Annotated in this window: 50 protein-coding genes (2 of these 50 only partly in view); 33 read left to right on the top strand and 17 right to left on the bottom strand. The window is 66.3% G+C overall.

Annotated features, from left to right (window positions below; genetic code table 11):
- Window positions 1-966 carry the 3' portion of a branched-chain amino acid transporter BcaP gene (gene bcaP, locus OVY01_RS06725; RefSeq protein WP_267846596.1) on the top strand. It extends 429 nt beyond the left edge of the window, so only the last 966 of its 1,395 coding nucleotides appear in the window; its start codon lies off the left edge, out of view; it ends in the stop codon at window positions 964-966.
- Window positions 967-1,071: 105 nt separating this feature from the next.
- Here the strand turns inward: bcaP and OVY01_RS06720 are convergent, their stop codons facing one another.
- Entirely contained in the window at window positions 1,072-2,376 is a 1,305-nt protein-coding gene (locus tag OVY01_RS06720) for an ATP-binding protein (RefSeq protein WP_267846594.1), read from the bottom strand.
- On the bottom strand, window positions 2,373-3,140 hold the full coding sequence (locus OVY01_RS06715; RefSeq protein WP_267846592.1) for a response regulator: 768 nt from the start codon (window positions 3,138-3,140) through the stop codon (window positions 2,373-2,375). The genes OVY01_RS06720 and OVY01_RS06715 overlap by 4 nt, the downstream gene beginning before the upstream one ends.
- A 222-nt stretch (window positions 3,141-3,362) precedes the next feature.
- Here OVY01_RS06715 and OVY01_RS06710 point away from each other — a divergent pair, with 222 nt between their 5' ends.
- Genes OVY01_RS06710 through OVY01_RS06700 form a run of 3 tightly spaced genes read left to right on the top strand, consistent with a single transcriptional unit; the run spans window position 3,363 to window position 9,274 of the window.
- Window positions 3,363-4,577 (top strand): efflux RND transporter periplasmic adaptor subunit, encoded by a 1,215-nt coding sequence (locus OVY01_RS06710; protein ID WP_267846591.1) that lies wholly within the window; start codon window positions 3,363-3,365, stop codon window positions 4,575-4,577.
- Between the two features lie 6 nt (window positions 4,578-4,583).
- Entirely contained in the window at window positions 4,584-7,811 is a 3,228-nt protein-coding gene (locus OVY01_RS06705) for an efflux RND transporter permease subunit (protein WP_267846590.1), read from the top strand.
- 2 nt (window positions 7,812-7,813) lie between these two features.
- A complete protein-coding gene (locus OVY01_RS06700; RefSeq protein WP_267846589.1) occupies window positions 7,814-9,274 on the top strand; it encodes an efflux transporter outer membrane subunit in 1,461 nt (486 codons plus the stop codon).
- A 112-nt stretch (window positions 9,275-9,386) separates the two neighbouring features.
- Here the strand turns inward: OVY01_RS06700 and metK are convergent, their stop codons facing one another.
- Entirely contained in the window at window positions 9,387-10,574 is a 1,188-nt protein-coding gene (gene metK, locus OVY01_RS06695) for a methionine adenosyltransferase (RefSeq protein ID WP_267846587.1), read from the bottom strand.
- A 277-nt stretch (window positions 10,575-10,851) separates the two neighbouring features.
- Between metK and OVY01_RS06690 the strand changes: the two genes are divergently transcribed.
- The gene (locus OVY01_RS06690; RefSeq protein WP_267846586.1) at window positions 10,852-11,736 is read left to right on the top strand and encodes a lipid A biosynthesis lauroyl acyltransferase; all 885 of its coding nucleotides are present in this window, start codon (window positions 10,852-10,854) and stop codon (window positions 11,734-11,736) included.
- Between the two features lie 40 nt (window positions 11,737-11,776).
- Here OVY01_RS06690 and OVY01_RS06685 read toward each other — a convergent pair whose 3' ends face one another.
- Window positions 11,777-12,244: a DUF1289 domain-containing protein gene (locus tag OVY01_RS06685; protein ID WP_267846584.1), complete on the bottom strand. Its 468-nt coding sequence runs from the start codon at window positions 12,242-12,244 to the stop codon at window positions 11,777-11,779.
- A 79-nt stretch (window positions 12,245-12,323) separates the two neighbouring features.
- On the opposite strand from OVY01_RS06685, the gene dapF reads away from it, so the two are divergent.
- The 7 genes from dapF (at window position 12,324) to hslU (ending at window position 19,101) form a co-directional block, all read left to right on the top strand.
- Entirely contained in the window at window positions 12,324-13,178 is an 855-nt protein-coding gene (dapF, locus tag OVY01_RS06680; protein ID WP_267846583.1) for a diaminopimelate epimerase, read from the top strand.
- 34 nt (window positions 13,179-13,212) lie between these two features.
- A complete protein-coding gene (locus OVY01_RS06675) occupies window positions 13,213-13,890 on the top strand; it encodes a DUF484 family protein (protein WP_267846582.1) in 678 nt (225 codons plus the stop codon).
- A 14-nt stretch (window positions 13,891-13,904) separates the two neighbouring features.
- The gene (locus OVY01_RS06670; RefSeq protein WP_432422226.1) at window positions 13,905-14,867 is read left to right on the top strand and encodes a tyrosine recombinase XerC; all 963 of its coding nucleotides are present in this window, start codon (window positions 13,905-13,907) and stop codon (window positions 14,865-14,867) included.
- A 182-nt stretch (window positions 14,868-15,049) separates the two neighbouring features.
- Complete coding sequence (locus OVY01_RS06665; protein ID WP_267846581.1) at window positions 15,050-16,159, top strand: CobW family GTP-binding protein; 1,110 nt, start codon at window positions 15,050-15,052, stop codon at window positions 16,157-16,159.
- Between the two features lie 161 nt (window positions 16,160-16,320).
- On the top strand, window positions 16,321-16,740 hold the full coding sequence (gene dksA / locus OVY01_RS06660; RefSeq protein WP_267847692.1) for an RNA polymerase-binding protein DksA: 420 nt from the start codon (window positions 16,321-16,323) through the stop codon (window positions 16,738-16,740).
- Window positions 16,741-17,224: 484 nt separating this feature from the next.
- Window positions 17,225-17,767, top strand: coding sequence for an ATP-dependent protease subunit HslV (hslV, locus tag OVY01_RS06655; protein ID WP_267846580.1), 543 nt, complete (start codon window positions 17,225-17,227; stop codon window positions 17,765-17,767).
- A gap of 11 nt (window positions 17,768-17,778) precedes the next feature.
- Complete coding sequence (gene hslU, locus OVY01_RS06650) at window positions 17,779-19,101, top strand: ATP-dependent protease ATPase subunit HslU (protein WP_267846578.1); 1,323 nt, start codon at window positions 17,779-17,781, stop codon at window positions 19,099-19,101.
- 94 nt (window positions 19,102-19,195) lie between these two features.
- Here the strand turns inward: hslU and OVY01_RS06645 are convergent, their stop codons facing one another.
- Complete coding sequence (locus OVY01_RS06645) at window positions 19,196-19,738, bottom strand: response regulator transcription factor (RefSeq protein ID WP_267846577.1); 543 nt, start codon at window positions 19,736-19,738, stop codon at window positions 19,196-19,198.
- Window positions 19,731-21,104: a sensor histidine kinase gene (locus OVY01_RS06640; protein ID WP_267846576.1), complete on the bottom strand. Its 1,374-nt coding sequence runs from the start codon at window positions 21,102-21,104 to the stop codon at window positions 19,731-19,733. Before OVY01_RS06640 ends, OVY01_RS06645 begins: the two co-directional genes overlap by 8 nt.
- A gap of 210 nt (window positions 21,105-21,314) precedes the next feature.
- Between OVY01_RS06640 and argB the strand changes: the two genes are divergently transcribed.
- Both argB and OVY01_RS06630 read left to right on the top strand, forming a co-directional pair.
- Window positions 21,315-22,214 (top strand): acetylglutamate kinase, encoded by a 900-nt coding sequence (argB, locus tag OVY01_RS06635; protein ID WP_267847691.1) that lies wholly within the window; start codon window positions 21,315-21,317, stop codon window positions 22,212-22,214.
- A gap of 80 nt (window positions 22,215-22,294) precedes the next feature.
- Window positions 22,295-23,128, top strand: a complete 834-nt coding sequence (locus OVY01_RS06630; RefSeq protein ID WP_432422225.1) for a pyrimidine 5'-nucleotidase — start codon at window positions 22,295-22,297, stop codon at window positions 23,126-23,128.
- Here the strand turns inward: OVY01_RS06630 and OVY01_RS06625 are convergent.
- Window positions 23,103-24,365: an alpha/beta hydrolase gene (locus tag OVY01_RS06625; RefSeq protein WP_267846575.1), complete on the bottom strand. Its 1,263-nt coding sequence runs from the start codon at window positions 24,363-24,365 to the stop codon at window positions 23,103-23,105. The genes OVY01_RS06630 and OVY01_RS06625 overlap by 26 nt on opposite strands.
- Before the next feature lie 426 nt (window positions 24,366-24,791).
- On the opposite strand from OVY01_RS06625, the gene OVY01_RS06620 reads away from it, so the two are divergent.
- The 6 genes from OVY01_RS06620 to OVY01_RS06595 all read left to right on the top strand — a co-directional run bounded on the left by OVY01_RS06620 (window position 24,792) and on the right by OVY01_RS06595 (window position 32,391).
- On the top strand, window positions 24,792-26,282 hold the full coding sequence (locus OVY01_RS06620) for an ATPase domain-containing protein (protein ID WP_267846574.1): 1,491 nt from the start codon (window positions 24,792-24,794) through the stop codon (window positions 26,280-26,282).
- Window positions 26,266-27,933 carry an ATP-binding protein gene (locus OVY01_RS06615; RefSeq protein ID WP_267846573.1) on the top strand — a complete coding sequence of 556 codons (1,668 nt, stop codon included), beginning with the start codon at window positions 26,266-26,268 and terminating at the stop codon, window positions 27,931-27,933. Before OVY01_RS06620 ends, OVY01_RS06615 begins: the two co-directional genes overlap by 17 nt.
- Window positions 27,934-28,145: 212 nt before the next feature.
- On the top strand, window positions 28,146-29,291 hold the full coding sequence (metX, locus tag OVY01_RS06610) for a homoserine O-succinyltransferase MetX (protein WP_267846572.1): 1,146 nt from the start codon (window positions 28,146-28,148) through the stop codon (window positions 29,289-29,291).
- Window positions 29,288-29,938, top strand: coding sequence for a methionine biosynthesis protein MetW (metW, locus tag OVY01_RS06605; RefSeq protein ID WP_267846570.1), 651 nt, complete (start codon window positions 29,288-29,290; stop codon window positions 29,936-29,938). Before metX ends, metW begins: the two co-directional genes overlap by 4 nt.
- Before the next feature lie 117 nt (window positions 29,939-30,055).
- Window positions 30,056-31,417 carry an AmpG family muropeptide MFS transporter gene (locus tag OVY01_RS06600; RefSeq protein ID WP_267846569.1) on the top strand — a complete coding sequence of 454 codons (1,362 nt, stop codon included), beginning with the start codon at window positions 30,056-30,058 and terminating at the stop codon, window positions 31,415-31,417.
- A complete protein-coding gene (locus OVY01_RS06595) occupies window positions 31,414-32,391 on the top strand; it encodes a M48 family metallopeptidase (RefSeq protein WP_267846568.1) in 978 nt (325 codons plus the stop codon). The genes OVY01_RS06600 and OVY01_RS06595 overlap by 4 nt, the downstream gene beginning before the upstream one ends.
- 99 nt (window positions 32,392-32,490) lie before the next feature.
- Here OVY01_RS06595 and OVY01_RS06590 read toward each other — a convergent pair whose 3' ends face one another.
- The 4 genes from OVY01_RS06590 to gatC form a co-directional block, all read right to left on the bottom strand.
- Complete coding sequence (locus tag OVY01_RS06590; RefSeq protein ID WP_267846567.1) at window positions 32,491-33,267, bottom strand: exodeoxyribonuclease III; 777 nt, start codon at window positions 33,265-33,267, stop codon at window positions 32,491-32,493.
- Window positions 33,268-33,529: 262 nt separating this feature from the next.
- Window positions 33,530-35,023: an Asp-tRNA(Asn)/Glu-tRNA(Gln) amidotransferase subunit GatB gene (gatB, locus tag OVY01_RS06585; RefSeq protein ID WP_267846566.1), complete on the bottom strand. Its 1,494-nt coding sequence runs from the start codon at window positions 35,021-35,023 to the stop codon at window positions 33,530-33,532.
- 2 nt (window positions 35,024-35,025) lie between these two features.
- Complete coding sequence (gatA, locus tag OVY01_RS06580; protein WP_267846565.1) at window positions 35,026-36,627, bottom strand: Asp-tRNA(Asn)/Glu-tRNA(Gln) amidotransferase subunit GatA; 1,602 nt, start codon at window positions 36,625-36,627, stop codon at window positions 35,026-35,028.
- 74 nt (window positions 36,628-36,701) lie between these two features.
- Window positions 36,702-37,001 (bottom strand): Asp-tRNA(Asn)/Glu-tRNA(Gln) amidotransferase subunit GatC, encoded by a 300-nt coding sequence (gene gatC, locus OVY01_RS06575; RefSeq protein WP_267846563.1) that lies wholly within the window; start codon window positions 36,999-37,001, stop codon window positions 36,702-36,704.
- A 457-nt stretch (window positions 37,002-37,458) separates the two neighbouring features.
- Between gatC and OVY01_RS06570 the strand changes: the two genes are divergently transcribed.
- The 5 genes from OVY01_RS06570 (at window position 37,459) to rodA (ending at window position 43,829) form a co-directional block, all read left to right on the top strand.
- Window positions 37,459-38,502, top strand: a complete 1,044-nt coding sequence (locus OVY01_RS06570; RefSeq protein ID WP_024903450.1) for a rod shape-determining protein — start codon at window positions 37,459-37,461, stop codon at window positions 38,500-38,502.
- Window positions 38,503-38,581: 79 nt separating this feature from the next.
- Window positions 38,582-39,817 carry a rod shape-determining protein MreC gene (gene mreC / locus OVY01_RS06565; protein WP_267846562.1) on the top strand — a complete coding sequence of 412 codons (1,236 nt, stop codon included), beginning with the start codon at window positions 38,582-38,584 and terminating at the stop codon, window positions 39,815-39,817.
- Between the two features lie 10 nt (window positions 39,818-39,827).
- Complete coding sequence (gene mreD / locus OVY01_RS06560; RefSeq protein ID WP_267846561.1) at window positions 39,828-40,340, top strand: rod shape-determining protein MreD; 513 nt, start codon at window positions 39,828-39,830, stop codon at window positions 40,338-40,340.
- Window positions 40,341-40,355: 15 nt separating this feature from the next.
- Complete coding sequence (gene mrdA / locus OVY01_RS06555) at window positions 40,356-42,626, top strand: penicillin-binding protein 2 (RefSeq protein WP_267846559.1); 2,271 nt, start codon at window positions 40,356-40,358, stop codon at window positions 42,624-42,626.
- Window positions 42,627-42,680: 54 nt separating this feature from the next.
- Complete coding sequence (rodA, locus tag OVY01_RS06550; protein ID WP_267846558.1) at window positions 42,681-43,829, top strand: rod shape-determining protein RodA; 1,149 nt, start codon at window positions 42,681-42,683, stop codon at window positions 43,827-43,829.
- A gap of 1 nt (window position 43,830) precedes the next feature.
- On the opposite strand, the gene OVY01_RS06545 is transcribed toward rodA, so the two are convergent.
- From OVY01_RS06545 to queC, 5 genes are all read right to left on the bottom strand, one after another.
- Window positions 43,831-44,535 (bottom strand): DUF3005 domain-containing protein, encoded by a 705-nt coding sequence (locus OVY01_RS06545; protein ID WP_267846557.1) that lies wholly within the window; start codon window positions 44,533-44,535, stop codon window positions 43,831-43,833.
- Window positions 44,536-44,632: 97 nt separating this feature from the next.
- Entirely contained in the window at window positions 44,633-44,830 is a 198-nt protein-coding gene (locus OVY01_RS06540; protein ID WP_267846556.1) for a hypothetical protein, read from the bottom strand.
- 69 nt (window positions 44,831-44,899) lie between these two features.
- Entirely contained in the window at window positions 44,900-45,349 is a 450-nt protein-coding gene (locus OVY01_RS06535) for a 6-pyruvoyl trahydropterin synthase family protein (RefSeq protein WP_267846555.1), read from the bottom strand.
- Between the two features lie 34 nt (window positions 45,350-45,383).
- Complete coding sequence (queE, locus tag OVY01_RS06530; RefSeq protein ID WP_267846553.1) at window positions 45,384-46,016, bottom strand: 7-carboxy-7-deazaguanine synthase; 633 nt, start codon at window positions 46,014-46,016, stop codon at window positions 45,384-45,386.
- Window positions 46,013-46,807, bottom strand: a complete 795-nt coding sequence (queC, locus tag OVY01_RS06525; RefSeq protein ID WP_267847689.1) for a 7-cyano-7-deazaguanine synthase QueC — start codon at window positions 46,805-46,807, stop codon at window positions 46,013-46,015. Before queC ends, queE begins: the two co-directional genes overlap by 4 nt.
- 288 nt (window positions 46,808-47,095) lie before the next feature.
- Between queC and surE the strand changes: the two genes are divergently transcribed.
- Window positions 47,096-47,881, top strand: a complete 786-nt coding sequence (gene surE / locus OVY01_RS06520) for a 5'/3'-nucleotidase SurE (RefSeq protein WP_267846551.1) — start codon at window positions 47,096-47,098, stop codon at window positions 47,879-47,881.
- Between the two features lie 149 nt (window positions 47,882-48,030).
- Window positions 48,031-49,266, top strand: coding sequence for an acetylornithine deacetylase (gene argE, locus OVY01_RS06515; protein WP_267846550.1), 1,236 nt, complete (start codon window positions 48,031-48,033; stop codon window positions 49,264-49,266).
- A 22-nt stretch (window positions 49,267-49,288) separates the two neighbouring features.
- On the opposite strand, the gene OVY01_RS06510 is transcribed toward argE, so the two are convergent.
- Window positions 49,289-50,641 carry a capsular biosynthesis protein gene (locus OVY01_RS06510; protein WP_267846549.1) on the bottom strand — a complete coding sequence of 451 codons (1,353 nt, stop codon included), beginning with the start codon at window positions 50,639-50,641 and terminating at the stop codon, window positions 49,289-49,291.
- A gap of 300 nt (window positions 50,642-50,941) precedes the next feature.
- Between OVY01_RS06510 and OVY01_RS06505 the strand changes: the two genes are divergently transcribed.
- The 6 genes from OVY01_RS06505 to OVY01_RS06480 all read left to right on the top strand — a co-directional run.
- A complete protein-coding gene (locus tag OVY01_RS06505) occupies window positions 50,942-51,736 on the top strand; it encodes an ABC transporter permease (RefSeq protein WP_267846547.1) in 795 nt (264 codons plus the stop codon).
- A complete protein-coding gene (locus OVY01_RS06500; RefSeq protein ID WP_267846546.1) occupies window positions 51,733-52,395 on the top strand; it encodes an ABC transporter ATP-binding protein in 663 nt (220 codons plus the stop codon). Before OVY01_RS06505 ends, OVY01_RS06500 begins: the two co-directional genes overlap by 4 nt.
- Before the next feature lie 146 nt (window positions 52,396-52,541).
- Window positions 52,542-53,639: a KpsE/RkpR family capsule polysaccharide export protein gene (locus OVY01_RS06495; RefSeq protein WP_267846544.1), complete on the top strand. Its 1,098-nt coding sequence runs from the start codon at window positions 52,542-52,544 to the stop codon at window positions 53,637-53,639.
- Between the two features lie 4 nt (window positions 53,640-53,643).
- On the top strand, window positions 53,644-55,386 hold the full coding sequence (locus OVY01_RS06490) for a polysaccharide biosynthesis/export family protein (RefSeq protein ID WP_267846542.1): 1,743 nt from the start codon (window positions 53,644-53,646) through the stop codon (window positions 55,384-55,386).
- The gene (locus OVY01_RS06485) at window positions 55,383-56,441 is read left to right on the top strand and encodes a hypothetical protein (RefSeq protein ID WP_267846541.1); all 1,059 of its coding nucleotides are present in this window, start codon (window positions 55,383-55,385) and stop codon (window positions 56,439-56,441) included. The genes OVY01_RS06490 and OVY01_RS06485 overlap by 4 nt, the downstream gene beginning before the upstream one ends.
- Window positions 56,442-56,617: 176 nt before the next feature.
- A protein-coding gene (locus tag OVY01_RS06480) for a CDP-glycerol glycerophosphotransferase family protein (protein ID WP_267846540.1) crosses the window boundary here: on the top strand, window positions 56,618-57,671 show its 5' end (the start). 3,077 nt of this gene lie beyond the right edge of the window; only the first 1,054 of its 4,131 coding nucleotides appear in the window; its start codon is at window positions 56,618-56,620; the stop codon falls past the right edge of the window.

Here is a 57,671-nt window from a genome sequence, read left to right as displayed (position 1 = left end):
ACCGCGGCCCCCGGCGCGCTGCCCGGCGTGACGACATGGTTCAACCTGCCGGCGTTCGTGGTCGTCCTGCTGGTCGCCACGCTGCTGGCCGTGGGTGTGCGCCAGACCGCCCGCATCAACAACATCATGGTGACGATCAAGATCAGCGTCGTGCTGCTGGTGCTGGCCGTCGGCATCTTCCACGTGAAACCGGCCAACTGGCACCCGTACATGCCGATGGGCTGGCACGGGGTGTTCCAGGCGGCGGCGATCATGTTCTTCGCCTACATCGGCTTCGACGCGGTGAGCTCGGCGGCCGAGGAGGTGAAAAACCCGAAGCGCGACCTGCCGATCGGCATCATCGCCTCGCTGCTGGTCTGCACGCTGCTCTACATCGGCGTCACCGCCGTGCTGACCGGCATCACGCCGTGGCACCAGTTCGCCGGCATCGCGCATCCGGTCTCGCTGTCGTTCCAGCAGATCGGCGCGACCTGGATCGCCGGCTTCATCGATCTGGGGGCGGTGCTGGGCATGCTGACCGTGCTGCTGGTGATGGGCTATGGGCAAACCCGCCTGCTGTTCGCGATGTCGCGCGACGGGCTGCTGCCGCCGGCATTATCGCGCGTGCACCCGCGTTTTCGCACGCCGTTCAACGCGACCTGGATCATGGGCGGCGTGTTCGGTTTGATCGGCGCGCTGGTGCCGCTGGACGTGCTCGCCGAACTGGTCAACTTCGGCACGCTCACCGCATTCGCGATGGTCTCGCTGTCGGTCATCATCATGCGACGCACGCATCCCGACCTGCCGCGCGGTTTCCGCTGCCCCGGCGCGCCGGTCGTGCCGGGACTGGCGATCGCGGCCTGCCTGTTCCTGCTGTCGCAGCTGCAGACGGTGACCTGGCTCGCGTTCGCGGTCTGGGTCGCGATCGGACTGGTGGTGTACTTCGCGTATTCGCGCCGTCATTCGCATTTGGCGAAGGGGTCCTGAGGCACGGGCGATCAGGCCGGCGGCAAGCGTCACGCCGCCGCGTCGGATCCAGGCCGCATACCGGAGCCGCATACCGGAGCCGCGAAGCGGCGCACCGGGGCGCGTTCACTTGCGCGGAAAACCCACCGTGGCAAGCAGCCCTCCCTCCCGCGGACGAGTCAGCGTGATGACGCCGCCATGCCGGCGCGCCAGACGCTGAACGATGGCCAGTCCCAAACCGCTGTGCGCACCGCCACGCGCCTCGTCCAGGCGGACGAAAGGACGAACCGCCCGGCTCAATTCGTGGTCGGGAATTCCCGCGCCGTGATCTCTGACCGCCAGAACGTATCGTCCCGCATCGGCTGCGGTGGAGATGACGATGGGCGTGGCGCCATAGGCAAAGGCGTTGCCGACGAGATTGTCGAGCAGGCGCTCCAGATCCAGGATCGGCAGGCAGAAGTGATCGCCCGCGTCGAGCGCGACTTGAATCGCGGGCTCGCTCGATGCGCCCACCGTCCATTCGTCCAGCGTCGCGCTGCTGCCGTAACGGGTGCGGCAATACGCGTCGACCGGCGTCCAGTGCTCGTCCGGCGGCGCTTCGCCGTCGGGGACGCGCGCGAAAGTCAGGAACTGATCGATGACGCGCGACATGGAGCCGATATCGGCGACCAATTGTTCCCGGCTTTCCGCTTGTTCGATCATCGACGCGCACACCAGCGCGCGCGTCAACGGCGCGCGCAGATCATGCGCCATGCCGGCCAGCATTTCGGCGCGATCGCGATCGGCGTCGTGAATGGCCTGCGTCATGGCGTTGAAGTTGCGCGTCAGTTCCTTCACCTCGTGCGCGCCGACGACGCGCAGCGCCTGGGGCGGCGAGCCGGCGCGAAACCGGCTTGCGGCGCGCGACAGGCGCGACATGGGCTTCTGAATCAACCATGCCCCCAGCAAGGACAGGACGATCACGCAGCAGAACATCAAACCCGCGGCCGCCAGCAGGCGGTTCTTGCTGACGGGATTGATGTCGATGACCGCCCAGTGCGAGGATTCGCCGTAGCGCACCCACGTCCATGATCCCAATCGGTCCAGTGTCACATGGCTGTGCGCCGGCAAACGCGACAGCATCGTCGACTCGAAGGCCCCGTGGGTTGCCGCGCAGTTCATCGGGCACGCCGCGGGCGGGCGATCGCTCGTCAGCGTTCTGATCCCCAGGGCAGCGCCGAACTGGCGGCGCAAACCGTCGGTTCCAAACCGCGGATTGAACAGGGCGTCGACGAGACCGCTGATATGCACGCCGGCGTTGACTTCGTTGCTCTTGCCGACGATCTCCACCCACGCCAGCTGGGTTCCGCCCAGCAGCGCGACGGACACCATCACGTACTGCACGAACAAGGTATTGCCGCGACGCAGCAAACGCAGGGGACGCCACGTCATCGCGGGGGCCGGATTTCCGGACTCGTCACGGTTCTGACATCGACGTCCGATTGCCGTTCGGGCGGCACGAAGAGATAGCCGAAACCGCGCAGGGTCCGGATGACCGTCGGCTGGGCGGGGTCGGCTTCGATGATGCCGCGCAAGCGCCAGATCGGCATGTCCAATGCGCGTTCGCCCGAGCCGGCAGGCGCCGCCGTCCACAGTTCCAGCAACTGCCGCCGCGACAGTTTTTCCAGCGGATGCGTGAGCAATACATACAGCAACTCGAATTCGCCGTGGCCGAGCCGCACATCCTCGCCATCTTTTGTTACGCGGCGTTGAAACGGATCCACCTCGAATCTTCCGAAAGACAGCGCCGGTGCCGCCGCGCGCCGGTCGGGAACGTACTGGTGACGCCGCCACACGGCCTGCACGCGCGCGAGCAGCTCCTGGGGCAGGAACGGCTTGCCCACGTAATCGTCGGCGCCCATCTCCAGTCCGAGCAGACGATCGCTGTGCTCGTCTCGCGCGGTCAGCATGATGACCGGCGTCGGGTCGCCCGCGCCGCGCAGCCGGCCCAATGCGGCAAAGCCGTCGACGAGCGGCATCATCACGTCCAGAACGATGACCGAGGGCCGTTCGCGCGCGACGGCCGCGACCAGATCCGAGGCGTTCGTCAGCGCAATGACGCCGATCTCGCGCGAGGTGAAGAACGTCGTCAACATGCGTTGCAGCACAGGGTCGTCGTCAACCAGCATGACGGTGATGGGCGATGTATTCGACATTCTTTTTTCCGTTTCCTGAAAACATAGTAGCGCAAATCCTTGCCGCGTCAACGCACGATCCGAAGGCTGCCGGACCGCACGAATCCGCGGGTAATCATGCGTTACAAGGTCTAGAGCCATCGTGAGAAAGGCGACGCTACGCTGCCTCCTTATTTTTGCCGTATCGATGCCGGCGCTGTCGTTGCCGGCTCCGCGCGCTCTTGCAAGGACAGCACGAACATCATGCGACACGCTCCGAAACCGCCGTCTACCGGCTGCCTTTTCCTCGTTTGCTGTGCAGGACTCCTGCTGGGAGCATGCGGCAAGAAACACGATGCGCACGCCACGACCGCCAGCGCGCCCCAGGTCGCGGTGATGACGTTGCAGTCCCGGCGCATCGACGTGACGGACGATCTATCCGGCCGGCTTTCCGCGACGGAAGTCGCGCAGGTCATGCCGCAGGTCGGCGGCATCGTGCTCAAGCGGCTGTTCGTCGAAGGCGCGACCGTGAAGGCCGGACAACCGCTGTACCAACTCGATCCGGCTTCGTACCAGGCGGCTTACGATACGGCCCGCGGTACCTTGCTTTCCGCCATCGCCACGTCGAAGGCCGCGGACATTACGGCAAAACGCTATCAGGACCTTTTCACAATCAAGGGCGTGAGTCAGCAGGATGTGGACAACTACGTGGCCGCCGCGGAAGAGGACAAGGCGAACGTCGTGTCCGATCGCGGTTCGCTGGAAACGGCAGCCGTCAATTTGCGGCGCACCCGGATTCTCGCGCCGATCAGCGGACAGATCGGCGAGTCGAGCGTGACGGCGGGCGCGCTCGTGACGGCCGACCAGACCACCGCCCTGGCGACCATCCAGGCCCTGGACAACCTTTATCTGGATGTGACGCGTTCCAGCACGGAGGCGTTGCGGCTGACGAAGGCCATCGCATCCGGGCGCGTGACGCCGGGAACGTCGGTGGTGACGGTGCAGACGGAGGATGGCGCCACCTATGCGCATCCCGCGCGCCTGCTCTTCTCGGACGTGACGGTGAATCCGACGACCGGATCGATCACGTTGCGCGCGCTGGTGCCGAATCCGCGGCATGAACTGCTGCCCGGCATGTACGTGCAGGCGCGGCTGGACGAAGGGTCGCGGGACGTGATTCTGGTTCCGCAGACGCTCGTGACGCGGGGTTCGGGCGGCACGTCGACGATGTTCGTCGTGGACGCGAACGATACGGTGCAAAGCCGTGCGGTGACCACGAACGATGCCTATGGCAGCGACTGGATCGTGAGCAGCGGCCTGCGTGCCGGCGATCGCATCGTGGCCGATTCGACGCAAACGATCGCGGCGGGAACGAAGGTGACGCCCGTGGAACAGGCCGCCGCGCAAAGCGCCGCCGCGGCACCGGCATCGACACCGACCGCGGCCTCTGCGCCGGCGGCCTCGGCGCAATCGGAGTAACCGTCCATGCTTTCCCGTTTCTTCATTCAGCGGCCCATTCTCGCGTGGGTCATCGCATTGGTCATCATGTTGATCGGCGGACTGTCGATCCGGACCTTGCCCGTCGAGCAGTATCCGAGCGTGGCGCCGCCTTCGGTCCGTATCTCCGCCACCTACCCCGGCGCATCCGCCGATACGCTCGCCACCACCGTGACGCAGGTGATCGAACAGGACATGGTCGGCATCGACAACCTGATGTACATGTCGTCGACCAGCAGTTCGGCAGGCTCGGCGACCATCACGCTGACCTTCCGTTCGGGCACGAACGCGGACGTCGCGGCGATGCAGGTCGAGAACAAGGTGCAGGAAGCCAATGCGTCCCTGCCCACCGCCGTTCAGGACCAGGGCATCCAGATCACCAAGACCTCGGCCAGCATTCTCATGGTCCTCTCTCTGACGTCCGACGACGGACGCATGAACGCGATCGACCTCGGCAACCTGATCGCGACCCGCGTCGAAGATCCGATCACGCAGATCTCGGGCGTGGGCCAGGTGGTCCTGTTCGACGCGCAACATGCGATGCGCATCTGGCTCGACCCGGTCAGGCTGCACAGTTACGGCTTGATGACGTCCGACGTGACCACCGCCATCAGCTATCAGAACGCGCAACTGTCGGTCGGCCAGATCGGCGGCGCGCCGTCCCTGAGCCGGCAGACCTTGAACGCGACCATCGCGACGCGCGGGTTCCTGAAAACCGCCGACGATTTCGGCAATATCCTGTTGCGGGTCAACCAGGACGGCTCGCGCGTGTATCTGAAGGACGTCGCGCGCGTCGAGGTGGGAGGCGACTCCTACGACACGACGTCCCGGCTGAACGGTAAACCCGCCGCGTCCATGGCCATCCAGCTGGCGACCGGGGCGAACTCCCTGAGCGTCGGCAAGGCGGTTCGCGCGAAAATGGCGACCCTGCAGAAATCCATGCCGGCGGGCGTGACGATCCGCATCGCCCACGATACGACGCCCTTCGTTTCGGCCTCCATTCTGGAAGTGGTCAAGACCCTGGTCGAGGCGATCGTTCTGGTGTTCCTCGTCATGTATCTCTTCCTCGGCAGCCTGCGCGCGACGCTCATTCCCACGATCGTCGTGCCGGTCTCCCTGCTCGGCACGTTCGGCATGATGTCGGCCGTGGGCTTCTCGATCAACGTGCTGTCCCTGTTCGCCCTGGTGCTGGCGATCGGACTCCTGGTGGACGATGCGATCGTCGTGGTCGAGAACGTGGAAAGACTGCTCAACGAGGAGAAGCTCGATCCCGTCGCCGCCACCACAAAGGCGATGGGCGAGATCGGCGGGGCCCTGGTGGGAGTGACGGCGGTGTTGATCGCGGTGTTCATTCCCATGGCCTTCATGTCCGGGTCGACCGGCGCGATCTATCGCCAGTTCTCGTTGACCATCGTCTCGGCGATGGTGCTCTCGGTGTTGCTGGCGCTGACGTTGACGCCGGCGCTGTGCGCGACCCTGTTGAAGCCCGCGCGGGCACGGCACGCGCGGCGGGGCTTCTTCGGCTGGTTCGACAGAACCTTCAGGAAAGCCAACGACGGCTATGGAAAGTCGGTGTCCCGTCTCGTACGCCGGCCCGTGCGATGGATGGTGGTGTATGGCGCGATTTGCGCCGTCGCCGGGTTCCTCTACTGGAATTTACCGTCGTCGTTTCTGCCGTCCGAGGACCAGGGCAGCCTGATGACCCTCATCAACCTTCCGGCCGGCAATTCCAGTCTGGCGACCGCCGCGGTCGAGAAACAGGTGGAATCGTATTTTCTCCATGTTCCGGAGGTCAGCGGGCTGGTCATGCTGGACGGCTTCAGTTTCGGCGGCGAAGGGCAGAACATGGCGATGGCGATGGTGGAACTGAAGGATTGGAGCAAACGCACCGGCAAGGGACAGAGCGCCGCGGACATCCTGGCGGCGGCGAACAGGCATTTCGCCGCCATCAAGACCGCCCAGGTGGTGGTGATGAACCCATCGGCGGTCCAGGGCCTGGGCAATTACGGCGGCGTCGACTTCGAATTGAAGGACGAGGCCGGCCTGGGGCACGACGCGCTCGTCGCGGCACGGCAAAGGCTGATCGCGCTGGCGGCGGCCGATCCGAAAATCAGCGGCATGCGGCAAACCGGCATGGCCGACCAGCCGGAGTACATGGTCGACATCGACTATACGAAGGCCGCGGCGATGGGCGTGAGCGCGGAGAACATCGACAACACGCTGGAAACCGCCTTCGGATCGACCTATGTGAATAATTATGTCGATACGGGGCGCGTGCAGAAGGTGTACGTGCAGTCCCTGGCAAAATACCGGATGATGCCTGCCGACATCGGTAAGTGGTACATATTGTCGAGCACCACCTCCTCCAGCAGCACCAGCACCAGCAGTTCGTCGACCTCGACGAGCACCGCAAGCACCACGAGCAGCTACGATGGCGAAATGGTGCCGTTCTCCGCTTTTGCGACGGGCCACTGGACATCCGCCCCGCCACAGGTCGAACGTTACAACCGCGATCTGTCGTTCGAGATGACGGCGCAATCGCCGTCGGGCGTGAGCAGCGGCGATACGATGGACGCGGTCGCCGCGCTGGTGGCGAAATTGCCGCAGGGCTTCGGCATCGAGTGGACGGGCGAGTCATACCAGGAACAGATCGCGGGATCGCAGGCGACCTACCTTTACGTCATTTCGTTGATCGTCGTGTTCCTGTGCCTTGCCGGCCTGTATGAGAGCTGGTCGGTACCGTTCGCGGTGATCCTGGTGGTGCCCCTGGGCATCGTCGGCGCGTTGGCCGCGGCGCATCTGCGCGGCTTCACCGACGACATCTACTTCAAGGTGGGCTTGTTGACCACCGTCGGTCTCGCCACGAAAAACGCCATTCTGATCGTGGAATATGCGAAATCCCTGCACGAAAAGGGATCGAGCGCGCTCGACGCGGCGATCGCGGCGGCACACCTGCGTCTGCGGCCGATCATCATGACCTCGCTGGCTTTCGGATTCGGCGTGTTGCCGATGGCCATCGCGACGGGCGCCGGGGGCGCCAGCCGCCAAAGCCTGGGAACGGGCGTGTTGGGCGGGGTGATCGCCGCCACGCTGCTGGCCATCTTCTTCGTTCCCGTTTTCTTCGTATTGATCCGGAAAATTCGCCCCGACATCACGCAGCGCGGCGCCGTGGCGCCCGCGCATCCGGCAGACACGACCAGAGACGACGGACGATGAACATGACCCATTCCTGGCGCGGGATCGCGGCCGCATGCGCGCTGTCCACGATTGCCGCCTGCACGCTGGATCCCGCCTACACCCGCCCGGCGGCCCCGATGCCGGACGCTTATCCGCACCACGCGGTGTCCGGCGCCACCGGCAAACCCGCGGCGTCCGCGATGCGCGACGACGCGCCCGTGCAGGACGCCGTTCTGTCGGACTGGCAGGCGTTCGTGCTGGACCCGTATGTCCGGCAACTGGTCGCGCTCACCCTGCGCAACAATCGCGATTTACGCCAGGCGGTACTGCAAGTCGCGGAATACGAGGCCCAATACCGTATCGCCCGGTCCGCGCTCGCGCCCACGGTCGCCGCCACCGGCACGTCCACCGCAGCGCACGACTATGGCGCCACCTCGCGCAGCGCTTCGGTCCAGTTGGGGTTCAGTGCGTGGGAAGTCGATTTTTTCGGGCGGCTGCGCAGCCTGAAACGGCAGGCGCTCGAGACCTATCTGTCCACCGACGCGGCGCGGCGCAGCACCCAGCTGAGTCTGGTATCCACCACCATCGCGGACTATCTCACGCTGCTGTCGGACCAGTCCCTGCTCGATCTGACGCAAAAGACGGTCGCCTCGTACCAAAACACCTATGACACGACCCTGCGCACGCAACAGCTCGGTGTCGGATCGATGGAGGACGTGCAGGAGGCGCGCACCTCCCTGACGAGCGCGATGGCGACGCTGGCCTCCTATCAACGCGCGGTGGAGCAGGACACGAACAACCTGATCGCGGCCATCGGCTGCCCGCTGCCGGAAGGGTTTCCGGAAAACCGGACCCTGCCCGACACGCCGCTGTTCGCCGATATCCCCGCCGGGCTGCCGTCGACCCTGCTCACGCGACGCCCGGACATCATGGAGGCGGAACATACGCTCAAGGCCGCCAACGCCTATGTCGGGTCGGCGCGCGCGGCCTTCTTTCCCACGATCACGCTGACGGCGACCGCGGGAACGGAAAGCGGAAAACTGTCGAGCCTGTTCAAGGCGGGAACGGGCGCCTGGGCCTTCGAGCCGGCGATCTCCGTGCCGATCTTCAACTATGGCGATCTGCGTGCCTCGCTCGACGTGGCGAAAATCGAGAAAAACATCGACATCGCCGCCTATGAGGAAGCGATTCAGACGGCGTTCAAGGAAGTGGCGAACGGTTTGTCGGGGCGTGCGACCTACCGGTCGCAGGTCAGCGCCGATGCGCAGTACGTGGATGCCGCGCAACAGTACTACGCCATCGCCAATGGCCGCTACCTCGGCGGTCTGGACAGCTTTCTGACTTTGCTGACGGCGCAGCGCACACTGTTCACCGCGCAGACGCAGCAGATCGCCGATCGCCTGAGCGAGATGTCGAACCTGGTCACGTTGTACACCGCGCTGGGCGGCGGATGGTCCGCCGCGGCGGTACGGGAAGGCAGCCCCGTGCAGGCGTCCCGCTAGCCGGTCCCGCGGGCGCGTCGGGGCGCCCGCGGGACCGGAGCGCCGGACGTTTCGGTTGGAAACGTCCGGTCGGGAAGCGCCCGTCGGGGGCGCCGGTCGGGAAATGCCGGGGTCAGGCGACCTTCGGCAAATGGGCAATGCCCGCAGCTTCCGCCAGTGCGGCGGCCTTGTCGCGCGCTTCCCAGGTGAATTCCGGTTCTTCACGGCCAAAGTGCCCGTAGGCGGCGGTTTTTTCGTAGATCGGCCGCAGCAGGTCGAGCATCTGCACGATGCCCTTCGGCCGCAGGTCGAAATGCTCGCGCACCAGACCCGTGATGACCGAGTCGGACACGCGGCCCGTGCCGAACGTATTCACCATCACCGAGGTCGGCTCGGCCACGCCGATCGCATAGGAAACCTGGATCAGCGCACGCGACGCGAGGCCTGCGGCCACGATGTTCTTCGCGACGTAACGCCCGGCGTAGGCGGCCGAGCGGTCGACCTTGGACGGGTCCTTGCCCGAGAACGCGCCGCCGCCGTGGGGCGCCGCGCCGCCGTAGGTGTCGACGATGATCTTGCGGCCCGTCAGGCCGCAATCGCCCTGCGGACCGCCGATCACGAAACGGCCGGTCGGGTTCACCAGGAACTTGATGTCGCCCTTGATCAATTCCTTCGGGATCACCGGCTTGATGAGTTCCTCGATCACCGCCTCGCGCAGCGATTCGAGCGAGATATCCGGCGAATGCTGCGTCGACAGCACGACGGTGTCGATCGAATCCGGCTTGCCGTCGACGTAGCGCACGGTGACCTGCGATTTCGCGTCCGGACGCAGCCAGGGCAGACGGCCGTCGCGGCGCAGGTCGGCCTGACGTTCGACGAGGCGGTGCGACAGATAGATCGGCAGCGGCATCAACTCGGGCGTTTCGTCGCAGGCATAGCCGAACATCAGCCCCTGGTCGCCCGCGCCCTGATCGAGATTGTTGTCGTGCGCGCGGTCGACGCCCTGCGCGATGTCCGGCGACTGCTTGTCGTACGCGACCAGCACCGCGCAACCCCGGTAGTCGATACCGAAATCGGTATTGTCATAGCCGATGCGCTTGATGGTGTCGCGCGCGACCTGGATGTAGTCGACGTTCGCGGTCGTGGTGATTTCGCCGGCCAGTACGACCAGGCCCGTGTTGCACAGGGTTTCGGCGGCGACGCGGGAGTATTTGTCCTGGGCGAGGATGGCGTCCAGGATGGCGTCCGAGATCTGGTCGGCGACCTTGTCGGGATGCCCCTCGGAAACAGATTCAGATGTAAACAGGTAATTGTTCGACACTTCGAAGCTCCTTCGGCCACTACTGAGGTTACGAGATGAACAAAACAGAGCACGTCACGTAGCCGACCCCAGCGCTTTCCGGCACTTCGAAGCGGCGACGCTTTAGCGGTTTTTTCCACCCGGCGGCACGCCGCCCGGCATTCGCCCCGCAAGTTGTCCGTTAACTCGGCGAAGCGCTTATTATAGCGACTTGATTTTTTCCTGCTTGCCACGGCTGGAAGGGTGTTGCCTTTGCGGCATCGCTTCGCAAGCGTGGCGGACCATTTTTTGGCGGAACATGTTCAAACGACTCGGGATCGCGCTGGCGATCGGATTCCTGCGCCTGCTCGCCGTGCTGCCCTATGGGCTGGTTGCGCGCTTCGGCGCGGCGCTGGGCGCGCTGCTGTACCGGATTCCGAGCCGGCGGCGCACGATCGTCCATACGAATCTGCGGCTGTGTTTTCCCGAATGGCCGGCGGCAGAACGCGAACGCGTCGCGGCGCTGCACTTCCAGCACGCGATCCGCAGCTATGTCGAGCGCAGCGTGCAGTGGTTCGGCTCGGCGAAGAAGCTGGAACGGCTGATCGAGGTCGACAGCGAGATCGACCTGAAAGACCCCGACATGCCGCCGACGATCCTGCTCGGCTTCCATTTCGTGGGCATCGAGGCCGGATCGATCTTCATCAATCACTGCATTGGTCGGGCCTGCGGTGCCTTGTATCAACCGCTGTCGAACCCGAAGATCAATCAGATCGCCATCGAGGCGCGCGGCCGTTTCAACGCCGAGATGGTCTCGCGCGCGGACAGCGCGCGGGTGGTGCTGAGGATGCTGCGCGAGCGCAAGCCGGTGATGCTCGGCTCCGACATGGATTACGGGATGCGCAACTCGGCGTTCGTACCGTTCTTCGGCGTGAACGCCTGCACGTTGACGACGGTCTCGCGCCTGGCGAAGGCGGGCCCCGCGCAGGTCATTCCCTTCATCGGCGAGGTGCTGCCGAACTACCGCGGCTACCGGCTGAAGGTGTTCAAGCCATGGGAAGGCTACCCGACCGACGACGAAGTGGCCGACGCGCGGCGGATGAATGCGTTTCTGGAGGAGCAGGTGCGCAAGATGCCGGAACAGTACTACTGGGTGCACAAGCGCTTCAAGACGCGGCCGGAGGGCGAGGCGGGGTTTTATTGAGCGTGATGCGCGGCCGGCGGGCCGCGTGGCACGCTCCGGGTCAGTCGGATTTGCCGGACTTCCTGGACTTCCTGGACTTTCCGTCCGGGTCGTCCTTTCGGTCCTGAAGATCCTTGGCCGCCTTCCTGGCCTTCTTGGCCTTTTTTGCCGCCTTCCTGGCCTTCTTGGCCGCCTTCCTGGCCTTTTTGGCTTTCCTGGCCGCCTTCCGCTCCAGCTCCGCCTGCGCGTCCGGCCTGTTCTCCCGCTTCACGTCCTGCTTCACGTCCTGCTTCACGTCCTGCTTCACGTCCTGCTTCACATCCCGCTTTACATCCTGCTTACCGGGAGCGCCGTTCAGCGCCGCCAGTTCGCCCTCGCGCTGCGGGCGCAACGCGAGGATGTCGCCCTGCTCGGCTTCCGCCAGGCGCTTCCAGTCGCGCTTCTCCACGCGCGTGCGGAAACAGGCCTTGCACAGGCCGGTGATGGGTTCGAACTTGCAGACGCCGATGCAGGGGGATTTTAGGCTCATCATGCGATAATACGGGATCGACGGCGGCCTTGCCTGCGCCCGCCCTGTCTCCTGCCACCGTCTCTCCCGTCCTGAAAAAATGCACTTCACCAAAATGCAGGGCGCCGGCAACGACTTCGTCGTGCTTGACGCCACCCGTACGCCCATCACGCCGAGCGCCGAGCAGATCCGCCGCCTTGCCGACCGGCATTTCGGCATCGGCGCGGACCAGGTATTGCTGGTCGAGCCCGCGGACGACGCGAGCGCCGACTTCCGCTACCGGATCTTCAATCAGGACGGCGGCGAGGTCGAGCATTGCGGCAACGGCGCGCGCTGCTTCGCGCGCTACGTGGTGGACCAGGGACTGACGCAGAAACGGCAGATCCGCGTGCAGGTGCAGAAAGGCCTCATCACGCTGACCCTGCAGGACAACGGCGAGGTCACGGTCGACATGGGCGCGCCGGAACTGCGCCCCGCCGAAATACCGTTCGATGGGACCGGCCTGGACGGCGTGACGCGCGGCGCCGACCTGCTCTGGCCGCTCGCCGTCAATGGCCGTACCGTGCTCATGTCGGTCGTGTCGATGGGCAATCCCCATGCGGTGCAGGTGGTCGACGACGTCGCCGCCTTCCCGGTCGCCACCGACGGTCCCGTGATCGAATCGCATCCGCGCTTTCCCGCGCGCGTGAACGCCGGATTCATGGAAGTGGTCGACCGGCACACGATCCGCCTGCGCGTCCACGAACGCGGCGCGGGCGAAACGCTGGCCTGCGGTACGGGCGCCTGCGCGGCCGCCGTGGCCGGCATCCGGCGCGGATTGCTGGATTCGCCGGTGGCGGTGCATACGCATGGCGGCGTACTGACGATCGGCTGGGAGGGGTTGCAGGATGCCGCCGCGCCCGTGACCATGACCGGACCCGCGACCACCGTCTTTCGCGGTGAAATCACGCTGTAGCACGCGCACTCCCCTGCTTCCTGAAACGTATCCCATGAACGAAAGCGACGTCGCCGATTTCCTGCTCGCCCACCCGGCTTTCTTCGAGCGCCACGCGGAGGTGCTCGGTCACATCCGGCTCGGCAATCCGCACGGCGGCCGGGCGGTGTCGCTGCCCGAGCGGCAGATCGCGATGTTTCGCGAAAAGAACGGTCAGCTCGAAAGACGCATGGGCGAGCTGGTGCGCTACGGCCACGAGAACGACAGCCATGCGGTGAAATTCGACCGCTGGTCGGCCCGCCTGCTCGCCACCCGGCACGGCGCGGATTTGCCCGACGCGATATGCGACGGCCTGCGCGAGATTTTCGACGTGCCGCAGGCGGCGGTGCGGCTCTGGGGCGTCGACGACACCTACGCCGCCCACCCGGCCGCGCGCTTCGCCGGACACGACGTCGCGCGCTTCACCGACGGCCTGGGCGCACCGTACTGCGGCGCGAACAGCGGTTTCGCCGCGGCGGCGTGGCTTGCAGAGGGCACCGATGCGCCACGGACGGCATCGATCGCGCTGGTGCCCCTGCGCGCGCCGCACGCGGACTCGGCCCACGGCGCCTTCGGACTGCTGGCGCTCGGCTCGCCCGACCCGCAGCGGTTCCACGCCGACCTCGGCACCGATTTCCTCGCCCGGCTGGGCGCGCTCGCCGGCGCGGCGCTGAGCCGGATGCTGGCACCGTGAACGCGGCCGCTCCGGTGCAGGCATCGGCGAACGCGTCGGGCACGGCGGCCGCCACCCCGCCCGACGCCGCCCGCATCGATGCGTATCTGACGATGCTGGCGAACGAACGCCGCTATTCGCCGCATACGCTGCGCGGCTACCGGCACGCGCTCGACGAACTCGCGGCGCTCGCCGGCGCGCGTGCGCTTGCGAGCCTGACGGTCGTGGACATTCGCGGCGCCGTGTCGCGTACCCACAGCCAGGGCCTGGGCGGGCGCTCGATCGCCCACCTGCTGTCCGTCTGGCGCGGTTTCTTCCGGTGGTTCGCGCTCGAGGGTGGCCTCGACGCCAACCCGGTCGACGCGGTGCGCGCGCCCAAACGCGCGAAAACCCTGCCCAAGGCGCTTTCCGCCGATGACGCGACCGCGCTGATGGAGGCGGCGACCGGACAGGACGACACCGCGCTGCGCGACCGGGCGATGCTGGAACTGTTCTATTCGTCCGGCCTGCGGCTGGCCGAACTGGTGGGCCTGGACGCGCACTACACCGATGCCGCGGGATATCGATCGGAGGGCTGGATCGATCTCGACAGCGCCGACGTCACGGTGACCGGCAAGGGCGGCAGGCGGCGCGCGGTGCCGATCGGCAGCAAGGCGGTGGCGGCATTGCGCGCGTGGCTGGCGGTGCGCCCGGCCTGGGTACGCGCCGATCCCCATCCGTTGTTTCTGTCGGTGCGCGGTGCGCGGATGTCGCCGTCGGTGGTGCGCCTGACGGTCAAGCGTCTGGCGCGCGAGGCGGGTATCCCCGCGAACGTCCATCCGCACGTGCTGCGGCATTCGTTCGCCACGCATGTGCTGCAATCCAGCGGCGATCTGCGGGCCGTGCAGGAAATGCTCGGCCACGCGAGCGTCGCGGCCACGCAAGTGTATACATCGCTCGATTTCCAGTATCTGTCGAAGATTTACGACGCGGCGCACCCGCGCGCGAAAAAGAAATAGGATGCGCGGCCGGTCCGATCCGGACGGATGCGCCGGACGCGCGGACGCCGGACGTCACACCCGCCACGCCGTTTTGTGCTTCAATTGACGGTTTCTCCCTATTTTCACCGGCCTGCCGCCGCGCCGCGAAGCGCGCGCCCCGGGCCGGGCTTTCTTCATTCTATAGAGGCGACGCGCACATCATGAGCCAAATTCCCGTCACGATCCTCACCGGCTTTCTGGGCAGCGGCAAGACGACATTGCTCAAGCGCATCCTGGGCGATGCGCACGGCATGAAGATCGCCGTCATCGAAAACGAGTTCGGCGAAGAGAACATCGACAACGACATCCTCGTCCAGGATGAGGGCGAGCAGATCGTGCAGATGAGCAATGGCTGCATCTGCTGCACGATCCGGGGCGACCTGGTGAACGCGCTGAACGATCTGGCCGAGCGCCGCCGCGCGAAGGCGATCCATTTCGACCGCGTCGTCATCGAGACGACGGGCCTTGCGAACCCCGGCCCGGTCGCGCAGACGTTCTTCATGGACGACAAGGTCGCCGAACAATACCTGCTCGACGCGGTGATCACCCTGGTGGATGCGAAGCACGCGAATCAGCAGCTCGATACGCAGGAAGTCGTGCAGCGTCAGGTCGGATTCGCCGACCGGCTGTTCATCACCAAGTCCGATCTGGTCGACGCGCCCGCGGTCGACGCGCTGCGGCACCGTCTGCTGCGCATGAACCCGCGTGCGCCGATCGCCACCGTGAATTTCGGTGAAGCCGACATCAAGCAGATCTTCGACATCCGCGGCTTCAACCTGAACGACAAGCTGGAGATCGATCCGGATTTCCTCAAGGAAGACGATCACGGCCACGACCACGGCCACGACCATGATCACGACCATGCACATGACCACGATCATGGGCACGAGGGCGACGACCACGCGCATTGCGATCACGACCACGGCAAATGCGAGCACGAGGGCCATGCGCACCACCACCACGCGCACCACGACGACGCGATCAAGTCCTTCGTTTTCCGTAGCGACCGCGCATTCGACCCGCGCAAGCTGGAGGACTTCCTGGGCGGCGTGCTGCAGATCTACGGCGAAAGCCTGCTGCGCTACAAGGGTGTGCTGTGGATGAAGGGCGTGGACCGCCGCGTCGTTTTCCAGGGCGTACACCAGATGATGGGCACCGATCTGTCCACGCGCTGGCTGCCCTCGGAGAAGAAAAACACGAAAATGGTATTCATCGGCATCGACCTGCCGCAGGATCTGATCACGGACGGACTGGAACGCTGCCTTGCCTGATGGCACCCGATTGGCGGGGAGCGCGGCGCATTGATGAATAAATTAGCACGTGCTGGCGATTCAGTTACAATAGCTCGCCACCAGAATTGAGAATGACCGCCGACGCTCAGGATGCAACGACAAAGTCGGGGGCCCTCCCCGCCATTAAGACAGTACGCCAGATGACGACGACACGAATCTTGACTGAAGACGAAATCCTTGCGATGGACGACAAGGGTTACATGAACGAGGCTCAGCTCGCGTTCTTTCGTACTCGGCTTGAACAGCTCCAGACGGAAATCCTCCGGAATGCGGGACAGACTACCGAAAATCTTCGCGAGACGGTCATCGTGCCCGATCCGGCGGACCGCGCGACGATCGAGGAAGAGCATGCGCTGGAATTGCGCACGCGCGACCGCGAGCGCAAGCTGCTGAAGAAGGTGCAGCAGTCGCTGGCGCGCATCGAATCGGGCGATTACGGCTGGTGCGAGGAAACGGGCGAGCCGATCGGCGTGCCACGCCTGATCGCGCGTCCGACCGCGACGCTGTCGCTCGAAGCGCAGCAGCGCCGCGAATTGCGCCAGAAGTTGTTCGGCGACTGATCGTCAGCCGGGCCGGCGGGACGAACAGCCCCTGCCGGCACGACGCTCCGAAGCGCGATTCGCCGCGCCCTGGAACAACGGCACAAGTCGCCCAGCGGCCTGCTTCTCCCCTCCGACGACGCTCACCGTCGGGCGCATCGGGCGCCACATCATTCGGCATTTCGCCTGGCCGTTTTCCGTTTCGCTCTCGTCGTTCCCCGCTTCCCCCGTTGTGCCTCCCCGCATTTCCGCTTCTCTCACCGTTCCGCTCCCTTGCACGCTACCGGCAGGCGGCGCCTTGTTTTTCGTCGACTTGCACCTATATACGATGGCATACGCGCTGTCAGCGCCGCTTCGCCCTTTCATGGCCCTTTCACGGCGCTGTCCGACGGACCGTCGACGAACCGTCAGCGGCATGCTCGTGGACCGGCATCCCGGGGCGCGGACCGTCGCGCTGTGTCGCCCGACGGCGAAACCGCGTCCGCACTGAACTCAGAGGAATTGTATGGAGCAATATCACGGCACGACCATCGTTTCCGTCCGGCGCGGCAATCAGGTGTCGCTCGGCGGCGATGGCCAGGTCACGCTGGGAAACATCGTCATGAAGGGCACTGCCCGCAAGGTGCGGCGGATCTATCACGACAAGGTGCTGGTCGGCTTCGCCGGCGGCACCGCCGATGCGTTCTCCCTGCTCGACCGCTTTGAGGCCAAGCTCGAAAAACACCAGGGCAACCTGACCCGCGCCGCCGTCGAACTCGCCAAGGACTGGCGTACCGACCGGATGCTGCGCCGCCTGGAAGCCATGTTGATCACGGCGGACGCCGAGACGACGCTCGTGATCACCGGCAACGGCGACGTGCTCGACCCCGAAGGCGGCATCTGCGCGATCGGTTCGGGCGGTGCGTACGCGCAGGCCGCGGCCCGCGCGCTGGCCGACAACACGGATCTGGACGTGCGGCAGATCGTCGAGAAGTCGCTGTCGATCGCCGGCGACATGTGCATTTACACGAACCACAGCCGGGTCATCGAGACCATCGGTCTCGACTGAAAGGAATTCTGATGAGCAACATGACCCCTCCCGAGATCGTCTCGGAACTCGACAAACACATCATCGGCCAGGGCAAGGCCAAGCGGGCCGTCGCGGTCGCCCTGCGCAACCGCTGGCGCCGGCAGCAGGTGGACGCCTCGCTGCGCCACGAGATCACGCCGAAGAACATCCTGATGATCGGCCCGACCGGCGTCGGCAAGACCGAGATCGCCCGGCGGCTCGCGAAGCTCGCGGACGCGCCCTTCATCAAGATCGAAGCCACCAAGTTCACCGAAGTGGGCTACGTGGGCCGCGACGTCGACAGCATCATCCGCGACCTCGCCGAGATCGCCGTCAAGCAGACGCGCGAGACCGAGATGCGCAAGGTGCGCAGCAAGGCCGAGGACCAGGCCGAGGATCGCATCCTCGACCTGCTGCTGCCGCAGGGCAAGTCGCCGGCCATCGAGGAAGGCGAGAACGCCACGCGCCAGACCTTCCGCAAGCGCCTGCGCGAGGGCTTGCTCGACGACAAGGAAATCGATATCGACGTCGAGGCCCCCACGCCGACGATGGACATCATGGGTCCACCGGGCATGGAAGAGATGACCGACCAGATCCGCGGCATGTTCGCCAATATCGGCGGCGGGAAGAAAACCCGGCGCAAGCTGAAGATCAAGGAAGCGCTGAAGCTGCTGATCGACGAGGAAGCGGGACGCCTGCTCAACGACGAGGAAGTGAAGACGCGCGCGATCCACAATATCGAGCAGAACGGCATCGTGTTCCTCGACGAGATCGACAAGATCGCCTCGCGTGGCGAAGGCGGCAGCGGCGGCGAGGTATCGCGCCAGGGCGTGCAGCGCGATCTTCTGCCGCTGGTCGAGGGCACCACGGTGAACACGAAGTACGGGATGGTGAAGACCGATCACATCCTCTTCATCGCCAGCGGTGCATTCCATCTCGCCAAGCCGAGCGACCTGATCCCCGAGTTGCAGGGGCGTCTGCCGATCCGCGTCGAACTCGATTCGCTGTCGGTCGAGGATTTCGAATCGATCCTGGTAAGCACCGATGCGAGCCTGGTGAAGCAGTATCAGGCCTTGCTGGAGACCGAGGGCGTGGCGCTGCGCTTCGCCCCGGACGGCATCCGCCGGCTCGCCGAGATCGCGTTCTCGGTGAATGAAAAGACCGAGAACATCGGCGCGCGGCGGCTCTATACCGTGATGGAAAAGCTGCTCGAGGAAGTGTCGTTCACCGCCGGCACCAGCGGCGCGAACGAGTTGCAGGTGGATGCCGCCTATGTCGAGCAGGCACTGGGCGAAGTCGCCGGCAACGAAGACCTGTCGCGTTACGTCCTGTAGCCATCGGGCACGCGGTCGCGCCGGCGTTTCGCTCGCGGCGCGTGCGGCGCCGCCGCCGAATGGCCGGGCGTGACGGCGGGCACGCCGCTGCGTTTCACTGCCGGACCGGGCGCTTGCCCAGCTTGCGTTGCAGGGTCCGGCGGTGCATGTTCAGCGCCCGGGCGGTGGCGGAGATATTGCCGTCGTGCTCGGCCAGCACCCGCTGGATGTGCTCCCATTCGAGCCGGGCGACCGACAGCGGCGCCGGATTCTCGAGCGCGGCGTCGGCCTGCTCGGCGCTCGCGCCATCGTTCATCGCCGCCAGGATCGTTTCGACATTGGCCGGCTTGGCGACATAATTGTCCGCCCCATCCTTGACGGCCTGCACCGCCGTGGCGATGCTCGCATACCCGGTCAGCACGAGAATCAGCGCGTCGGGCTGCAATTCCCGCAGGCGCGCCACCAGCGTCAGGCCGGAATCCTGGCCGAGATGCAGATCGACGGTGATCCGCGCGAAATCCATTTCGTCGGCGATTTCCAGCGCGCGCGCCGCATTGTTCGCCTGATGAACGACATAGCCGCGCCGCGTCAGCGAGCGGCCGAGAATATCGGCGAAGACGGTGTCGTCGTCTATGATCAGAAAGTGGGTGTTACTCATCGGGAGCCTCGGCCCGCGTGGCGGGCAATGTAAAAATGGCGCAGGTGCCGCTGCCGGATACCGGCGCGCCTGTGTCGGCACGCATCGACGCATGCTCCGCTTCACGTCTCGCTTCACCTCCGGCTTCATGCCCCAATCGCGAGGCGTCGCCGAGTTCGATCGTGCCACGGAGCCGCGCGGCTGTCACGAACGCCAGATACAGGCCCACGCCAGCCCCGCCCTGCGTGCTGCGCACCGGCATGTTGCCGACCTGCGCGCGCAGCGCGGCGGGAATGCCGGGACCGCGATCGACGATGCGAAACGTGATGAGCCGGGCATGCGCCGCGCCCGAGATGCGCGCGGCGGCGGGATCCGGCTGGTCGCTGACATCGAATTCGACGTGATCCGGGCTCGCCCGCGCGGCGTTGTCGAGCAGGATCGTCAGGATCTGCCCCACCGCCACGGTATCCTCGATCGCCATGGCATCCGATCCCGTGCCCCGCGTCTCGAGCCCCGCCTGCGGGTGACGCAGACGCCACTGCTCGGTGAAGCTTTCGAGCCAGGGCTTCAGGCGCCGCCGGTTCGGCGACGCGGCGCGCGATTGTAACCGCGCCAGCGCTTCCTTGCACAGGGCGATTTGCTGCTCCAGCAGCGAGAAATCGCTCCGGTAGGGCGCCAGCGCCGCGTCGTGATCCGCGCTTTCCCGCAATTCCTCCGCCAGCAGGGCGATGGTCGACAGCGGCGAGCCCATCTCGTGGGCGATGCTGGCCGCCTGCGCGCCCAGCGCCACCACCCGCTCGTCGCGCAGCAGGCGCTGTTGCGCCTCGGCGAGCGCGGCTTCGCGCAGACGCAGCACCCGCGACATCCGCGCGACGAACCAGGCGATCAACGCCATGCTGATCAGGAAGTTGATCCAGTTGCCGGTGCGATACAGCTCGAACAGATTGCTCGGCTCGCTCAGCACCAGCGGCAGCGCATGCGTGGCCAGCAGAAAACAGCCCACCACCGCGAGCGCCGTCAGCGCCAGCGCCAGCCGCCAGGGCAGCACCGCGGCGCCGATCGCCAGCGCGGGCAGATACAGCGAGAAAAAGGGATTGAGCGTGCCGCCGGACAGCAGCAGCAGCGCCGTCAGCGCGCCCAGGTCGACGCAGAGCTGGCCGAACAGCTCGCGGTTGCTCTCCTGACCGGGGCGCGACAGCCGCACCAGCGTCATCGCGTTGAAGACCACTTCGAAAAGGATCACCAGCGACATCGGCAGCAAGGGCAAACGGATGCCCAGCAGGATGCAGGCAACCCCCATCGCGATGACCTGTCCGGCGATGGCCAGGCAGCGCAGCCAGAAGAGATGACGCAGGTTCAGATGGCCGTTTTGTGGAAAATCGTTCATAGGCAGGAGTTTAGCGCGTGTCGGATGAGGCGTCGGAAAAAGAGGACATCCCCTGAAGCACAGGCCGCCTGTCCTGTACAATTTCGACTTGGTTCCTGGTCCTCGCCGTGCTGCAACATTGCAATAGTACGATCGGCCATGCCGCTTATCGCGAACGTCCGCGCGCCCCGCGCGCAGGCGTTCCCCTGGACCCCCGTTTTCCTGGCCGCCATGCCCGATCTTCCCGATATTTCGCAACTCGCCCCCGCGCTCAAAGCTGAGCTGATTGCAGAGGCGCTGCCTTATATTCGCCAGTACCACGGCAAGACCGTGGTCATCAAGTACGGCGGCAACGCCATGACCGAGGAACGTCTGAAACAGGGCTTCGCCCGTGACGTCGTGCTGCTCAAGCTGGTGGGCATCAACCCCGTCATCGTGCACGGTGGCGGTCCGCAGATCGACCAGGCGCTGAAGAAGATCGGCAAACAGGGCACCTTCATCCAGGGGATGCGGGTCACCGACGAGGAAACGATGGAAGTCGTCGAGTGGGTGCTCGGCGGCGAGGTCCAGCAGGACATCGTGATGCTGATCAATCACTATGGCGGCCAGGCGGTCGGTCTGACCGGCAAGGACGGCGGTCTGATCCATGCGCGCAAGATGATGATGCCGGACCGCGAACGGCCAGGCGAATTCCTCGACATCGGCCAGGTCGGCGAGGTCGAGGCGATCAACCCGGCGGTCGTCAAGGCGTTGCAGGACGACGCCTTCATCCCGGTGATCTCGCCGATCGGCTTCGATTCGAACGGCCTGTCGTACAACATCAACGCCGATCTGGTCGCCGGCAAGCTTGCGGTGGTGCTGAACGCCGAGAAGCTGGTGATGATGACCAACATCCCGGGCGTGCTGGACAAGGAAGGCACCCTGCTGACCGATCTGACCGCGCGCGAGATCGACGCGCTGTTCGAGGACGGCACGATTTCCGGTGGCATGATGCCGAAGATCGCCTCCGCGCTCGATGCCGCGAAAAGCGGCGTGCACTCGGTGCACATCGTCGACGGGCGCATCGAACATTCGGTGCTGCTCGAAATCCTGACCGAGCAGCCGTTCGGCACGATGATCCGCTCGTATTGAGGACGATCACGCCCCGCGCGCGGCGCGCGGCGCCGGCGGCGCCCACCGGTACGGCCGGCCCCCCGGCGGGATCGGACACCCTGGCCGTCGGGGCGGCGAATCCGCCGCTTCCCGTGCCTTCCGCCCTGCGCCGGCCATCCGCGCGCCGGCGGCCCACGGTGGGACGTTCGCGCCCCGGGCCGCTCTGGCTGTTCGATCTCGACAACACCCTGCATCATGCCTCGCACGCCATCTTCCCCTTCATCAACCGGGAAATGACGGCGTTCATCGAACGCACGCTCGCGGTGGACCGGGACACGGCAAACCGGCTGCGCACGGAATATACGCAGCGCTATGGCGCCACGCTGCTGGGGCTGGTGCAGCGCAACGGCGTCGACGCCCGGGCGTTTTTGCGCGACGTGCATCCTTCGGCGGAACTGGCGTCGCTGCTGCGCGCAGAGCGGGGACTCGCGCATGCGCTCGACCGTTTGCCGGGGCGGCGTATCGTCCTGACGAATGGCCCGGAGCAGTACGCGCGCGCGGTCCTGGCCCTGCTCGGCATCGAACGGCGCTTCGAACAGGTGATTGCGATCGAGCAGATGCGGCGCGGCAAACGCTGGCACGCGAAGCCCGACAGCGCAGTGATTCGCGGCACCTTGCGCCGGGCGGGCGGGCAGGCGCGCGACGCGATCCTCGTCGAGGACACACGCGGGCATCTGAAGCGTTACCGGCGCATGGGGCTGCGCACCGTCTGGATCACCGGCCACCTACCCCTGCCCGTACCCCGCTCGTCGCCCGATGTCGCGGGCGGGCGGGGCGATGCGACGGGGTCCGGCGCATCGCCGGTACGCGCCGGCCAGGGCCGCCCCCACTATGTCGACCGGCGGGTGCGGTCCATCAAGGAACTCGTCAGGACAATGCGTCGGGGGATCTGACGATGGGCGCGTCGAGGTCGGCGCCGGGTTCCGGCAACGTGGTGCTCGCGCCGGGAAATACCGGCGCCACGGAAGACACCGGCGCCACGGCGGCAGGCGCGGCCATGGAGGCCGTTGTCGTGTCGGACGCGGCGGGCGCCACCGACGAGGCATGCGGCGTCGCGGCGCCGGATGCGGAGACGAACGCCGCACGCATGCCCTCGGCGACGAAGGACTGCGCCTCGCGCGCGGCCTGCACGACCGCGGCCATGCCGAAGAATTCGTGGGTCGCGCCGGGGTAATTCCGTGCCTGTACCGCATTGCCCGCGCTTTCCAGGCCCTCCGCCAGCTTCTCGCCATCCGAGCGCAACGGATCGATGCCGGCCGTGACGACGAAGGTCGGCGGCAGATTCGACAGGTCCTGCTCGACCAGCCGCAGGCGCTTGTCTTCCTGATCGTCCGAATCGACCAGGCTCTGCAGAACGAACCACAGCATCATCGGCTTGTTCAACGGCTTGGCGTTGCGGTTCTCTTCGTACGACAGCGTATGCGTGTTGGTGTCGGCGATCGGGTAGACGAGGCCCTGGCTCACGGGCAGTTGCAGGCCGTGGTCGCGCGCGTAGATCGTGACATTGGCCGCGAGGTTCGCGCCCGCGCTTTCTCCCAGCACCGCGAGGCGGGACGGATCGCCGCCCAGGCTCGCGGCGTTGTCGAGCAGCCAGCGCCAGGCGGCGTTGGCATCGTCGTGCGCTGCCGGAAACGGATGCTCCGGCGCCTGCCGATAATGCGCGGAGACCACGATCGCGCCGGTTTGCGCGGCGATCGAACGCGGCGTCGCGTCGTAGACATCCAGGTCGGCGATCACGAAACCGCCGCCATGGAAATACAGGATCACCGGTAGCGCCGGGGTACTGTCCGGCGCCGTGCTCGCGGGAAACGCGCCGCCCGGCAGGGCGCTGCTGTCCGGCGTCGCGCTCGTCGGCGTGTAGACCCGCGCGGGATTGTCCCCGACCGCGCCGCGAATCACGATGTCGCGGCTGCTCACGCCGGGAATCTCCCCGCTCAGACCCTTCTGCGCCATGACCTTCTTGACCGCATCCGTCGCGGTGGGCTGGCGCCGCGCTTCCAGCGCGTCGAGGTCCTCGATCGGCTTCGGATTCAGGCTGGCGAGCGCATCGAGCACTTCCTGCATGTCCGCATCGGCATTCTGGACGGGGTCCGCTCCCAGAAGGGATTTGATGGTATCGATCACGCTCATGACACTGACTCCATGGATAGATGTCGCATTGGCGAAAGGGGGGACGCGGCGGCCCTGCCGCGACAGGTTTCGTTGCAGCAGGGACTGGCGCAATGCAATGACCAGCCCGCGACCGCTTCGCACGTCGGTTCGCAATGCCAGTGCAAAATCCGTTCCCGGAACGGACTCCTCGGCCGTGCATCCACCGGAAAACCCTGCAGCGACATGGTCGTCCCCGAATGACCGGTTGCCGCTGGCGCCCCGGCCGCGGTGCGGCGAGTTTCAGCCGGCATCGTCGCAGCCCCATCCGCCGAATCGCGGATCGCGTACGGGTATGGGTTCTGCTTTAGGTGTGTCGTGCATGCTCGCAGGTTGGGCGGGAAATGCCTTCCCCATGGGAAACGCGGCCTGCCCTATACCCCCATTACAGGATGGAGAAATCAGACAGTGAACAGTCGATCGCTACCGGTCGTCAAGACCGGCATTCCCGACTTCGACGCGATATTACGGGGCGGACTGCCGCAGAACCGGCTGCATCTCATCGAAGGCGCACCCGGCACCGGCAAGACGACCATCGCGCAGCGGTTCCTTCTGCAGGGAATCGAATGCGGCGAACGGTGCCTCTACGTCACCTTGTCGGAGTCGACGGAAGAACTGACCAGCGCGGCGATGACGCACGGCTGGTCGCTGGACGGCATCGATATCCTGGAAGTCGTTCCGGAAGAAGAGGATCTGGGCCGCCAACAAACGGTGCTGTACCCGGCGGAGGTCGAATTCGGACAAACCATCAGCCGCATCACCGCCCATATCGCGAAGGTGGCGCCGGCGCGCGTCGTCATCGACAGCCTTTCCGATTTACGCATGCTGGCGCACGATCCACTGCTCTACCGCCGGCAGCTGCTCGCGCTCAAGCGATTTCTTCAGGGTCGCAAGATCACGACGGTCGTCCTCGACGATCTGAGCGGCAAAAGCGACGGCAATCCGCACAGCCTGGTGCATGGCGTCATCGCGCTCGAACAGCTCGAACGCGATTACGGCAAGGCGCGCCGCCGCCTGCGCATCGTCAAGATGCGGGGGACGGACATGCAGACCGGCTGGCACGACTTTTCCATCACCCCGCAGGAGGTATTCGTCTTCCCGAGCCTGATCGCCGACGAACACCGTATCGAGATTGTCGGCGCACCGGTACGAAGCGGGATCGCAGGCCTGGACAAGGTATTGAACGGAGGACTCGACCGTGGCACCTCGACCCTGCTCGTCGGGCCGTCGGGCGTCGGAAAATCCTCGATGGCGCTGTGCTTCGCCATGGCGGTCGTGCGCCAAGGAGAATACGCGAGCTATTTCACCCTGGAGGAGACCTTCGAGAATTTTTCGTGCCGCGCGGAGGCATTGGGCATACCCGTCAAATCGGCGGTCGAAAAAAAACAGCTGGGCTGGCGCCTGACCAATCCTTCGCGCCTTTCGCCAGGGGAATTCGTGTGGCAGGTCCGGCGGGAGGTGGAAGACAAGGGTGCCAGATTGATCGTGATCGACAGCTTGAATTCCTACCTGGGAACGATCGAGGAGGAGCAGACGCTGATCCTGCAAATGCACGAGCTGCTGACTTACCTCAACAACCAGGGCGTCGTGACGATACTGATCCTTGCGCAACGCGGCATCGTCAGCGACGTGCAGAATCCGATCGACATGAGTTTCCTGAGCGACAACGTCGTGCTGCTGCGCTATTTCGAGGCGGCCGGCGAACTGCGAAAGGCGTTGTCCGTCGTCAAGCGCCGTACCGGCGCCCACGACAACGCCATTCACGAATACCGCGTTCTACCCAATGGCATGCAGGTCGGCCCCGCCATATCGGGATTGCAGGGCATCTTCACGGGTGTTCCCACCTATACCGGTTCACGACATACTCTGATGAATGGCGACCATGACGCGAGAGAGTGAAAGCGCGCCGGTCGGCCCGCTGGCCATTCTCGCGCCTACGGGCCGCGATGCCGTCATCATCGAGCAGACGCTGGGCAGGGTAGGCATTGCCACCGTCGTCGCCACCGGTCTGTCGGGACTCTGCGCGCTGTTGCGCGCCGGGTCCGGGGTGGGCGTGGCGGGCCTTCTGATCGCCGAGGAAGGTTTGACGGGCGGGATCGGACCGCTTGTCGAAACGCTGGCCGCGCAGGCGCCATGGTCGGACTTGCCGATCATCGTCCTGACCGCGCGTGGCGCGAAGGACGCGCTGCGGGGACGACTCGCTTTTCTCGAGGCTCTGGGCAACGTTTCCCTGCTGGACCGCCCCCTGCATAGGGAAACGCTGCAAAGCGCCGCGCGTGCGCTGTTGCGCGCCCGGGCCCGGCAATTTCAGACACGCGATTATCTGGACGCGCTGGAGCAGGACGCCGTGACGCTCGAAGCGCGCGTGGCCGACCGCACGCATGCGCTGATGGCGGCCGAGGAGACGCTACGGCAGTCGCAGAAAATGGAGGCCATCGGTCAATTGACCGGGGGCATCGCCCACGACTTCAACAACCTCCTCGCCAGTATCCTGGGAAGTTTCGGATTGCTGCAACTGCGCCTCAAAAACGGCAACGCGACGGGCCTGGAACGCTATATCGAGGCCGGGCGAGCGTCCGCGGAACGTGCCGCGGCCCTGACCCACCGCTTGCTTGCCTTCGCCAGACGGCAAAGACTCGATCCGAAACCCACGAACGCCAACGCGCTGATCCGTAGCATGCTGGAACTGATACAGCGCACACTGGGACCGCAGATTGCGGTGACGACGGCGCTCTCCCCGGATTCGACCTGGACATTATGCGACCCTCCGCAACTGGAAAGCGCGCTGCTGAATCTGTGCATCAACGCACGTGATGCGATGCCGACGGGAGGCGCGTTGACGATTGCGACATTCAGCACGACCCTCGTCGAGAATCCGGAAATGCATCCGGACGCCCGCGCCGGCACCTACGTGGGCATTCGCGTGACCGACACCGGCATCGGCATGTCGCCGGAAGTGCTTGCCCGTGCCTTCGAACCCTTCTTCACCACCAAGCCGGTGGGAAGCGGCACCGGCCTTGGGTTGGCGATGATCTACGGATTCATGCAGCAATCGGGAGGACATGTGCGCATGGAATCCGAGGAGACGATGGGCACGACCGTCGAGGTCTGCTTGCCGCACTACGCCGGGGATCTGCCGGAAGAGGAGGCAATCGTTGGCGAAAGCCAGCAGGCCGCGCCGTGCGCCGGCAAGACCGTGTTGGTCGTCGATGACGAAGAGAACGTACGCATGGTGGTCGCGGACGTGCTCAGGGACATGCAGTGCGCGGTCCTCGAAGCGGCCAACGCCGGCGCGGGGCTCGACATGCTGCGTTCGGACCGCAGCATCGATTTCGTCATCAGCGATATCGGCATGCCGGGAGGCATGAACGGTCTCCAGATGGTCGACGCGGGGCGTCAAAGCCGACCCGATCTGAAGGTATTGTTCATTACCGGGTACGCGGCGCCATCGGTTTTCGAAGCGCATCGCGACGGCGATGCGGTGCTCCGCAAGCCCTTCAGCATTGGTGATCTCAAAAAGCGGGTCGAAATGCTGGTCACCAACGACTAGCCCCCCTGTCGCCGGGCGCTGGCCAGTACCCGGCACGCACCACGCGGTGTATACTCCACGCTCACTCTCACGCGCCGATTTGCTGACTCGATTGCGGGCGCGCGAGCAGGGGGACTCCGGTCCGCCCGCTCATTACAAATCCGGCTAAAGCGGTCGTCAGCGCGGGGGTGCGTCCGCCCGCGCCGACCGTTTCGCCACCTTTGCGTGGACTCATGGAATCGTCGCTCGGCTTTGTCACCCCCGTCAGGATGCATTTCGACCAGGCGCTCGCGCTGCAGAACGGTCAATCCCTCCCGGCCTACGATCTGATGGTCGAAACCTACGGCACCCTGAACCGCGAGCGCTCCAACGCGGTCCTGATCTGCCATGCGCTGAACGCCTCGCACCACGTCGCGGGCATCGACCCGGACAGCGCCGAAGTGGGCTGGTGGGACAATATGGTCGGCCCCGGCAAGCCGCTCGACACCAACCGTTTCTTCGTCATCGGCGTGAACAACCTCGGTTCCTGCTTCGGCTCCACCGGGCCGATGAGCCTCGATCCGCAGACCGGACGTCCCTATGGCGCGCGCTTTCCCGTGATCACCGTCGAAGACTGGGTGCATGCGCAGGCCCGCGTCGCCGACGCCTACGGCATCGCGCGCTTCGCCGCGGTGATGGGCGGCAGCCTGGGCGGCATGCAGGCGCTGGCCTGGAGCCTGATGTATCCGCAACGCGTCGCGCACTGCATGGTCATCGCCTCGACGCCGAAGCTCTCCGCGCAGAACATCGCCTTCAACGAGGTCGCGCGCTCCGCGATCCGCTCGGATCCGGATTTCCACGGCGGCGACTACTACGCGCAAGGCGTCAAGCCGCGCGGCGGCCTGCGCGTGGCGCGGATGATCGGACACATCACGTATCTGTCCGACGACGACATGGCGACCAAGTTCGGGCGCGCGCTGCGGCGCGCGGAAGGGGCGCTGGATGCGTACAAATTCAGTTTCGACGTGGAGTTCGAAGTCGAATCCTATCTGCGCTACCAGGGCGACAAATTCGCCGAATACTTCGATGCGAACACCTATCTTCTGATTACCCGGGCGCTCGACTATTTCGATCCCGCGAAAGCGTTCGACGGCGACCTGACCGCCGCGCTCGACGCCACCACGGCGACCTTCTTCGTGGCCTCGTTCACCACCGACTGGCGTTTCGCGCCGGCCCGCTCGCGTGAACTCGTGCGGGCGCTGCTCAAGCTCAAACGCGACGTCACGTATGCGGAGATCGATGCGCCGCACGGGCACGATGCCTTCCTGCTGGACGACGCCCGTTATCACAATCTGGTCCGGGCGCAGTTCGCCCGCATCGCCGAGGAGGTGAACGCATGACCCCGCCCATCATCGCCGCCGCCGGCACGCGCGCCAGCACCGCCACGCAGGTGAACGCGAGCCTCGCGGCGCGCCCGGACTTCCGCGCGATCGCCCGCTGGGTCGAGCCCGGCGCCTCGGTCCTGGACCTGGGCTGCGGCGACGGCTCGCTGCTCGCGCTGCTCGTCGCGGAACTCGACGTGCGCGGCTACGGCATCGAGATCAACGACGCCGGCGTGCTCGCCTGCACGCAAAAAGGCGTCAACGTGATCCAGCAGAATCTGGAGGATGGACTGCGCCTGTTCGACGACAACAGCTTCGATTTCGCGGTGCTGTCGCAGACGCTGCAGACCATCCACCAGACCGCCGCCATCCTGCGCGAGACCGTGCGCGTCGCCCGACAGTGCATCGTTTCGTTTCCGAACTTCGGCTACTGGCCGCATCGCCTCGACGTGCTCAAGGGCCGCATGCCGGTGTCCCGGGCGCTGCCCTACCAATGGCACAACACGCCCAATGTGCGGGTCCTGACGATTCACGATTTCGAGGCACTCGCACCCGAAGTCGGGATACGCATTCGCGAACGGGTGGTGCTCGGCAACGGCCAGCCGATTCGTTGGGGGCTGAACTGGCGTGGTAGTCTTGCGGTCTACCGCGTCGAGAAAATCTGACGCCATCGGCCGGAGCCGGACGACCCGGTCGACCCGATCGACCCGGTCAACGGCAAGCCGCTGCCCGCACTGCCGCCTCGCATCGTTTTCCTGCATTGCTTCCTTTCTCCGTCCTCCATGCAGATACCGCCGCAGATAACGCCCCCCCAGGCGCCCGTCACGGGATGGCGCGCTCTATTCAATACACGGATGCTGATCTGTGTCTTCCTCGGCTTCACCTCCGGTCTGCCGCTGTTCGTCCTGATCAATCTGGTACAGGCGTGGATGCGCTCGGACGGCGTGAATCTGAAGCAGATCGGGCTGTTCACGCTGATCCAGTTTCCCTACACCTGGAAATTCGTCTGGGCCCCCCTGCTCGACCGCTTCGTGCCCTCGCTTCCCGCGCTGCTGCGCCGGGGCCGGCGGCGCCCGCCCGGCTTCGCGCCCGACGCCGACGCCGACACCGACGCCCCCGCCAGCCGGCGGCGCTTCGGCCGGCGCCGCAGCTGGATGCTGCTCACGCAGGTGCTGGTGACGGGGTCCATCGCCGCGATGGGGTTTTTCTCGCCGCGCCAGGAAATCTGGACCGTCGCCGGCCTCGCGGTTGCCGTCGCTTTTTTCAGCGCCAGTTCGGATGTCGTCATCGACGCCTACCGGCGCGAACTGCTGACCGATCGCGAGCAGGGTCTGGGCACCGCGATCCACGTCAACGCCTACAAGATCGCCGGGCTGGTACCCGGCTCGCTGGCGCTGATCCTCGCCGACCACCTTCCCTGGTCCACCGTCTTCATGATCACCGCCGCCTTCATGCTGCCCGGCATCGTCATGACGCTGGTGGTCGACGAACCGGTGGTGCGGGGCGCGCCGCCGCGCACGCTGCGCGACGCGGTGGTCCTGCCGTTCCGGGAATTCGTCGAACGTGGCGGCTGGCGCAACGCCTTGCTGATCCTCGCTTTCATCTTCCTGTACAAGCTGGGCGACAGCATGGCGACGGCGCTCGCGACCTCCTTCTACCTGGACCTGGGTTTCACGAAAACGCAGATCGGGCTGGTGGCCAAGGCCAGCAGCCTGTGGGCGAGCGTCGCCGGCGGCATTCTCGGAGGGCTCTGGCTGGTGCGGCTGGGGATTTCGCGCGGACTCTGGGTCTTCGGCGTCGCGCAGATCGTCTCCACGCTCGGCTTCGCGTGGCTCGCCGCGCAGGGCCCGGGCGCCACGCCGTTCGCCCTGGGTACGGTGATCGCGCTGGAGGCCTTCGGCGCGGGGCTGGGCACGGCGGCTTTCACCGCCTATATCGCCAGCACCACCGATGAGCGGTACACTGCGACGCAATTCGCTCTTTTCACGAGCCTGGCGTCGGTGCCCCGCACGGTGGCGAACGCGGGTACCGGCTACATCGTCGTGCAGACGGGCTGGTTTCATTTCTTTGTGCTGTGCGCGGTGCTGGCCGTGCCCGGCATGCTTTTGCTGCCCAAAGTGGCACCCTGGAGAAACGCGCGATGACTCTGCCCGGCAGACCGCGGCCCGCGACCCGCGCCATCGCGGCGCTGCGCCCGTGGGCGCTGGCGCTGACACTGACAGCGGCCTCGGCGGCCGCCCCCGCAACCGGCAGTCCGGCAGCGTCCGTCACCGCGAACAAGCCGCCGCCGTCCGCCGCCGCGCTTCCGTCGCCCGCCCCGGCATCGCCGCAGCAGGCCGGCGCGGAAGACCCGCCGGCGCCCGCCCCGGACATGTTTCGCAGCATGGTGCCGTCGGCGTGGCTGGAAACGCAGGGCGCGCAGGCGTACGCTCAGGTCATGGGTGCCGCCACGCGCGCGCACCGTCTGGAACCGGCCGGCAACGCGCGGGTCGTCCAGGCGCGCGAGATCCTGCAGCGGCTCGTGCCGTATGCACTGAAATGGAACGACCGGGCGCGCAACTGGAAGTGGGAGGTCAATCTCGTGCGCAGTCGCGACATCAACGCCATCTGCCTCCCCGGCGGCAGGATCGCGATCGATACCGGCATGCTCGAGCGCCTCAAGCTCAACAACGACGAGACCGCCCTGCTGATGAGCCATCTGATCGCCCACGCGCTGCGCGAGCATGCCCGGGCGCACATCGGCGAACAACAGACGACGGCGCACGACGACGGCGCATCCTCCGGCCGCGCGGACACGGTCACCGAGCAGTGGTCGACCGCGGATGTGGCCGCGCAACTCATCGCGATGCGCTACGGAACGAGCGATGAAACCGAGGCCGACGTGATCGGGGCGGACATCGCGTCGCGTGCCGGGTTCGATCCGCGCGCCGGGCTGGTGCTGTGGCAGAAATTCGATTGGGCCGCGCGCCGTCGGCGCCAGCCGTTCACCTTCGCGCACCCGGTCAACGCGAAACGGCTGGCGGATCTGAAAAAGCGCCAGAAGGACATGCTGCCGTTGTATGCGAAAGCGAAGAAAACGACGGTCGGGCGCCTGCCGCCCTACCGGCCGGGACGCTGACACGCCGCCGCCGGCCCACGTGCGCGGGCCGGCAAAGCGCGATGGCCTGCGCCATGCCGCTCGGGGCCGTTCGGGGTCGCGCGGCGGCGTCCACCCGTCTCAGGGCAACGCGTAGTCGTATTCGACCGTCAGCGGCGCGTGATCGCTGAACTTGATGTCCTTGAACACCCGCGCCGCGCTCGCCGTGGCGGCCACCGCCGGCGTCGCCAAGTGGTAATCGATGCGCCAGCCGACGTTCTTCGCATACGCCTGACCCCGCTGGCTCCACCACGTGAACTGCTCGGGGCGATCGTCCAGGCGGCGGTGCACGTCGACATAGCCAACCTCGTCGAACAGCGTCGTCAGCCAGGCGCGTTCCTCCGGCAGGAAGCCTGAGTTCTTGAGATTGCCCTTCCAGTTCATGATGTCGATTTCCTTGTGCGCGATGTTGACGTCGCCGCACAGGATCACCTCGCGTCCCTCGGCCAGCAGCCCGGCGAGATGCGGCATGAAGACCGCCATGAACCGGAATTTCGCCTGCTGCCGCTCCTCGGAACTCGAACCGGACGGCATATAGACCGAGATGACCGACAGCTTGCCGAAGCGCACCTCGACATACCGCCCCTCGTTGTCGAACTCCTCGCAGCCGAAGCCGATGAGAAAGGCGTCGGGCGCATGCCGCGTATAGAGGCCCGCGCCGCTATAGCCTTTCTTCTGTGCGTGATGGAAATAGCCGGTATAGCCGGGCGGCGCGAGCAGGTCGGGCGTCATGTCGGCCTGCGCGCATTTCAATTCCTGGACGCAGACGATGTCCGCGTCCTGCGCGCTCATCCATTCAAAAAAGCCTTTCTTCGCCGCCGAACGCACGCCGTTCAGGTTTGCCGTGATGACCCGCATGGTCTACCGATTCCTTCAGAGAGACGCCCCGGCCCAGCCCCCGGGGCATGATGAAAATGCGCGCGGATCGTGCTGTCCCTGCCGCTCGTATCCATGCCCTGCAACGCCAGCAGCACGCGTCCGGCCACGCGCCCGCATCGAGGAACGGCACCCGGAAATCGTCGAGGTTTTTCAGCGCCGCGCCCATGCCGCCTCCCGTCGTGTGGCAGACGTGCTGACCGGCGCGACGGCGAAGAGGGGCACGCGCCTGCGGACGGGCCGTCTAGCCCGCGGCAAGCTTGGCCCGCAGCAGGTCGTTGACCTGCGCCGGGTTCGCCTTGCCGCGCGTGGCCTTCATCGCCTGCCCGACCAGCGCGTTGAACGCCTTCTCCTTGCCCGCGCGGAATTCCTCGACGGATTTCGGATTGGCGGCGAGCACCTCGTCGATCATCGTTTCGAGCGCGCCGCTGTCCGAGATCTGCCGCAGACCCTTCGCGTCGATGATCCGGTCCGCCGCGAGTTCGTCGTCGGGACGCTCGGCCCACATCAACTGGAACACTTCCTTGGCGAGTTTGTTCGACACGGTGCCGTCCGCGACCCGTACCAGCAGCCCGGCCAGTTGCGCCGGCGTCAGCGGCGCCGCGCCGATGTCGAGCCCGTCGCGGTTCAGCTGCGAGGCCAGCTCGCCCATCATCCAGTTGGCCGCGAGCTTCGCGTGTTGCGCGCCGGCCCTGGCGACGACGGCCTCGAAGTACAGCGCCTGCGCGCGCGTGCCGGTCAGCGTGATCGCGTCCTGCCTCGACACGCCGTACGCCGTTGCAAAGCGCTCCTGCATCGCGACCGGCAACTCCGGCAATTCGGCCCGCACCCGCTCGACCCAGGCCGGCTCGATGACCAGCGGCATCAGGTCCGGATCGGGAAAATAGCGGTAGTCGTGCGCGTCTTCCTTGGTGCGCATCGATCGCGTCTCGCGGCGGTCCGGATCGTACAGCCGGGTTTCCTGGATGACCGTGCCGCCATCCTCGATCAGCTCGATCTGGCGTTCGACTTCGTGGTTGATCGCCTCCTCCAGGAACCGGAAGGAGTTCAGGTTCTTGATCTCGGCGCGCGTGCCGAACGCCGCCTGCCCCACCGGACGCACCGATACGTTCGCGTCGCAGCGGAACGACCCTTCCTGCATATTGCCGTCGCACACGCCCAGCCAGACCACCAGCGTGTGCAGCGCCTTCGCGTAGGCGACCGCCTCGGCGGCGCTGCGCATCACCGGCTCGGTGACGATTTCGAGCAGCGGCGTGCCGGCGCGGTTCAGGTCGATGCCGGTCATCCCGGCGAAGTCCTCGTGCAGTGATTTTCCCGCATCCTCTTCCAGGTGCGCGCGCGTCAGTTCGATGGTCTTTTCGTAGGCGGGCTGCGTGCCGGCGGCATCGCCGGGCACGACGACCGTCAGACTACCGCCGATGACCACCGGGATCTCGTACTGGCTGATCTGATAGCCCTTGGGCAGATCCGGGTAGAAGTAGTTCTTGCGCGCGAAGATGCTGCGCGGCGCGATCTGCGCCCCGAGCGCCAGGCCGAGACGGATCGCCCGCTCCACCGCGCCCCGGTTCGCCACCGGCAGCGTGCCGGGCAAGGCGAGGTCCACCGGGCTGGCCTGCGTGTTCGGCGCCGCGCCGAACTGCGTCGGCGAACCCGAGAAGATCTTCGATACCGTGGATAACTGGGCGTGCGTCTCGAGCCCGATCACGACTTCCCAACCGCTATGTTGCTGGCGCTGCATCGTCATACTCCCGCCGGTTTGCGCCGGTGCCAATCCGTGACGCGCTGGAAGGCATCGGCCACCTGCAGCATTCGCGCCTCGTCGAAATAGTTGCCGATGATCTGCAGGCCGACCGGCAGGCCGGTCGCGTCCACGCCGGCCGCACCTACGCCGGCCGCACCTACGCCGGCCGCACCTACGCCGGCCGCACCTACGCCGGCCGCACCTACACCGCTCGCCCCGAAGCCCGCCGGCACGCTCATGCCCGGCAGGCCGGCGAGGCTCGCCGACAGCGTGTAGATATCGGCCAGATACATCGCCACCGGGTCGTCGGCCTTCTCGCCGATGTTCCAGGCGACGGTCGGCGCGACCGGCCCCATGATCAGGTCGCAGGCCGCGAAGGCCTGCTGGAAATCCTGCGCGATGATGCGCCGGATCTTCTGCGCCTGCAGGTAATACGCATCGTAATAGCCGTGCGACAGCACGTAGGCGCCCGTCAGGATCCGCCGCTTGACCTCGTCGCCGAACCCTTCGGTGCGCGATTTGCGGTACATGTCGTCGAGATCGCCGTATTGCGCCGCCCGGTGTCCGAAGCGCACGCCGTCGAAGCGCGACAGGTTGGACGAGGCCTCGGCCGGCGCGATCACGTAATAGACGGGAATCGACAACTCGGTCTTCGGCAGGGACACGTCGACCAGCGTCGCGCCCAGGCGCTGGAATTCCGCCAGCGCCGCGTCCACCGCGGCGCGCACGTCCGCCGCGAGCCCCGCGCCGAAATACTCCTTCGGCAGCCCGATGCGCAGGCCGGCGAGCGGCGTCGACGTGGCGGCCGCGGCTGCGGGCGCGCCCGTGCCGGAGCCCGGCGCGCCCCAGGCCTGCCCCAGCCGCGCGGTGAAGTCCTCGGCCGGGCGTTCGAGACTGGTCGAATCGCGCGGATCGGCACCCGCCATCGCGTTGAGCAGCACCGCGCAATCCGCCGCCGAGCGCGCCATCGGACCCGCCTGATCGAGCGACGAGGCGAAGGCGATCATGCCGTAGCGCGACACGCGGCCGTACGTCGGCTTGATGCCGGTGATGCCCGTGAACGATGCCGGCTGGCGGATCGATCCGCCGGTGTCGGTGCCGGTGGCGGCGGGCACCAGGCGCGCGGCCACCGCCGCGGCCGAACCGCCGGAGGAACCACCCGGCACCGCGGCGTGATTCCAGGGGTTGCGCACCGCGCCGAAATACGAGTTCTCGTTCGACGAACCCATCGCGAACGCGTCCATGTTGGTCTTGCCGACGCACACCGCGCCCGCTGCCGCGAGACGCTCGACGACCGTCGCGTCGAACGGGCTGCGGTATTGCTCGAGCATCTTCGAACCCGCGGTGGAACGCCAGTCGCGGGTCACGAACACATCCTTGTGGGCGAGCGGCAGGCCGAGCAGCGGGCCACGCTCGCCCGCGCCCAGACGCGCATCGGCGGCGCGCGCGGCGGCCAGCGTCACGGCGGGATCGACGTCGATGAACGCGTTCAGGCCGGCCGCGGCGGCAATGCGCGCGAGATGGTGTTCGGCGAGCTCCACCGCGGAGAATTCGCGCGCGTCCAGCGCGTCGCGCAATTCGGTCAGGCTTTTGTCATGCATCAGGGGGTCCTGGAGTGGGACGAATGGGGGCGGAAGCGGACGATGCGGGCGGGCCGGCGGCCGGCGCGCGCCGCTTACTCGATGACGCGCGGCACCAGGTACAGACCGTCCTCGGTCGCCGGCGCGCTGCGCTGGTTCGCCGCGCGGTCGATCGATTCGGTGACGACATCGGCGCGCAGACGCAGCGCGATATCCTGTATCGCTTCGATCGGGTGCGCGAGCGGCGCGACGCCGGTCGTGTCGACCGCCTGCATGCGTTCGACGAGATCGAAGAGTTGATTGAGCTGGTCGAGCGCGCGCCGCGCGTCGGCCTCGCCGAGTTCCAGTCGCGCAAGGTGCTCGATGCGCTTCACGTCAGTCAGGGTAAGAGCCATGGGTACCGGAAGATCGTTATGATGATATCGCGCCGACGAAGGCGGAACGCGCCGCGCGCAAGCGCGGAAGTACGGCGCAGCGGACGCGCGCGCTGTCCCGGGCCGGCCTCGGCCGGCCCTGCCGGCCGCTCGCCGACGGCCCGTTTTTCGTGCAGGCATCGTTGAATTATAAGGTATCATTACGCACTCGACCCAATCGGGTTGTCCGCCTTTCGCCCATCCGCTGCCGTACGGCCTGTTTCAGGCGAGGCAAGGCGGGAACCCACCGCGGATTGCGTAGCGGGTTCCACCGGTCGGAAGGCCTGCAAATTTCTCCAGGCAGCTTGGCACGCGGACATTCGCGCCGGCGCGTTTGCGCCGGCGCCCTCCTGGTCCCAGGACCCGGCGCCGCGTGCGAAGCTGTTATTTTTTCGCTGCCGCGTGAAAAACAACGTGGCCCCCAGCGACAGGATCCTGAATGTTCGGTTTTTTCCGCAGCTATTTTTCCAACGATCTCGCCATCGATCTCGGTACCGCCAACACGCTGATCTACATGCGCGGCAAGGGCATCGTCCTTGACGAGCCCTCGGTGGTCGCCATTCGCACCGAAGGCGGTCCCAACGGCAAGAAGACGATCCAGGCAGTGGGCAAGGAAGCCAAGCAGATGCTCGGCAAGGTGCCCGGCAACATCGAGGCGATCCGCCCGATGAAAGACGGCGTGATCGCCGACTTCACGGTCACCGAGCAGATGATCAAGCAGTTCATCAAGATGGCGCACCAGTCGCGGATGCTGCGGCCGTCGCCGGCGATGATCGTCTGCGTGCCGTGCGGCTCGACCCAGGTCGAGCGGCGCGCGATCAAGGAAGCGGCGCATGGCGCCGGGGCGTCTCAGGTGTACCTGATCGAGGAACCGATGGCCGCCGCGATCGGCGCCGGCCTGCCGGTCTCGGAGGCCACCGGCTCGATGGTCGTCGACATCGGCGGCGGCACGACCGAAGTCGGCGTGATTTCGCTGGGCGGCATCGTCTACAAGGGTTCGGTACGCGTCGGCGGCGACAAGTTCGACGAGGCGATCGTCAACTACATCCGCCGCAATTACGGCATGCTGATCGGCGAGCAGACCGCCGAGGCCATCAAGAAGGAAATCGGCTCGGCCTTCCCCGGTTCCGAGGTCAAGGAAATGGAAGTCAAGGGACGCAATCTGTCCGAAGGCATTCCGCGCAGCTTCACGATCTCGAGCAACGAGATCCTCGAGGCCCTGACCGATCCGCTGAACCAGATCGTGTCGTCCGTCAAGATCGCGCTCGAGCAGACGCCGCCGGAACTCGGCGCGGACATCGCCGAGCGCGGCATGATGCTGACCGGCGGCGGCGCGCTGCTGCGCGATCTGGACCGCCTGCTCGCCGAAGAAACCGGCCTGCCGGTCCTGGTGGCCGAGGATCCGCTGACCTGCGTCGTCCGCGGTTCGGGCATGGCGCTCGAACGGGTGGACAAGGTGCGCAGCATCTTCTCGTACGAATAAATCGAGGATGCGCGCCGCCGTCCGGTGGCAAGGCGGCCCGGCGTCATGCCCGCCGCTTGTTCGCAGGTAATTGGCTCACATGGATTACAGTCCTCCGCCGCTGTTCAAGCAGGGCCCCCCCGCCCTCGTGCGACTGGCCGTTTTCGTCATGCTCGCGCTCGGTCTGCTGATCACCGACGCGCACTTTCACACGCTGAAAGTGGTGCGTCAGGTCGTGGGCACGGTCCTCTACCCGCTGCAACGGGCGGCGCTGGTGCCGCGCGACCTGGCGCTCGGCACGCTCGACTTCTTCGTTTCGGGCACGCAGTTGCGCGCGCAGAATGCCGCGCTGCAGAAACGCAACCTCGAACTGGGCCTGAGCGCGGCGCGGGCGGCCGAACTCACGGTCGAGAACGTGCATCTGCGCGCGCTGCTGGAACTCGCGCAGCGCTCGCCCATCAAGCCGATCCCGGCGGAAATCCAGTACGACACGCGCGACCCGTTCACGCAGAAGGTGATCATCGACCATGGCCTGCAGTCGGGGGTCAATGCCGGGTCGCCGGTCATCAACGAGAACGGCCTGATCGGCCAGGTCAGCCGCGTCTACCCGCTGCAGTCCGAAGTCACGCTGCTGACCGACCGGGATCAGGCGGTGCCGGTGCAGATCGTGCGCACGGGCGTGCGCAGCGTGGTGTACGGCACGGCCAACGGCGACCTGCTCGACCTGCGCTTCGTGCCGACGGGCGCCGACATCAAGCCGGGCGACGAACTGGTGACCAGCGGCCTCGACGGCGTCTACCCGTCGGGGCTGCCGGTCGCCCGCGTGCTGCGCATCGAACGGCAATCGGACTCCGCGTTCGCGAAAGTGGTGGCGACGCCGGTCGCGCAGATTCGCGGCGTGCGCCAGTTGCTGGTCCTGCATTACGTCGAGGCGATTCCGCCCAATCCCACCGAGCAGCCGGCCAGCGAGGCCGCTCCCGCACGCAACGGGGGCAAGGGCGGCCGCAACGGCAAGGATGCGCGGGACGTGACCCGCGCGGGCGTCGCCGGCGCCTCGGCGGCGTCCGCGGCCGAAGCCGCCACGCTGAGCGCGTCCGGCGCGCTGGCGGTGTCCGAGGTGCTGGCGGTGCAGCGCGCGCGCAATGCCGAGGCCCGGCGCGCGCACGCGCAGCGGCGCAACGCCGCCGACGGGCACGCCGCGTCGGTGGCGACGGCATCGCGCGCGGAACCCCATCCCGCCTCGCACCCGACATCGGGCACGGCCGCGGGCACCAGGCCGCCGGCGAAGCCGTCCGCGCCGTCCACCGACCCAGCGCCACGCGCGGCCCCTCACTGATCCGCCGGCGATGAATCCTCCGCAATACATTCTCCAGCCGGTCCGGCCCTGGTTCATCATCGTCAGCCTGCTGATCGCGCTGCTGCTGAACCTGCTGCCGTGGGGCCGGCTGCCCGGCGTGCCGGACGTGCTGGCGCTGGTCCTCCTGTACTGGAACATCCACCAGCCGCGCCGGGTGGGCATCGGCGTCGCCTTCCTGCTCGGCATCGCCATGGACGTGCAGGACGCGAGCCTGCTGGGCGAGCACGCGCTTGCCTACACGCTGCTGTCGTTCGGCGCGATCACGCTGCACCGGCGCGTGCTGCCGCTGCCGCGGCTGCTCCAGGCGCTGCATCTGCTGCCGCTGCTGGTGGGCGCCGAACTGGTACCCTTTCTGATTCGCGTGCTCGTCACCGGGCGTTTTCCCGGCTGGGCCTATCTGATCGACGGCTTCGTCGAGGCGCTGATCTGGCCGATCGTCAGCACCTTGCTGATCGCCCCGCAGAAGCGCGCCGTCGATCGCGACGACACGCGACCGATCTAGGCGGACCCCGGCGGCATGACCGAATTCCACAATTCCGAAGCCCATCTGCGGCGCTTCCGTCTGCGCGTCGGCGCGGCGGCGCTCTTTGTGCTCATCTGCTTCGGCCTGATCGTCGCGCGCTTCGTCTACCTGCAGGTGATCCGCTATCCGCACTACGCGCTGCAGGCGAACGAGAACCGCATCTCGGTCGCGCCGATCGTTCCGAACCGCGGCGTCATCACCGACCGCAACGGCGTCATCCTGGCGAAGAACTATTCGGCGTATACGCTGGAGATCACCCCATCGAAGCTCGGCCGTCCGCTCGACGCCGTGATCGACGACCTCGCCCGCATCCTGCCGATCGAACAGCGCGAACGGCGGCGCTTTCGCAAGCTGCTCGACGATTCGAAGAACTTCGAAAGCCTGCCGATCCTCACCCGTCTGAGCGATGCGGAAGTCGCGCGCTTCACCGCGCAGCGCTTTCGCTTCCCCGGCGTCGAGGTGCGCGCGCGGTTGTTCCGCCAGTACCCGCTGGGCGCCACCGCCGCGCACGTGATCGGCTATATCGGCCGCATCTCGCAGCGCGACCAGGAACGCATCGACCAGACCAGCGAAAGCAACGAGAACGACCCGGATCATTACGATTCGCGGCTCGATGCGAACAACTACCGCGGCACCGACTACATCGGCAAGATCGGCGTCGAGCAGAGCTACGAGACCGAACTGCACGGCGTCACCGGCTTCGAGGAAGTCGAGGTGACGGCGGGCGGGCGGCCCGTGCGCACGCTCTCCCGCACCCCGGCGAAAGCCGGCAACAACCTGGTGCTGTCGATCGATATCGGTCTGCAGCAGGTCGCCGAGCAGGCATTCGCCGGACGGCGCGGCGCACTGGTCGCGATCGAACCGAAGACCGGCGACATCCTCGCCTTCGTCTCCGCGCCCAGCTTCGACCCGAACATCTTCGTCGACGGCATCGACCAGGCAAGCTGGGACGAACTCAACAACTCGCCGGACCATCCGCTGCTGAACCGGCCGCTACGCGGCACCTACCCGCCGGGGTCGACCTACAAGCCCTTCATGGCGCTCGCCGCGCTGACGCTGCACAAGCGCACGCCCGGCTGGGGCTTCCAGGACCCGGGCTTCTACATGCTGGGAGGCCACAAATTCCGCAACGACGTGCCGTCCGGCCAGGGCTGGGTCGACATGCGTCGTTCGCTGGTGGTCTCGAACGACACCTACTATTTCATGCTCGCGCACGATCTCGGCGTCAACGCGATCGCGAAATTCATGAAGCCCTGGGGTTTCGGCCAGAAAACCGGCATCGACGTGATCGGCGAGGCCACCGGCATCCTGCCTTCCACCGACTGGAAAATGCACGCCTACAAGAAGGCCGCGCAGCAGCGCTGGTATGACGGCGAGACGGTCAGTCTGGGAATCGGCCAGGGCTACAATTCGTTCACGATCCTGCAGCTCGCCCACGCGATGGCCACGCTCGCGAACGACGGCACCGTGATGAAGCCGCACCTCGTCAAGGAAATCGAGGACCCGGTCAGCCATGCCCAGCGCCTGACGGTGCCCAAGCCGAGTTACCAGCTGGACGTCACGCAAGCCAATCTCGATACCGTCAAGCAGGCGCTGGTCGGCGTCGTCAACGAGGGTACGGCGAAGGACGTCTTCAGGAACGCCGCCTACCAGGCCGCCGGCAAGACCGGCACCGCGCAGGTCTTCACGGTGGGACAGAATTCGAAGTATCGCGCGCACATGGTCTCCGAGCGGCTGCGCGACCACGCGCTGTTCACGGCCTACGCGCCGGCGGACAATCCGCAGATCGCGGTCGCGCTGATCGTCGAGAACGGCGGCTGGGGCGCGGCCACCGCCGGCCCGATCGCGCGCCGGGTCCTGGATTACTATCTGGTGGAGCGGCAGAAGCCGGGCGCGGAAGCGGCGGCGGTCGCGATCGCGGCCTCGGCGACGGCGGGCGCTTCCGCGCCGGTGATCGGCGGCCAGGAACAGTCGCCGCTGGCGGCGGCGCTGCCCGCGTCGGTCGTCGCCGCGTCGAGCAGTTTCCAGCTCGGCGCGTCGGCGGCCTCGCCCGCATCGGCCGGTGCCGCCAGCGCCGTCGCGGCGTCCGCCGCACCCGCGCGCACCCGCGCCGTGCGCCGTCAGCGTCATGACACCTCCGCATCCGATCGTGCGACGTCCGACGGCGCGCCGGGTACGCCCCGCGCGCCCGATACTCCGTCACTGCCGCCTGCGGCTGCGCCCGCCGCGCCCGCGCCCGAGAAACCCGACGACGTGGCCGATTAGGCGGCGCTGGCGCCGCCTCTCTCCCCACCCCCGTCACTTTGGATGCACCGGCCCATGTCTCCCGAAGTCCGCGCCTGGCTCGAACGCGCGCTGCGCACCCTCGTCGCGTTCGACAAGCCGCTGGCCCTGTTCGTCTTCCTGCTGGTCTGTACCGGCCTGGTGACGCTCTACAGCGCCAGCATCGACGTGCCGTCCCGCGTGACCGATCAGGTGCGCAACGTGTTGCTGACCTTCGCGCTGATGTGGGCGATCGCCCATGTCCCGCCGCAGATGCTGATGCGCTTCTCGGTGCCGCTCTATACCTTCGGCATGGCGCTGCTGGTCGCCGTCGCCGTGGTCGGCCTCACGCGCAAGGGCGCGCGCCGCTGGCTCAATGTCGGCGTGGTCATCCAGCCCTCGGAGCTGATGAAGATCGCGACGCCGATGATGCTGGCCTGGTACTACCAGTTACGCGAGGGATCGACCCGCTGGTTCGACCATCTGGTCGGCCTGCTGCTGGTCGGCCTGCCGGTCGCGCTGATCGCCAAACAGCCGGATCTCGGCACCGCGATGCTGGTGTTCGCCGCGGGCCTCTATGTGGTGTATTTCGCGGGCCTGAGCTTCAAGCTGATCCTGCCGGTGCTGCTGACGATCGTCATCGGCGTGGGTGCCGTCGTGATCAGCGAGGACAGGATCTGTCAGCCGGACGTGACCTGGCCGATGATGCACGATTACCAGAAGCACCGGGTGTGCACGCTGCTCGATCCCACCTCGGATCCGCTCGGCAAGGGCTTCCACACGATTCAGGCGGTCATCGCCATCGGCTCCGGCGGGCCGCACGGCAAGGGGTGGCTGCAGGGCACGCAGGCCCACCTGGAATTCATCCCGGAAAAACACACCGACTTCATCTTCGCGGTGTATTCGGAGGAATTCGGACTCGTGGGGGGCTTGCTGCTGCTGGCGATGTACCTGGCCCTGGTCGTGCGCGGGCTGATCGTCGCCGCGCGCGGCACGACTTTGTTCGGCCGCCTGCTCGCGGGCTCGCTGGCAATGACCTTCTTCACCTATGCCTTCGTCAATATCGGCATGGTGAGCGGCATCCTGCCGGTGGTCGGCGTGCCGCTGCCCTTCATGAGCTATGGCGGCACCGCGCTCGTCACGCTGGGAATCGCCGTGGGGCTGATCATGAGCGTGTCGAACCAGCGGCGCAGCTTGCAGACCTGAACTATTCGCGCGGTTTCTTCGGCGCGATCCGCACGGTCTGGCCCACCCGCGCATGGTTGGGTGGCACGTGCTCGGCGAACCGGACGGTCGCATCGGCTTCCTCGGCGGCGGGCGGCGCGCCTGCCGCTTCGTAGAGGCCGGTATCGGGCGCTTCCACGACGCTCGCGTACGCCGGGGTCTGACCGGCCTCGTCCAGCACCGCCGGGCGATTGCCGCCAGGACGGCTATCGATGCCGGCCAGGCCGGTGACAGGCGCCTCGGTCGCGTTTTCAAGCGTGGCGCCACCCGGCACAGCCCCCGCGGCGCCGGCGATCCCGCCCAGCGACGCATTCTCCAGCGAGGCATTGCTGACGACCTCGGCATCGTCCAGACGGGCGAAACGCTTCGCGTCCCGGTCCTTGCCGTCGGTGTCGACCGTGCTGTCGGTGGCGTCGTCGTTGTCGACGTCGATGCCGCGCGGATGCACGTCCTCGGGCAACTGGGCGCGATTGCGCGGGTGGGTGGTCTCATGGCCGTAGGGGCCGGAGGCCTCGCCGGCGTCCACGGACTCGCGGCTCGGCGTGCCGTGTCCCGCGTCGTCACGCGCCGCCCGGCCGATATCGTCCGGGTGCGCGTTCGCGGTTTCGGTTTCCGGCTTCTTCATCGGGCTCTGCCGCGCCTGCTCTTCCTGTTCCCTGCGCGGGGCATTGGGTTCTGTCGTGTTCATCGCGGACCTCGGCGTTCGGGCAAGCACTGTACGGCGTGGCGGCGCAACCCACCCACGAAGGCGGGCCGCATGCCGGCACGTGTCAACATGGACGATATTACACGCCTGTCGTCGTGTCTTTCGGGGTGCCCTTCTCTTCGCCGTCGGTACCGATCTTCGTGATGCCGCCGGTCGCCGGCGCGTCGCTGGCCGGGAAGGTTTCCTCGAGGTCCTTGTCCAGCCGGCTGTCGTCGTCGAGCGACGTGCGTTCCGGGTTGGTGTCCTTCGGTTCGGGCTGCTTGGTGGGTTCTGCCATGATCGTCTCCGGAAACGGGGTGGAGGTCTACACCGTGCAACCCGCGTGCCAGGCCGTGAAGCAGGCGTCTCAGCCGCAGAGGGGGCCGGCGTCGGCCCAGCAGTTCGGCGTCTCGTAGAGGCGCACCTGCACGAGCCGCAGGTCCCGGCCATAATGCCCGTCGTAGACCGGCGCCAGTGTCTCGAACGCCAGCGCGACGAGATTCTCCACGGTCGGGATGCGATCGATGACGACCGTCTTGTGACCCGGGAGCGTCGCCAGGAAATCCACCACGGCGGTATCGCCGGCATACACCAGGAATGCGTGATCCCAGAGCGCGACCAGATGGGTGTTGGCCAACGCCTTGATGTCGGCGAAATCCATCACCATGCCGCGTTCCGGCGAACCGGCCTCGTCGACCGTGGCGCCCTGCAGGGTGATGTCGAGCACGTAGCGGTGCCCGTGCAGATTGCGGCACTGGCTGCGGTGGTCGGGGATGCGGTGTCCCGCGTCGAATTCGAGGCGGCGGGTGATTCTCATGTTGCTGGTCTCATCGGCGTGCCGGCCCGCGGGCTCAGGCGATATTCAGGTACTTGTGGGTCTGCATCGACAGGCGCCAGCGGGGATGCCGCTGGCACCAGTCGATCGCCAGTCGCGTATTGATGTCGCGCGACGGTCCGTCCATCGGCTGCACCAGGAAGTGGGTGAACGCGAGCGCCGCATAGGCCTCCAGGCGCTGGCGCTCCTGCGGCATCACGACTTTCAGTTCGTCGCCCTGGGTGACCACCAGCGTCGCGTCGGCCTTCGGGCTGACGCACACCCAGTCGATGCCCTCGGGCACCGGCAGCGTGCCGTTGGTCTCGATCGCGATCTCGAAATTCTCGGCGTGCAGCGCGTCGATCAGCGGCCGGTCGAGTTGCAACAGCGGCTCGCCGCCCGTGCAGACCACGAACCGATACTGCTCGCCGGCCGGCCAGAGCGCGGCGATCTGCGCCGCCAGTTCGGCGGGCGTGCGGAATTTTGCGCCGTTCAGGCCATCGGTGCCGACGAAATCGGTGTCGCAGAAGCGGCAGACCGAGCTCGCCCGGTCCGCCTCGCGTCCCGTCCACAGATTGCAGCCCGAGAACCGGCAGAACACCGCCGGGCGGCCCGCGTTCGCACCCTCGCCCTGCAGGGTGTAGAAGATTTCCTTGACCGAATACGTCATGCCCGCCCCCGCGTCGCTGCGTCGCTGCCTTGTCCGTTGTCTTGCCCTTCGCTCTGCCGCTCTTTCTCCCCCCCGCGCGACGCCCGGTACGCGGCGTACCCGCGCGCGCGCAGTTCGCATGCCGGGCAGGACCCGCAGCCATAGCCCCAGTCGTGCCGCTGGCTGCGGTCGCCCAGATAGCAGGTATGCGTCGTCTCGCGCACCAGATCGACGAGCGCGACCCCGCCCAGCGTTTCGGCAAGCTGCCACGTGGCCGCCTTGTCGATCCACATCAGCGGCGTCTCCAGGATGAAGCGCCGGTCCATGCCCAGATTCAGCGCCACCTGCAGCGCCTTGAGCGTGTCGTCGCGGCAGTCCGGATAGCCGGAAAAATCGGTCTCGCACATGCCGCCGACGAGCGTGCGCAGCCCGCGCCGGTAGGCGAGCGCCGCCGCCACGGTCATGAACAGCAGGTTGCGCCCGGGTACGAAGGTGTTCGGCAGGCCGTCCTCGCGCGCCTGGATCGCGATCTCCTGCGTCATCGCGGTGTCGCTGATCTGCGACAGCAGCGACAGATCGACCAGATGATCCTCGCCCAGGCGCGCGCCCCAGACCGGAAATTCCCGCGCCAGACGCTCACGAAAATCCAGCCGGCATATCAGCTCGACCCGGTGGCGCTGGCCGTAGTCGAAGCCGATCGTCTCGACCCGGCCGAAGCGCTCGAGCGCCCATGCCACGCAGGTGGCCGAGTCCTGCCCGCCGGAGAGCAGGACGAGGGCGCCGTCGTTGGCGTGGGAATGCGTCGTCGGCATCGTCGGAGGGAGCATCGCAGAGGGGCAGGAGAGGTAACGAGAGCGGGGAAGAAAAGCGGGATGGACGGATCCGTCCACTGACGCTAACGCCCTGTTTCGCAAAAGAATAACCAGGGATTATAACGCAAAAGCGTGCATGCCGTTCCGCCAGGGCCGTAGGGCCGGGGTTTCGCGCCCCCTCAAAGCGCGTAAGATGGTTCGCCATGCCGGCCGCGAACGGCACCCGCCGGCATCACCGGTACGCGGCGGGTGCCGCCGCGCCCGTGCCATCTCACAGGAGACCCCGTCATGCCCGAATCCGCTTCCGTCCCGCTGCTCGATCGCGTCCTCCTGACCAACGACGACGGCATCGACGCCCCCGGCCTGCGGATCCTGGAAAAGATCGCGGCCACGCTCGCGCGCGAGGTCTGGATCGTCGCGCCGGAGACCGATCAGAGCGGCACCTCGCACTCGGTCAGCCTGCACGGGCCGCTGCGCGTCGTCGAACGCGGCGAACGGCGTTTCGGGGTGACCGGCACGCCGGGCGACTGCGTGGCGATGGCCGCGCGCCATCTGATGCGCGACGCACCGCCCGATGCCGTGCTCTCGGGCGTGAACCGGGGCGGCAACCTGGGCATCGAAACCGTCTTTTCCGGCACCGTCGGCGCCGCGATGACCGGCATGCTGCTGGGCATCCGGTCGATCGCGCTGAGCCAGACCTATACCGGCCGGCAGCCGATCCGCTGGGAATCGGCCGAAACGCTCGGCCCGGGCGTGATCCGCCGCCTGCTTGGCACGCCCTGGGGCGAGGGCGTCTGCCTGAACGTGAATTTTCCCGATATCGATCCCGCCGAAGCGAAGCCGATGCGCATCACCCGCCAGGGCATCGGCCTCGTCGAGGGCATGGACGTCGAGGCACGCCAGGACCCGCGCGCGCAGCCGTATTACTGGCTGCGCTTTCAGCGCGCCGGCACCGACCCCATTCCCGACAGCGAGACGGCGGTCGTGAAAGCGGGCGGGGTCTCCGTCACGCCACTGCGCTTCGAGCGCACCGACGCGGATGCGCTGGCCGCGTTGCGCGCGAACTTCGGCTGACGTTCCGCCGACTTCCCGTCACGCCCGGCCCACCCCCTGCCAACCCCTGCCCACCCCGGCCGATACGCGGGAATCCGGTTTGCCAAACTTTTTTTGATCCGCTACCGTCCCCCGCTTCTCCAGAACGCGACGCCCGCCCCAGGACCACGATGACCGACACCGCCGCCTCCCTCCGCGACCCCGCCCAGGACGTTTTCGCTCCTGCCGCGCCGGTGCTCGCCACCGCCATCGACCTGCTGCGCAGGCTGGTCGCCTTCCCCACGCTCAGCCGGCAATCGAATCTCGAATTGATCGAATTCGTGCGTGCCTATCTCGCCGACCTGGGCGTCGAGAGCCGCCTGGTATACAACGCCGAGCGCAGCCGCGCGAACCTGTACGCGACCATCGGCCCGACGACGCGCGGCGGTCTGTGCCTGTCCGGCCACTCCGACGTGGTGCCCGTCGCCGGCCAGCCGTGGACCAGCGACCCGTTCACGCTGGTCGAGCGCGAGGGACGCCTGTACGGCCGCGGCAGCGCCGACATGAAAGGCTATATCGCCTGCGTGCTGGCATCGGTGCCGGGATTTCTCGCGGGCGTGCGCACGGTGCCGATCCATATCGCGATCAGCTATGACGAAGAAATCGGCTGCGTCGGCGTGCGCGACCTGCTCGCCGAACTCGAGAACGATCCGGCCAAGCCGATCGGCTGCATCATCGGCGAGCCCACGTCGATGCGCGCGGCCGTCGCGCACAAGGGCAAGCACGCCTACCGCTGCGGCGTGCACGGTCTCGCGGGCCACTCGTCGCAGCCGGAGAAAGGCGTCAACGCCATCGAATACGCGGCGGAGATGATCACGCACCTGCGCGGCATCGGCCGCGAAATCCAGCGCGAGGGCCCCTTCGACGCCACGTTCGCACCGCCCTACACGACGATCCAGACCGGCACCGTCAAGGGCGGCGTGGCCGTCAACGTCGTGCCGGACCAGTGCTCGTTCGATTTCGAGATACGGCAGTTGCCCGGCGACGACGGCGCGGCGCACGCGAAGCGGCTCAAGCAGTTCGCGCTCGAACAGCTGCTCGACGACATGCGCGCGGTCTACCCCGAGGCCGCGATCGAACTCACCGCGCTGTCAGCCTATCCGGGTCTGACCGATCAGACGAGCGACGCGGCGAACCGGCTCAAGGCGCTGTGCGGGCATGCGCTGGGCCTAGGCGAGCTGGGGCGCCATGCCTTGTCCTTCGGCACCGAGGGCGGCCTGTTCCAGGAAATCGGCATTCCGACGCTGATCTGCGGCCCGGGATCGATCGACCAGGCACACAAGGCGGACGAGTTCGTCGAGGTCGCGCAGATGATGCAATGTTGTGAATTTCTGGCACGGCTGCCCGAGCAATTGATGCAGGACTGAAAACGCGCCGGCGACGGCCCGCTCAGCGCGCGACGGCAAGCCTTTGCCGGGCGGCGTCGCCACGGGACGCTTCGTCCGGCCGCCATGTCCCCTCGCCCGCCGGCGCCTGCGCGCCCGAGCCCAGGACCACGACCGCGGCGCACGAGCAGGCGGCGCGCCGGACGAGGCGGACCCAGGGCCGCTCCCACGCGGGGAACAGATCGCCGCACGCGTAAAACGATGCGTTGATCTGCGTCGTCGCCAGCATATAGCGGTAAAACGCCGCGAAGCGCTCCCGGTCGGGTTTCAGGGGATCGCACCAGAAGGCGTCCATCGACGTCGTGCCGGCCCATTCCCCGCGCGCGTAGAAGGGCCGACCGGTCGCACATACCGGCACCCCGTGGTACAGGGCCTGCACCCCGGTGGTCGAGTTCACCAGCACGACACCGCGCGCGCGTTTGAGCAGACGCGGCAGTGCGCCGTCATGGATGTAGCGCACCCGGCCGGACAAGCCGAGGCCCGCCGCGCGCGCATCGATCAAACGCCGGTAATCGGCATGTCCGCGTTCCAGCGGATGGTGCCTGAACACCACCTCGTACGCCGGCTCCGCGTGCGCAGCGAACGAGGTCAGCACCGCTTCGATGAAACGCGCGTTGCTGCCCCACGGGCTGGAATGCCGTATCTGGCTGTCCGCGTCCAACTGCAACGGCACCAGGAAATAGTCCCGCCCCGCCGGGTCCAGCAATGCGGCGACGACCCGTCGTTCGGTGAGGCGATGCGCCCATTTGCGGATACCGCAGCGTAGCCACCTTCCCGCCTCCACGACGTGCAGCGGCCGATGATGCCGGTAATGCGGGAAACGCCGTTGCCCCAGCCACGCCACGACGCCGTACCACGTCGAGTACATCGCCATCCTGAAAAAAGCGAAACGATGGCGCACTGGCGGCGGCGGTTCCGGGATATCCGGCAAGCGGGATGGATCGACATGATGCAGCGCGGACGCCTCGTTGACGCCGCCCGCTTCCATCGTGATCCACCACGGGCGCACGTAGCCTTCCTCGAAGACGTATACCGGCAGTCCATGGGCGGCGGCCAGCGTACGCGCAACGCGATGCAGCGGCCGCCACTGACCGAACAGCAGCACCGCGTCGATGCGCTTCTCGCGCAGGAGCGCCTCGAACCACGCGGGCCAGTCGTCGAACGGCGCGTCGAAAACGCGGGCGCGTGCGTCGCGAAAGAACCAGGCGTCGCCGGCGTTGAAATTGACCTTCGTCACGTCGACGCCCAGCGTACCCAGGCGCTCGGCCAACCGAAAGAAAAATGGACCGTTGGGTCCCTGCAGCAGCAGTACACGCGCATGGCCAGCCAATGCGTCGAGACGCGCGAAGCGATGCACGATGTCCCCCTTCGTACTGGTTCCTCGACAGTATCGATCAACGTTTACCAAAAAAACAGCGTGCCGGTCTCATTCTTCGCGGCGTTACGCGTTTGCTTCGTCAAGCTTGATTGTTTCCATCGCTACCTTCTCGCAATAATGACGTTCCTGCCGGGCAACGCACGTCCATGCGTGTTCCACGGAATTTCGGCACAGGAAATTTTCCCTGGCATTTCGTTACAGAAATTTCATTATAAGAATACCTAATCAAATGACTGGCCCCCTTTCATTCCACGACGCGCATCCGCGTAACGGCCGCGGATGCTGACGCCGACCGTGCCGCGCGGCGCAGTGGCGGCCGCGTTGTCGATCTGGCAGGCGCTCGTATTGCGCGAGGCCACGACCCGGCTCGCGCTGAAACGCGGTGGCTGGTTCTGGGTGCTGGCCGAACCCGCCGAACAGATCGTCTACGTCATGCTGCTGCACGGTCTGCTGCGGCACCTCGCGATTCCCGGCGTCAACGTGGCGCTGTTCATCGGCGTGGGCGTGCTGCCTTTTTTCATGATGCGCAGCGTCGCGCTGCGCGGCATCGATGCGATCACGGCCAATATGGCCTTGCTCACCTATCGTCAGATCAAGCCTTTCGATCTGGTGTTCGCACGGGCCGTACTCGAGGTGCTGCTGTATCTGCTGGTGGGAACACTGCTGGTGGCCATCTGCGCGGGGTTGGGCATCGACGTGGCGATATCGTCGCCGCTGACCGTCCTGACGGGCTGCCTGCTGCTGACCGGCTTCGGCTTCGGACTCGCGCTGACGGTCATTGCCATCGCCCATCTGTTGCCGGAGATCGCGCAGATCGTGCGCATGGCGTTCGGCCCCCTGTACCTGCTGTCGGCCACGATGTACCCGGCGACATTGGTGCCGCCCGCCGCGCGCGCCCTCTTTTTTCTCAACCCCCTGGTGCATGGCGTCGAAATGGTGCGTTCGGGTTACTTCGGCGCCTATCGCACGCCGGACCGGGTCTCGCCCGCCTATCTCGCCCTCTGGACGCTGGCGCTGCTCGCCACGGGTCTGTTGCTGCATGTCCGCTTCGGCAGACGCCTGGTGGAAAAATGATCGTGCTCGAGCATGTCGTCAAACGCTACCGCGGCGCCCGCGGACACCGTCCGGTGCTGGACGATATCGACCTGACGATTCCGCGCGGTGCGAAACTCGCGTTGATCGGCGGCAACGGCGCCGGCAAGAGTACCCTGCTCAATTTGATCGGCGGCATGGACATGCCCACGCGTGGCAGCGTCACGCGGCATTGCCGCGTCTCCTGGCCGCTGGGCCTGTCGGGCGGCTTCCAGGGTTCGTTGTCCGGCGCGCAGAATGCCCGTTTCATCGCCCGCATCCACGGCGTGGCCGAAGCCGGTCTACCCGAGAAGATCGATTTCGTGCGCACGTTCTCGGAGCTGGGCGACGCGCTCGACCTGCCGGTCAAGACCTATTCGTCGGGGATGCGATCGCGCCTCGCCTTCGCGGTCTCGCTGGGCTTCGATTTCGATACCTATCTCGTCGACGAACTGACCGCGGTGGGCGACGCCGCTTTTCGAAAAAAATCACGCCGGGCATTCTCCGATCTCGCGTCGCAGGCCGGCCTGGTCATGGTGTCGCACGACGAACGCACGCTGCGCGATTTTTGCGACTCGGCGTTGTGGCTGCACGAAGGCAAGGCGCGGTATTTCGACAGGCTCGCGGACGGGCTCGCGCGCTACACGGCGCAGCGCTCATGAGCGCCGGCATGCACGGTACGCCCGATCCGCGCGCGGGTGCCCTGCCAGGGCCCGCCGCCGCGCGGCCCGACGCCGGCGGGCCTGCCGGGCACCCGCTCCGGCGCCGCCGGCTGCGCCGCCAATTTTGGCACCGATCATCCCGTCGCGTGCGACGTGCCGCATGCGCGTTGCGCAGGCGCTGGCTGCTCGCACTGCTGCTCGCCGCGAATCTGCTCGCCGCGCTGTACTGGGGCCTGCTGGCGTCGGACCGCTACCTGGCCGAAACGCACGTCGTCGTCCAGCGTACCGAATCCCGGCCCGCCGCCGCGGACGGTTTGCTGTCGCTGATGTCTTCCGGCGCCGAGAACCGCGACCTGCTGCTGCTCAGGGAGCGCCTGCTGTCGATCGACATGATGCGCCTGCTCGACGAGAGGCTGGCGCTGCGCCGGCATTACAGCGATACCCGACGCGACCTGCTGTCGCGCCATTACAGCGCGACCAGCCCCGACGAGCGCTTCTACGAACACTACCGCCAGCGTATCGATGTGGTGTTCGACGACTACGCGCACGTGCTCGTCATCAAGGCGCAGGCCTACGCGCCGGAGATGGCGCAGGTCATCGCGCAAACGCTCGCCGCGGAGGGCGAGCGCTACATGAACCAACTCGACAACAAGCTTGCCGCGGAACAGGGCGCCTTCATCGAAAGGCAGGTCGCATCGATCGGTGCGCGCATGCAGGCGGCCCGCGAGGCGCTGCTCGCTTTCCAGAACGCCAACGGCCTGGTCTCGCCCACCGCGACCGCCGACAGCATCTCCCAATTGATCGCGCGACTTGAATCCGAGCGCGGCGCGCTCGACGCTTCGCGGCAGACGATGTCGCTCTACCTGACGCCAGGCGCGCCGGACATGGTGAAGATCGTGTCGCAGATCGCCGCCCTGCAACGGCAGATCGATATCGAGCGCGCCCGCCTGGCCTCCGACAAGGGGCAGCGGCTCAACCGTCTCGTCGAGCGGCAGGAGCGGCTGCAGGCCGACGCCGCGTTCGCCGCGGATCTCTACAAGACCGCGCTCGTCGCGCTGGAGCGCTCGCGGATCGAATCGATCCGCAAGATCAAGAGTTTGTCGGTCGTGCAGTCTGCCAATCTGCCGCAGTCGTCCACGCACCCGCGCCGCCTGTACAACCTGCTGGTTTTCGCACTCGTCTCGATATTGATCGCCGGTGTCGTCTATCTGCTGGGCGCGATCGTGCGCGAACACCGGAACTGAACCCATGATGCATCGTCTTCTCGTCGGCGGCCTGTGCGCGCTGGCCTTCCAGGCCCTGGCGCAAGGCACGCCCACCAAACCGGTGCCCGCGGTAAGGCCCGCGTTCGATGCCGCGAACGCCGATCTGCCGGCACCCGCCCCGATGCATGGCGCCGCCCAGCCCGGCCAGCCCGACCGCGCGAACGCCCCCGCCGGAACCGGTGCTGCGCCACCGGGCGCGACGCAGACCGCCGCGCGCGACGCCGACCACCGCGCCAATGCCGCGAGCGACGTATTCGGCGCCCAGCTTTTCAGCGGCGCCTTCTCCAACGGCACGCATGCCCCCTTCAACCCCGACTACGTCGTCTCCATCGGTGACCGGTTGCGTTTGCGCATGTGGGGCGGATTCGACTTCGATGCCGTATTGACCGTCGATGCCCAGGGCAATATCTTTCTGCCGCACGCCGGCCCGATGCAGGTCGCCGGCATCGCCAACGGCCGCGTCCAGGCCGCCGTCACCAGTGCGTTGCGGCGCGTCTTCACACCGCACGTCGCCGTCTATGTCGGACTCGAATCGGCCAAGCCGGTCCGCGTCTTCGTCGCCGGGTTCGTCCGGCATCCCGGCATGTACGACGGCACTTCGAACGACAGCGTGCTGCACTATCTCGACAGCGCCGGCGGCATCGATCCGGAGCGGGGCTCCTTCCTCGACGTGCAGATCAAACGCGGCCATGCCGTGCGGGCGCATCTGAACCTCTACGACTTCCTGCTCAGGGGCGAACTTCCTGCCGCGCAACTCGGCGACGGCGACGTGATCTTCATCGGCCCGCGCCAGGGCACGGCACGCGTGAGCGGGCTCGCCGGCAACGCCAAACGCTTCGAATTCGCGGGTGCCGCCAGCACGCTCCCGGCCCTGGCCGCCGCCGCGCGTCCGGCGCCCGACGTGACCCATGTGCGCATCACGCGCAACACCGGCACGCTGAGCGAGGTCGAATACGTCGCGCTGGCCGACAGCGGCGGCGTGATCGTGCGCGACGGCGATCAGGTGGCGTACACGGCCGACAAGCGCCCCGGCACGATCACCGTGCGCGTCGAGGGCGAACACGACGGCCAGCAGGAATATGTGTTGCCCTACGGCAGCCGCGTCGGCGCCCTGCTCGCAAGGATACAAACGAGCGAGCGTGCCGCACGGGACGACATCCAGCTTTATCGCGCCAGCGTCAAACAACGCCAGAAGGAACTGCTCCAGGCGCAGTTGCGCAATCTCGAAGCCGCCGTGCTCACCGCGCGCTCGGGCACCGAGGAGGAAGCGCGGTTGCGCAGGGAGGAAGCCGCGATGGTGCTGCAATGGGTCGAGCGCGCGCGCCATATCGAACCGCTCGGGCAGGTCGTGCTGGGACGGGACGACGTGCGCGGCAACCTGCTGCTGGAAAACGGCGACGTGCTGCGCATTCCCGTGAAGGATGGCCTGGTGCTGGTGGGCGGCGAAGTGCTGTTTCCGAACGCCGTCGCGGCCGCGCCGTCGCTGTCGGTCGGCGACTACATCGCGCAGGCGGGCGGTTTCACCCAGCACGCCAACAGCTCGCGCATCGTCATCGCCCACCAGGATGGCACGTTCGCCGACGGCAGGCGCGACCGGACCGTGGTCGCGGGCGACCAGGTGCTGGTGCTGCCGAAGGTCGATTTCAAGACACGACAATTCGCGAAGGACGTGTTCCAGATCCTGTTTCAGATCGCGGTGAGCGCGAAGGTGGCGCTGGGGTTATGACGCCCTCCTCCGCCCCCTGGCCCGGCGATCGAAGCCCGCCATCCATCGAGGCGGTCGTGCCCGTCGATCTGGCGCGCCGCGCCCTCGGTCTGTTGCGCCGGATCCGATGGCTATGCGAAAAACACCAAACGCCGCCCTTGTCGCTCGTCATCGGCCACAACGATCGCGGCTCGTTGTTCGACGCGGCACTCAAGAGAATGTGCAAACGGTACGCCGTGCGGCTTGTCAGCGGCGCCTTCTACCGCGGCGACATCAACAACGCCCGTCTGCGCAATGAAGCGATGGCCGCGGTAACCGCGCCCCTCACCCTGCTGCTCGACGCGGATCTGGTGTTGACCGACGCCGCGCTCACGAGCGCCGCCGCCTCGATTCTAAACGGCGCATTCCCGTTTCGCGTCCTGCCCTGCCTCTATCTTTCGCGTCAGGGAACCCGCGATCTACTGCACCGGGGAGTCGATCCGCAAACCCTGCTCGACGCCTACCTTCGGTTCAAACGGGGCGCCTTTCTGCATATGGCATTGCCAAGCTCCGTGGTGTTGTTCCGAACGCAGGATTTTCATCGCAGCGGCCGCTTCGACACGGGCTTCAGCGGGCACGGCTACGAAGACTTCGACTTTCTCCTGCGGCTGGCCTGGCTGCACGAATTGGTGCCCCGCACGCCGGACCTGCTGACAGACTGCCCTTCCCGTGCGCCGCTGCTCCTGCGCGGGTTTCGCGCTCATCTGGCGCGGCTGGCGCTCCCGGGAATGCTGCGCAACGAGTTCGCCTGCCACTGCTGGCACGCCGCGCCGAAAGACGCGTACTACGCGGCGCGCGCCAGGAACGCACGCCGCCTGAGCGACGCGATGATGGCGCAAATCGATGCGTCATGCGACACCGCGCAAACCCGCGATCGCGCGATCGATATTCCGTTGCTGCACTTCTGGCTAGGGCTCTGCGACCGTCACGGCAAGGACCCCCGAGATTATCTGATTTTGTTCGATGGCAAACCGGGGCATACGGACCGGCTCGATACCATGCGCAGAAAAATTGGATTTCTTCTCGGAAAGGATTGACTGGATTTTTGTCGAAAATGAAATATACAAAAAATAAACTCCGGAAGTTTCGCAAAAATCCGATCGCTTTCCTGGCGGATTTCTTGAAAAATAGAATCGACGAATTCGCCGCCGCGCGCCGGTTCCTGCGGCCGCGGCCAACGATCAGACGAGCTCATCGCGGCAGGCGTTATTCGGTGATCTCCGCCGTGTACGGCGCCGAAGACTATCTGAACGACTTCTTTCGCAGCCTCACGCGACAGACCCTGGACTTCAAATCGTCGATCGAACTGATCATGGTAGACGATGGATCGATCGATGCATCGGCGTCGGTAATCAAGAAATGGCAAGCACGATATCCCGGTAATATTTTATATCTGCACAAGCAGAACGGTGGCCAGGCGTCGGCACGCAACATGGGCATGAAATACGCCACGGGCGAGTGGTTGACATTCATCGACCCGGATGATTTCGTGGCCGCGAACTATTTCGAGGAAGTGGAAAACACCCTGTCGAGCGTCACGGAACCGGTCTCGATCGTCGCCTGCAAGCTGGTTTTTTACCATGAGAAAAATCGACGATACTCGGACTCGCATCCGCTGCGCTCCTTGTTCACAAAGCATACGCAGATGGTGGATCTGAGAAAATCGTGCAGACATATACAACTCTTCACCAACAGTGCCTTTTTCGAAAAATCCATCGTCACGGACAATGACATCACATTCGATGTGCGCATCCGGCCGACGTTCGAGGACGCGCATTTCATCAGCCGCTATCTTTCGCATACACTCTCCAGACCGGCGGCGTACATCGGCTCGACCCGATATCTGTATCGCAAGCGCCAGCAGAACAATTCGAGCGTGGATACGTCGTGGGAAAAATCCGGGCAGTACCATGACGTTCTGGAATATGGCGTGCTCGACATGCTGTACCAGTATCGGGACCGCTACGATGAAATACCGCTCATCATTCAGCGAACCGCTCTGTACCAGGTCATCTGGTATTTCAAGAAGATGCTGAACAAGCCCGCTGCGGCCGGGTTCCTCGGCAACGAAGGCAAAGAAAAATTTCTGCACCTGCTCAATCAAATATTCGAGCACATCGACACCGAAACGATCCTGTCCTTCGACCTGGCGGGAATCTGGTTCTATCACCGCGTCGGTTTGATCTCGCTTTACAAGAAAACAAGCATTCCCTTTCAAATCATCTACATCAGCGACTGCGACAGGGAACAGGGGCTGTTTCAGATTC

Source organism: Robbsia betulipollinis (assembly GCF_026624755.1).
Taxonomy (GTDB): domain Bacteria; phylum Pseudomonadota; class Gammaproteobacteria; order Burkholderiales; family Burkholderiaceae; genus Robbsia; species Robbsia betulipollinis.
This window is presented reverse-complemented; position numbering and strand designations above follow the sequence as displayed.

Excerpts from the sequence above, each read along its gene's own strand:
- OVY01_RS06720 (WP_267846594.1), bottom strand. The coding sequence starts at position 2,376 with ATGACGTGGCGTCCCCTGCGTTTGCTGCGTCGCGGCAATACCTTGTTC.
- OVY01_RS06715 (WP_267846592.1), bottom strand. The coding sequence starts at position 3,140 with ATGTCGAATACATCGCCCATCACCGTCATGCTGGTTGACGACGACCCT.
- OVY01_RS06710 (WP_267846591.1), top strand. The coding sequence starts at position 3,363 with ATGCGACACGCTCCGAAACCGCCGTCTACCGGCTGCCTTTTCCTCGTT.
- OVY01_RS06705 (WP_267846590.1), top strand. The coding sequence starts at position 4,584 with ATGCTTTCCCGTTTCTTCATTCAGCGGCCCATTCTCGCGTGGGTCATC.
- OVY01_RS06700 (WP_267846589.1), top strand. The coding sequence starts at position 7,814 with ATGACCCATTCCTGGCGCGGGATCGCGGCCGCATGCGCGCTGTCCACG.
- OVY01_RS06690 (WP_267846586.1), top strand. The coding sequence starts at position 10,852 with ATGTTCAAACGACTCGGGATCGCGCTGGCGATCGGATTCCTGCGCCTG.
- OVY01_RS06685 (WP_267846584.1), bottom strand. The coding sequence starts at position 12,244 with ATGAGCCTAAAATCCCCCTGCATCGGCGTCTGCAAGTTCGAACCCATC.
- dapF (WP_267846583.1), top strand. The coding sequence starts at position 12,324 with ATGCACTTCACCAAAATGCAGGGCGCCGGCAACGACTTCGTCGTGCTT.
- OVY01_RS06675 (WP_267846582.1), top strand. The coding sequence starts at position 13,213 with ATGAACGAAAGCGACGTCGCCGATTTCCTGCTCGCCCACCCGGCTTTC.
- OVY01_RS06665 (WP_267846581.1), top strand. The coding sequence starts at position 15,050 with ATGAGCCAAATTCCCGTCACGATCCTCACCGGCTTTCTGGGCAGCGGC.
- dksA (WP_267847692.1), top strand. The coding sequence starts at position 16,321 with ATGACGACGACACGAATCTTGACTGAAGACGAAATCCTTGCGATGGAC.
- hslV (WP_267846580.1), top strand. The coding sequence starts at position 17,225 with ATGGAGCAATATCACGGCACGACCATCGTTTCCGTCCGGCGCGGCAAT.
- hslU (WP_267846578.1), top strand. The coding sequence starts at position 17,779 with ATGAGCAACATGACCCCTCCCGAGATCGTCTCGGAACTCGACAAACAC.
- OVY01_RS06645 (WP_267846577.1), bottom strand. The coding sequence starts at position 19,738 with ATGAGTAACACCCACTTTCTGATCATAGACGACGACACCGTCTTCGCC.
- OVY01_RS06640 (WP_267846576.1), bottom strand. The coding sequence starts at position 21,104 with ATGAACGATTTTCCACAAAACGGCCATCTGAACCTGCGTCATCTCTTC.
- argB (WP_267847691.1), top strand. The coding sequence starts at position 21,315 with ATGCCCGATCTTCCCGATATTTCGCAACTCGCCCCCGCGCTCAAAGCT.
- OVY01_RS06625 (WP_267846575.1), bottom strand. The coding sequence starts at position 24,365 with ATGAGCGTGATCGATACCATCAAATCCCTTCTGGGAGCGGACCCCGTC.
- OVY01_RS06615 (WP_267846573.1), top strand. The coding sequence starts at position 26,266 with ATGACGCGAGAGAGTGAAAGCGCGCCGGTCGGCCCGCTGGCCATTCTC.
- metX (WP_267846572.1), top strand. The coding sequence starts at position 28,146 with ATGGAATCGTCGCTCGGCTTTGTCACCCCCGTCAGGATGCATTTCGAC.
- metW (WP_267846570.1), top strand. The coding sequence starts at position 29,288 with ATGACCCCGCCCATCATCGCCGCCGCCGGCACGCGCGCCAGCACCGCC.
- OVY01_RS06600 (WP_267846569.1), top strand. The coding sequence starts at position 30,056 with ATGCAGATACCGCCGCAGATAACGCCCCCCCAGGCGCCCGTCACGGGA.
- OVY01_RS06595 (WP_267846568.1), top strand. The coding sequence starts at position 31,414 with ATGACTCTGCCCGGCAGACCGCGGCCCGCGACCCGCGCCATCGCGGCG.
- OVY01_RS06590 (WP_267846567.1), bottom strand. The coding sequence starts at position 33,267 with ATGCGGGTCATCACGGCAAACCTGAACGGCGTGCGTTCGGCGGCGAAG.
- gatB (WP_267846566.1), bottom strand. The coding sequence starts at position 35,023 with ATGCAGCGCCAGCAACATAGCGGTTGGGAAGTCGTGATCGGGCTCGAG.
- gatA (WP_267846565.1), bottom strand. The coding sequence starts at position 36,627 with ATGCATGACAAAAGCCTGACCGAATTGCGCGACGCGCTGGACGCGCGC.
- gatC (WP_267846563.1), bottom strand. The coding sequence starts at position 37,001 with ATGGCTCTTACCCTGACTGACGTGAAGCGCATCGAGCACCTTGCGCGA.
- OVY01_RS06570 (WP_024903450.1), top strand. The coding sequence starts at position 37,459 with ATGTTCGGTTTTTTCCGCAGCTATTTTTCCAACGATCTCGCCATCGAT.
- mreC (WP_267846562.1), top strand. The coding sequence starts at position 38,582 with ATGGATTACAGTCCTCCGCCGCTGTTCAAGCAGGGCCCCCCCGCCCTC.
- mreD (WP_267846561.1), top strand. The coding sequence starts at position 39,828 with ATGAATCCTCCGCAATACATTCTCCAGCCGGTCCGGCCCTGGTTCATC.
- mrdA (WP_267846559.1), top strand. The coding sequence starts at position 40,356 with ATGACCGAATTCCACAATTCCGAAGCCCATCTGCGGCGCTTCCGTCTG.
- rodA (WP_267846558.1), top strand. The coding sequence starts at position 42,681 with ATGTCTCCCGAAGTCCGCGCCTGGCTCGAACGCGCGCTGCGCACCCTC.
- OVY01_RS06545 (WP_267846557.1), bottom strand. The coding sequence starts at position 44,535 with ATGAACACGACAGAACCCAATGCCCCGCGCAGGGAACAGGAAGAGCAG.
- OVY01_RS06540 (WP_267846556.1), bottom strand. The coding sequence starts at position 44,830 with ATGGCAGAACCCACCAAGCAGCCCGAACCGAAGGACACCAACCCGGAA.
- OVY01_RS06535 (WP_267846555.1), bottom strand. The coding sequence starts at position 45,349 with ATGAGAATCACCCGCCGCCTCGAATTCGACGCGGGACACCGCATCCCC.
- queE (WP_267846553.1), bottom strand. The coding sequence starts at position 46,016 with ATGACGTATTCGGTCAAGGAAATCTTCTACACCCTGCAGGGCGAGGGT.
- queC (WP_267847689.1), bottom strand. The coding sequence starts at position 46,807 with ATGCCGACGACGCATTCCCACGCCAACGACGGCGCCCTCGTCCTGCTC.
- surE (WP_267846551.1), top strand. The coding sequence starts at position 47,096 with ATGCCCGAATCCGCTTCCGTCCCGCTGCTCGATCGCGTCCTCCTGACC.
- argE (WP_267846550.1), top strand. The coding sequence starts at position 48,031 with ATGACCGACACCGCCGCCTCCCTCCGCGACCCCGCCCAGGACGTTTTC.
- OVY01_RS06505 (WP_267846547.1), top strand. The coding sequence starts at position 50,942 with ATGCTGACGCCGACCGTGCCGCGCGGCGCAGTGGCGGCCGCGTTGTCG.
- OVY01_RS06500 (WP_267846546.1), top strand. The coding sequence starts at position 51,733 with ATGATCGTGCTCGAGCATGTCGTCAAACGCTACCGCGGCGCCCGCGGA.
- OVY01_RS06490 (WP_267846542.1), top strand. The coding sequence starts at position 53,644 with ATGATGCATCGTCTTCTCGTCGGCGGCCTGTGCGCGCTGGCCTTCCAG.
- OVY01_RS06485 (WP_267846541.1), top strand. The coding sequence starts at position 55,383 with ATGACGCCCTCCTCCGCCCCCTGGCCCGGCGATCGAAGCCCGCCATCC.